The sequence below is a fragment of the Acidocella sp. C78 genome (assembly GCF_907164655.1).
In genome coordinates this window covers 1-54813 of sequence record NZ_CAJQZK010000111.1, presented here as the reverse complement: position 1 = coordinate 54813, position 54813 = coordinate 1, and the positions used below count along the sequence as shown (strand labels likewise).

The window sequence follows — 54813 nt, the reverse complement described above, 5'->3', positions numbered from 1 at the left end:
TCGCCGATCTCGACGCGACTCTGCGGCGGATCAGGCTGATCCCCGGCATAACCGGCAGCGAAACCAACCTGCTCCTCGCCACCCCGCGCAGCGCGCGGGCGAGGCTTTAGAGCATCATCCATCCAGCGCCGGAAGCTCGACGCGCCGGATATCCCGCTGCGATGCCCGGCCGCGCGCCGGGGCGGTCACCGCAGTGCGAACCTCGCCCGCTCAGTCCGCCTTGTCCGGCCCGTCGATATGAGGAACAACCGCGCTTCCACTGCGCGACGAGCGTGACGCGGCCTCGATCACGGCCATCACCGCCAGCGCAGCGCCCGGCGGCACCGGGCCATCGCCGCCGCCGGGCAAAGCGTCGCGCAGTTCGGCGTAATACCTGCGATGATCTCCGGCCGGAACGGGAATGTCCCGAATCGTGCCGGATGGGTCGAAATGCAGCATGGCATCGGGATCTTCGCCCCATCCTGTCGCCCCCGGCCGCATGCCTGCCCGCAGCTGGTCTTCCTGGATATCGGCGAAACGTTTGACCAGCGTTCCCTTGTCGCCATGCGCGACGAAGCGGTGCCCGCCGCCGCACGCCAGCATTCCGGCATGCAGAATCACCCGCCGCGGGCCATAATCGAGAATCACATGCACCCAGTCCTCAACCACGGCGCCCTTCCGCTGGGCGGCGAAATTGGCCTGCACGCGGTGCGGCATCCCGAAAAGGCAAAGCGCCTGATCGACGAGATGAGGGCCGAGATCGAGCCATAATCCGGCCCCCGGAACGGCCTGCTCCCGCCAGCGCGGCCGCACCTGCGGACGGAACCGGTCGATATGGGATTCGAAATGGCGGACTTCGCCGATCAGCCCATCCGCGATGGCCTTGCGAACCGCCAGAAAATCGCTGTCCCAGCGCCGGTTCTGGAAAACGGAAACAATCCGGCCGGCACGCCGCGCGGCCGCGACGACGGCGCGCGCGTCCGCGAGGTCCAGCGTGAAGGGCTTGTCGACAACAACGTGTTTCCCGCTCGCCAGCGCCGCTTCGGCGAGAGGACGATGCGTCTCGTTGGGCGAGGCCAGAACGACCAGATCGATGTCGTCGCGATTGATCAGCGCGAGCGGGTCGGCCTCCACCGCCAGGCCTGGCAGATCGGCGTGAACCCTCGCCGCATCGCGCGAGGCGATCGCGGTCAGCCGATAGCCCCCGGTTGCCGATATCAGCGGCGCGTGGAATGTGCGGCCGGCATAGCCATAGCCGATCAGGCCGACACGAATTTCGCCACCTCCCGCCATCATGTGCCCGACCGGGTGCCGGACCTCATGCGATCTTCGGGATCGTGACGCCGATCATGTCACCCGCCGTGACGATCGACGCCAGCCTCTCCTCGTCCCAGCCATCGGTTCCTTCAGGGCGCCGCGGCAGAACCATCCACCGGTAATCGGCCGTGGAGTCGACAATGCGAAGCTTCACGCCGGCCGGAACGATCGTCCCCCATTCCGCCAGCAACCCGCGCGGATCGCGCACGGCGCGGGCGCGGTAGGACGCCGACTTGAACCAGAACGGCGGATAGCCCAGAACCGCCCGCGGGTAGCAGCTGCACAGCGTGCAGACGACGAGATGATGCACCGACCCGTCGTTCTCGACGACGCCGAGCGGCGGCGCGCCCCGCATGACCACCCCCAGCTCCTCCACCGCACGGGTTCCGTCCCCGAGAAGGCGCTGGCGGAACAGGGGATCAACCCAGGCGCGCGCGACGATGCCCCCCCCCTGGGCCGGGCTCGCCGCCTCGGTAATCGCGATCCGGTCGGCGATCTCGGCCGGCGAAACGATGGATTTCTCCGCCAGGATATCGCGGATGGCGACGAGAAGCCGCTCGGCGGAAACGCGCAGCAGGTCGTCCGGCGCGCTCATGCTCTCTCCAGCCAGGTTTCGTAAATCTCGATGAGGATCTCGTCGTCTCCCTGCCCCTCGGGCCATATCGCCTGCCGCGGAAAGGCGACATGGTAAAGCGCGAGGTCGCGCGCCGGCCGGGCGAAGGCCAGATCCTCCGGATTGGGAAACCGCCCGAGATAGGCGCGGATCTCACCCGGCATGCCGCGAACGTAGTGCGGCGTGCGTATGTGCACGGCCCCGCCTGTCTCCGGCCAGTCATCCCGCACGCGAACAGGGTCGCCGGCGGAGAACAGGCTCATGCCGCCGCCAGGGCGCGGCGCAACTCCGCCTCGGTGACGACGCCGCGCCGCAGCAGATTATCGGCGATCGAGCGGATCCAGCGCTGATAATACCCCAGAGCGTGATACTCCGGTTCGGGAATCGCCTCGATCCCGCGGCGCAGTTCATCGACGCTCATCAACCCCTTCAGGCTGAGCAACTGCCGCAGCGCATCGACCTCGCGATCGAAATCGGTCAGCACATGAGGCTCGGTATCGACGCCGGAGCACATGAACGCCGAAACACCGCCCAGATCGTGATGCGCCCGTGGCCGGTTTTCCGGCAACCGCCCGCTCGTCGATGTTTCGCTGTCCTCGGTCATGGAAACAGTCTAGCGCAGGACCACCGCAGCACAAGCCACCACCGCGGCCTGACCGCACGCCGCGCCGCGGATCAGCCTGAACACGATTTCGAGTGGGATGGTGGGCGCACAAGGACTCGAACCTTGGACCCGCTGATTAAGAGTCAGCTGCTCTACCAACTGAGCTATGCGCCCATCACACATGATCGTCCGCGTCGCACCGCGTCGACAGAGGCCGTCTAGCAAGATCGGCCCGGTCTGTGAAGAGGCCGATCCACCACTTGATCAATCGGCGGATATGGCGAATTAGAAACAGGATCGGCCATGCAGGCTCCCGCAATGCACAGAACAGGTAGAATCCGATGCCGCACTCAAGGAAAATGACTTTCCGACGCGCCCCGCTCTGGACCGCAGCAACGATGATCGCTGTGCTGGCTGGCGTGTTCGGCGTCGAGGCCGCCTTCGGCCAGGGTTCCGGCGGCTATGTTCCCGCCCCGACCGCGGCGCCGCCGGGAGCGTTTCCTGCCATGCCGAAACCGAATACCAGCGGGATGAGCCAGGCGCAGATCGCCGAAGTGCAGCGCGGAGAATATCTCACCGCCGCGGCCGACTGCATGCCCTGTCACACGGCCCCCGGCGCGAAGCCCTTTTCGGGCGGGCTGTCCTTCGTAACCCCCTTCGGCACGATCTATTCACCGAACATCACGCCCGCGAAAGCCACCGGAATCGGCAAGTGGACGCAAGCGCAGTTCTACGATGCCCTGCATTACGGCATTTCACCCGGCAGCTCGCTCGGCGTGTTTCCGAAATATCTCTACCCGGCGATGCCCTACACGTCCTACGCCAAGCTGACGAAGCCGGACGTGACAGCCATCAAGGCCTATCTCGACGCGATCCCGGCGGTCGATGCGCCGCATGTGCCGAACAGGCTCGGTTTTCCGTTCAACATCCGGGCGATGCTGCTCGGCTGGCGGATCATGTTCTTCAGCACCGCGCCGGTCCACTACAGGAAGGACTGGTCGCCCGCGGTGCGCAAGGGCGCCTATCTCGCCGAAGCGCTCGGCCATTGCAGCGAGTGCCATTCGCCGCGCAACCTGCTCTTCGCCATCAAGTCCGGAGACACGCTGGCCGGCGCGCAGATCCTCGGCGAACCCTGGTATGCGCCGAACATCTCCTCCTCGAAACCCTACGGCGTCGGCGGCTGGAGCCGCAGCGACCTGGTCGATTACCTGCATGAGGGCGGCAACATGAACCGTGGCTCGGCATTCGGGCCGATGCAGTCGGTCGTGAATTACAGCCTGAGCCAGCTACCGCGTCAGGATATCGACGATCTCGCCGCCTACCTCCAGACAGCGACGCCGCCGCGCGAGAACCCGGTGAGGAAGGTGGCGCTCGCCCCCGGCGAGCTCGCCCAGGGCAAGACGCTCTACGATCAAAACTGCGCCGCCTGCCACCAGGCGGACGGCAAGGGCGTGAAGGATGTCTTCCCCAACCTCGCGGGCAACGATTCCGTCACCAACGGACCGTCCGACAACGTGATCGGCGTCGTCCTCGGCGGCATGATTCCCTGGCACGTCAACGGCCCCGCGATGCCCGCCTTCGGATCGATCCTGAATGACGCCCAGATCGCCGCGATCGCGAATTACGTCCGCACCGCCTGGGGCAACAAGGGTGTTACCGATGCCAACGCCGCCAAGGTGCTGGCGATCCGCGACTCGGCGCCGCCACACGACATCGCTCTGGCGGATGCCGACTATCTCGACCTTCCGCCGATCGCCTCCGCCGCCGCGCGCAAGATGAACTGCCCGCTGCTGACGCCGGATCTGGTGTCTCCCGGCCACGGCGTGATGGACATGATGCAGGGCGCGACCCCCGCCACCCTCGGCAACCGCACCCGCCTGCTGATCGCCGCGATCCGCAAGGCCTATCCGGGCATCAGCGCGCAGCGCATGTCGGAATTCCTGATGACGGCGTATTGTCCGGTGGTCGCGCAGGAGAGCGGGCTGTCGCTGTCGCAGAAAAAGGCGGCGCTGAAACGGTTCCTCGCCGATGCGGCGAAGATCGACACGGCCGCGCACAAGGGGAGCTGAGGCCATCCGACCGCCGCTTCCCACCCGAACCCTCCGGGGTGCGGCAATCCTGCCGCATCTCGCGGCGCTCGCGCGCCTGCGGATCGAGGTCTTCCGCGCCTGGCCCTATCTTTACGACGGCGACGAGGCCTATGAACGCGATTATGTCGCGACCTACGCCGCGAGCGAGCGCGCCGCGATCGTGATCGCGAGCGATGGCGAGACCATCGTCGGCGCCTCCACCTGCCTGCCGCTCTCCGACGAGGACGAGCCGATGCAGGCGCCCTTCCGCGCTGCCGGGATCGACCCCGCCTCGGTCTTCTATTTCGGCGAGTCGGTGCTGCTGCCGGCCTATCGCGGCCGGGGCATCGGCGTCGGCTTCTTCCGTGAGCGCGAGGCGCATGCGCGGTCGGTTTCCGACGCCGCTTACGCCGCCTTCTGCGCCGTGATCCGCGACGAGGCCGATCGGCGCCGCCCGGCGGACGCCACCACGCTCGACGCGTTCTGGCGCAAGCGCGGATATGCGCCGGTGCCCGATCTCGTCTGCAGGATGCGCTGGCGCGAGCGCGGCGGCGCGGGCGAGGTGGAAAACCGGCTGCAAGTGTGGATGAAGCCACTGGGCGGCGCCTGACCATGCGGCTCGCCCTCTCCCCCTTCCCGATCCGCCGCCCGCAGGGTCTCGATGATTTTCTCTCGGCGGTCGAGCGCCTCGTTCACGACGCGAAAGCCGGCGGCGCCGATCTGCTCGTTCTGCCGGAATACGCCTCGATGGCGCTCGCCGGCGCCTTTGTCGCGGCGCCGGACGTTGCGGCCGAGCTGGATGCCGTGGTCAGCCGCGCCGAGGCGCTGGTGGCCGGGTTCCGCGCCCTCGCCCGCGCGCACGGCCTGTTGTTCCTGCCCGGCTCGGTGCCGATGCGCGGCGTCGACGGCAAGATCCGCAACAGGGCGCCACTGATCGACGGGAACGGCCGCATGGCCTTCCAGGACAAGCGGGTCATGACGCGCTTCGAATCCGAACGCTGGGGGATCGCGCCAGGCGCCTCCCCCTCCGTATTCGAGACCGATTTCGGCCGGCTTGGCATCGCCATCTGTTACGATTCCGAGTTCCCGCAACTGACGCGCGCGCAAGTGCTGGCCGGCGCGGAGACGATCCTGGTGCCGGCCTGCACCGACTCGCTGCACGGCTTCAACCGGGTGCGCCTGTCGGCTCGCGCGCGGGCGCTGGAGAATCAGTGCTTTACCGCCGTTGCCCCAACCACCGGGACCGCCTCCTGGTCGGCCGCTCTCGATGAAAATCGCGGTTACGCCTGCGTTTTCGGGCCGGTTGATCGCGGGTTCCCCGAGGATGGGCTGCTCGCCCGCGGCGCGCTGGATGCGCCGGACCTGCTCTTCGCGACGCTCGATCCCGCCCGCCTCGCGGAAACGCGCGCCGACCCCGCGGTCCGAAACCGGACCGACTGGCCGGACGATCCGGCGCCCGCCCCGGTCGTCCGGCTGACATGACGCGGATCTACGTCGTTGCCGGCGAAGCGAGCGGCGATGTGCTGGGCGCGCGGCTGATCGCCGCGATGCGCGCGCAGGCCGGCAACATCGAGGTCGCCGGCATCGGCGGCGCGCGGATGGCGGAGCAGGGCGTCGCGTCCCTGTTCCCGATGCAGGAACTGGCGCTCATGGGGCTTGCCGAGGTGCTGCCCAAGATCGTCCGGCTGCGCCGGCGTCTCGATCAGGCCGTGGCGGATATCGAAGCGAGGCGGCCGGATATCGTCGTCACCATCGACAGTCCAGGCTTCACGCTCCGCCTGCTGCGCCGGATCGCGCCGCTCGGTCTGCGCCGCGTGCAGTACGTCGCCCCCCAGGTCTGGGCCTGGCGACAAGGGCGGGTCCGGCATTTCCCCGGCCTGTGGGACAGGCTGCTTTGTCTTCTCCCGTTCGAGCCGGATTTCTTCGCGCCGCATGGGTTGAACCCGGTCTTTGTCGGCCATCCGGTTCTCGAATCCGGCGCCGGCGCCGGCGATGCGGCGCGGTTTCGCGCGCGGTTCGACCTTGCCGAAACCGCGCGGCCGCTGATCCTCATGCCCGGCAGCCGCCGCACCGAAACATCCCGGCTGATGCCGGTTTTCGGCGCGACGGTGGAACGTCTGCACGCGCGGTTTCCCGGTCTCGTGCCGGTGCTCGCCGCGGCGCCGGCGCTGGCGGGCGAATTGCAGGCCGAGGCCGCCGGCTGGTCGCGCCCGCCGCTCATCGTCACCGATATCGCCGACCGATACGACGCCTTCGCCGCGGCCGCCGCCGCCCTGACCAAATCCGGCACCTCGACGCTGGAACTCGCCCTCGCCGGCGTGCCGATGGCCGTAACCTACCGGGTCAACCCGATCAGCGCCTTTCTGGTCCGGCGACTGGTCAAGGTGAAGCACGCAGCGATGATCAACCTGCTCGCCGCCGACGCGCTGGTTCCCGAACTGTTGCAGGAAACATGCACCCCCGACCGGCTCGCGGCTGAAATCGGCTCGCTGCTTGGCAATCCGGCGCTGGCCGCGGCACAGCGCGCCGGATTCGCGACCGCGCTTGCAACCCTCGCGGCCCCCGGTGCATCCGCCCCCAGCGAAGCCGCGGCGGCGCGTGTGCTCGAGCTGCTCTGACGGGCGGGCCCGCGTCACGAAAACAGGAAAAGGCCCGGATCTGATCCGGGCCTTTCACGATATCACGTCACCGGTCACCGCAGCGCGAAAGCGCCGCAGCCAGTTACTTGATCTTCGCTTCCTTGAACGTGACATGCTTGCGCGCGACCGGATCATATTTCCGGAACTCGAGCTTGCCCGTCTGCGCCTTGGCGTTCTTCTTCGTCACGTAGAAGAAGCCGGTGTCGGCGGTGGAAACCAGTTTGATCTGAACAGTGTTCGTCTTGGCCATGCGTATTCTCCGATCGCGCCGATATGATCGACCTTGCCCGCCCGGTCAACCCCCGGCGCGAATATCTGGGAGCAGCGGCCGGATCAACGCGGCGCGATAGGCTGCCGGATCGTCGATCAGCGCCCTGGCCGCCCGCTCATAGCCACTCGCCCGATCGCCGCCGGGCAGGATTCGCGCAGCGCCAGCACCTCGGCAAGCGGCATCGGCGCCCGCGAGGCGCGGGTCTCGGCAAGCGGCTTGCGCAGAAGGTCATCGCCGCGCCTCAGCGCCGCGATCTGATTCGCCAGCATGTCGGTGCCGAGGCTGGTGCACACCTGCGGAAACACGCCGAGGCTCTGCAACGGCCAGCCGCGCGGCGCGATCATCCGGCTCCAGGTCACGAACAATTCTCCCCCGCCCGGCAATTCGGCGACGCTCTGCACCAGCCCCTTGCCAAGCGTCGCGCTGCCCAGAACGACGCCGCGATCATTGTCCGCGATCGCGGCGAGAACACCTCGGCGGCGCTTGCGGTGCTGCCATCGACCAGCACGACGACCGGCAAACCCGCGCGATATCGGCCCCCTCGGCATGCCAGACCTTGTTGGCGACAGGGTCCCGGCCGATCGTGCGGATGATGGTGCCCCGCGACAGCAGCGTGTCCAGGCTGAGCACCGACTGACGCAGCACGCCGCCGCGATTGCCGCGCAGGTCGATGACGATTCCCTTCGGCGCCGGCTGCGCCTGCACGAGATGCGCGAGCATGGCCGCGAATTGCTGCGCCGTGCCGTGATCGAACCCCGCCACGCGAATATAGCCGATCCCATCGTCGATCTGGCCGCTGACGCTCTGCGTCGGCACGAGGGCGCGGTCCAGCGTGATGGTCTGCGGCAGGCTGTTCCCCGGCCGTATCGTCAGATCGACAGTACTGCCGATCGGACCGGCGAGGTCCATTTGCGACTGGCCGACGGGCTGACCGGCCGTCTCCCGCCCATCGATCGCGAGCAGCTGCATGCCGGGAGCGACCCCGGCCCGGTCGGCCGGGCTTGAAGGTGTGACCCCGGTGATCACGACAAGCCCGTTCTGGCGCGCCAGGCTCATGCCGACCCCGCCGCGGCCCAGCCTCAGCGCCCGTTCGGCGGCCGCGTCGCGGGGGCGACATAGCGGGAATACGGATCGAAATGATTGAACAGCTCGTCGAAAAAGCTGCGGATCATGCCGCCCGTGCCGGCCCGCTCGATGGCGGACGACGCCCTGAAGGCCTGCGCCGCGACCGCGGCACAGGCCATGCCCCATTTCGCCGCGTCACCCGCCGGTGGCGCCGGGGTCGCGTAGATCACGCGATTCGGGCCGAACAGCACCAGCTTGCCGGATTGCTCCTGCACCGTGATGTCGGGATCGAGCGCGGTGATGCCCGAGAGCCCCCACACCGCCATCTGCGGTATGCCCAGCGGCTCGAGCGTTCGCGGCGCCATGAAGGCCAGCGCAGCGCCCCACACCGCCGCGACACGGGCGGTGTCGAACCCGCGCTGATCCGCCCGCGCGCCCGGTGCCGGCGTCACCACGCAGACCATCGCGACGATGAGCCGGATCAGCCGCGCGACTCTCGACCGACGGACATGGCACGCCCCGGAATGTCGGGCGCGCGCGTGCGTCGGCCGTCGTCTCATCGGCGGCCGCGTTTCTGCCTGGACGGGGCGCGGCCGGGCTTCCTGCCGCCCTTGCGGGCCGGCGGGCGGCGTCCCGTCCCCCCTCCCTCGCCCGGCGCGCTGCCGCCTTCGATCAGGGTGAACAGCAGCCCGCCGGTCACCGGCTTGGCCTCGCGCAGCCGCACCACCACCGGATCGGCGAGGCGGAACACCACGCGCGAGCGAGTGCCGGCCAGCGTGCCGTCGGCCTCGTCGAAATGCCAGAAATCGTCGGGCAGCAGCGCCATCGGCACAAAGCCGGACGCCCCCGTCGCATCGAGGGTGACGAACAGGCCGAACCGCGTCACGCCGCTGATCCGCGCGCCGAAATCCTCGCCGATCCGGTCGGCGAGATAGGCGGCGAGATAACGATCGGCCGATTGCCGCTCGGCATCGGTGGCGCGGCGCTCGGTCGAGGTGATCGCCGCCGCGATGGTCTCGAACCCCTCGGCGTGTTCGGGGCGCAGCCCGTCGGTGCCGAGCTTGAGCCCGGCGATCAGCGCGCGATGGACCAGAAGATCGGCATAGCGGCGGATCGGCGAGGTGAAATGCGCGTAGCTGTTCAGCGCGAGGCCGAAATGGCCGATATTCTCCGGCGCGTATTCCGCCTGGCTCTGGCTGCGCAGCACCGCCTCGTTCACCAGCGGCGCCGCATCGGTGCCGGAAACCAGCCGCAACACATGGTCAAGGTCGCGCGGGCGGAGCTGGTCGCCGGGCTTGAGCGAAATCTCGAACGTCGCCAGCAGGTTGCGCAGCGAATCGAGCTTTTCCGGCGAGGGCGGGGCATGCACGCGATACATGCAGGGCTGGCGCAGCCGCTCCAGCTCCTCCGCCGCCGCGACATTCGCGAGGATCATGAACTCCTCGATCAGCCGGTGGCTGTCGAGCCGCGGGCGCGGCGCCACATCCGTCACCCGCCCGGCCTCGTCGAGCGTGATCTTGCGCTCCGGCAAATCGAGATCGAGCGTGCCGCGGGCCTGCCGCGCGGCGAGCAGCGTGCGATAGGCGGCATAGAGATGCCCGATCGTCCCCTCCGGCAGGTCGGCCTGCCAGCCGGCCTCGAAAGCGCCCTGCACCTCCTCATAGGTGAGGCGGGCGAAGCTGCGCATCAGGCCGCGGCCGAATTTGTGGCTGAGCTTGCGGCCCTCGGAATCGACGATCATCTCGACGAACAGGCACCCCCTGTCCTCGCCGGGGCGCAGGCTGCACCAGCCGTTGGAGAGCGCTTCGGGCAGCATCGGCACCACGCGGTCGGGGAAATAGACCGAGTTGCCGCGCTTCAGCGCCTCGCGGTCGAGCGCCGAACCAGGTCGAACGTAATGCGCGACATCGGCGATCGCGACGACGATGCGATGCCCCGGCCCGGCGGGTTCGGCGAAAACGGCGTCATCGAAGTCGCGCGCATCGGCGCCGTCGATCGTCACCAGCGGCACCTCGCGCAGATCGGTCCGCCGGCCGGGGCGAACGCCGCGGGCGCGCTTCGCCTCGTCGATCGCGGTCTCCGGGAAATCGGCGGGAATGCCCAGCGCCGCGATGGCGATCAGGCTGATCGAGCGCGCATCGCCCATCCGGCCGAGATGCTCGGCGATCCGCGCCGGCTTCGGCCCGTGGCCGAAAGCCGGCAGCGGCATGGCGCGCACCACGTCGCCGCTTTCAGCGCCGGCGGTCTCGCCCGGCGGCACCTTCCATTCGGCGCGGCTCTTGCGGTCGACCGGCTCGACCCATCCCCCCTCCCCCTCGGCGCGGAACACGCCAATGATGCTGGCCGGCTCCTCGTCCAGGCGCCGGATCGTGCGCCCCTCGTAGCGGTCTTCGTCGATCCGCCGCAGCCGGGCCAGCACGCGGGCGCCCGGCGCGAGCGCGGCATGGCCGCGCGTCTCCGGCATCATGAAAATGATCGGCGGCTTGCCGGGCCGATCCCAGCCGACCGGCCGGGCCAGCGGGTCGCCGTCGCGATCGGTGCCGGTGATTTCGACGACGCAGCGTTCCGGCAGCGCCTCCGCCGCGCGCACCTGCCGCCCGCCGGCACGCACCAGCACGCCGTCGCGTTCCAGCGCCCGCAGCATCGCCCGCAGCGCCGGCTTCTGGTCGGGGCCGAGGCCGAACGCGCGGGCGATGTCGCCCTTGCGCAAGCGCGTTCCCGCTTCGGCGATGAACTCGCGCAGCACGGATTCGGTCGGCAGTTCGGCAGAACGGCGTGGCGGCTTCCGACTCATGCGAAACCGCGTCGGCGCGTCACGACGATCCTTCCGACCGAACCCCAGACGACAATCTGGACTCGGTGCACGGCAGCGCCCCACGCATCATTATTTCTGACAAGTCTAAAACGCATAATCCCAATGTAGCGCGGCGACAACGGCGGTTCAGGCTTTCAGGCCCGGGCATGTGGCAAGTTTTCCAACTATGGCCTGTATGCAACAGCGGCCCTGTCGAGCTTCGCGTTGAAGAGCGCGCCGAACAGCACGGCGTAGGCGCTCAGATAGAACCACATCATCAGGCCGATAAGCGTGGCGAGCGGCCCGTAGGTCCGGCTATAGGCCGCGAACCGGCCGACATAGACGGCAAACCCATAGGACACGAGCAGCCAGGCCAGGATCGCCACCAGCGCACCCGGCGCGATCGGATGCTCCGCTCCACGCCCGAAGGCCGGCCCATAGCGGTAGAACAGACCGAGCGCGACCCCCATGAACCCGATGAGCAGGCCGAATCCCGGCAGCACCGTCAGCGTTGCCGGCGCGTTGGAAAGGCCCAGATAGGCGAGCACCAGCGGCATGCCGACCAGCACGGCGATGGCGATGATCGCCCCGATCATGGCGATCAGCGTCATCCCGAGACTCACCGCCTGGAATTTGAAAAAGCCGCGCGTCTCCTGCCGCTTGTGGATCATGTTCAGCGCATAGAGCAGCGATTTCGTGCCGGATGACGAGGAATAGAGCGTGAAGCCAAGGGAGATCACGAGCCCGATTCCCAGCGTCGTCTTGCCGCCGGACACCAGTTGCTGAATCCGCCCGCCGATCAGCGCAAAGGCCGCCGGCGGCATCAGGTGCTTCAGATAGAGCAGCTGCGGCTCGACCGTGATCGGGTTGAACGCCAGGCCGTAAAGCGAAATCAGCGCCGTGATGGCGGGAAACAGCGAGAGCGTGGCATAGAAGGCGCAACCGGCGGCGACGAGCGACATCTCGCCGCTCATCAACGCGATCACGGCGGCGCGCAGCCCCTGGCCCCAGAGCCCAAGGCGCCGCCGCCACAACATCAGGCGCCGTCCAGGAACCGCCGGATCACCGCGATGGTGGGCGCGTCCATCAGCGCCGGCGCATGGCCACAGGCCGGCACGACATGCGTGGCGGCGCCGTCCTCCTCCATGCGCGCGAGGGTGGCTTCGGTCAGCAGGTCGCTCGTCGCGCCCCGAAGCGCCAGCACGGGAACGCGGATCGCCCTCCAGATGGCGCCAAGATCGGCATCGATCGGCACCGAGGCGCGGATCGGCTCGGCGATCGCCGGATCGTAGTGCAAGGCGACGCCGCCGCCCTCGACCGGCCGCGCCGAATGACGCGCGAGGGCCGCCCATTGCGGATCGGTCAGCGGGCCGAACGGCGCATGCACGGCGCGCAGATGGGCTTCGAGCGCCGCGAGATCGGCAAAGGTCGCCGGCGCCTCGCCCATGTAATCGCGGATGCGGCCAAGCGCCGCGGCGGGGATATGCGGGCCGATATCGTTGAGCACGAGCCGGGTGATCGGCGTGTGCGCCGCCGCCGCCGCCATCATGCCGCAGATCCCGCCCAGCGACGTGCCCACCCAGGCGACCGGCTTGTTCAGCCAGGCGAGCAGATGCGCGAGCGCGACGACATAGGATGGCGGCTGGTAAAGCCCCCCGTCGCGCAGCCATTCCGAGCGTCCGCGCCCCGGCAGGTCGGGGCAGATCACATGATACCGATCGGCCAGACTCTCGGCGAGGATGTCGAAATCGCGGCCGTTGCGGGTCAGGCCATGCACGCAGATCACCGCCGGCGCGGCCGGGTTGCCGAATTCCACGAAGGCGAGCCGGTGGAAATCGTTGCCGAGCAGATAGGGGACGAAACCCTGCCGCGCCACGATCCGGCCGTCCTTCAGATGATGCCGTCCCGGCGCAGCGCGGCGCGGGTCGGTTCGTCGAGTCCCAGCATGTCGTTCAGCACCTCGTCGGTATGCTCCCCCAACATGGGGGGCGCCAGGCGATAATCCACCGGCGTTTCCGACAGGCGGACCGGATTGGCGACAAGCTTCACCGGCACGCCATCGTTCCTGGTCATCTCGATCAGGTTGCCCCGCGCGATCACGTGCGGATCGGCAAACACCTGCTCCAGCGTGTTGATCGGGCCGCACCCGATCTTCAGCTCCTCCAGCCGCTCCAGCCACCAGGCGGATGGATGAAGCGCCAGAACCGCGGCGAGGGTCTCGGTCACGAAGGCGCGATTGGCGACGCGGGCGGCGTTCGTCGCGAAGCGCTCGTCGGCGAGCAGGTGCTCCAGCCCGAACGCGGCGCAGAACCGCGCGAAGGTCGGGTCGTTGCCGATCGAGAGAACGATATGGCCGTCTTCGGTCGCGAACACCTGGTAGGGCACGATGTTCGGATGCTCGTTGCCAAGGCGCGGGGGGTTCTTGCCGGTGGCGAGATAATTCATCCCCTGGTTGGCGAGCCAGGCGACATGCGTATCGAGCATGCCGATGTCGATGTGCTGGCCCTGCCCGGTCGTTTCGCGATGGCGCAGCGCGGCGAGCACGCCGATCGCGCCGTAAAGCCCGGCGAACAGGTCGGCGACCGGCACGCCCACCTTCATCGGCTGGCCGTCCGGCACGCCGGTGAGCGACATGATGCCGCCCATCGCCTGGATCAGGCTGTCATAGCCGGGGCGGGACGCGTAGGGACCGGTCTGGCCGAATCCGGTGATCGAGCAATAGATCAGGCCGGGATGATCCCCCTTGAGATCCTCATACCCAAGGCCGTAGCGCGGCAGCGTGCCGACCTTGAAGTTCTCCACCAGAATATCGCTTTTCGCGATCAGCGCGCGCGCAAGCCGCTGCCCCTCGGGCTTCGCGATATCCAGCGTCACCGAGCGCTTGTTGCGGTTGGCCCCGGCGAAATACGCGCTCTGCTCGGTGCCCGGCAGGGCGGGGGCGCGAAGCCGCGGGTATCGTCGCCGCTGCCCGGTTTCTCGATCTTGATCACCTCGGCGCCGAGATCGGCCAGCATCTGCACGCAGGTGGGGCCGGCCAGCACGCGGGTCAGATCGAAAACGGTCAAACCCGCGAGCGGACCCGAGGGCGTGGTGGCGGCGGCTTCGTGTTCAGACATTCAAGGACTCCCATCAATGCCACCGGCAATAGCGAGCCTGCCGGAACAGGTCAAAACGGGAGGTCCGGGACCGAGGCGGGCGGATCAGTGGGCGATCGGCCCGCCGGCCGGAGGAACGCAGCTGCGCAGCGCCAGGCGGACGAGCCGATTGGCGACGGCCGGCAGACCGGCGCGCTCCGCGTCCTGGGCAAGCGAAATGAGCCGATCGACAAGTATCAGCGGGCTGACGATCGGCTCGTGCTGGTCGGCGGTTTTCGCCGGGCGAACTGGGTCATCGCGAGTGTCCTTCTGAGGAAGTCCAACGGAAACAGCCGTTTTTGGCCGCCTTCGAAAATGACCCGCCGTCGATTACAATCCGGTAAACAAATTCGACCCGAGCGGAAAAATTATCTTTCGTTCTCGTCGTTGTCGCGCTCGACCTCGATATCGGCGTCGATCGAGTCGTCGTCCTCAAGATCGTCGGCATCCGTCAGGATGTCGTCATCGCCGGCGTCCTCGACGTCATCCGTATCGACATCGTCCTCGGCGGGCTGCGCCTTGGCGGGCTTCTTGACGTCGTCGGGCACGGGAACGCTACGTTTGAGCTTCGGCTGTTCGACCGGCTGCTCGGTGCCGCATTTCGGGCAGACGGCCGGGGCCTTGCCGAGGTCGAAAAACCGCGCGCCGCAGGACACGCAGGTATGTTTGTCGCCAAGTTCAGGCTTCGCCATGAGAGCCTCGCATTGCAGGGTGAACGGTGGAACTCCGTCAGGGCGGGCGCCATGCCACCCATCGCCCCGCTTGTCAAACCCTGAACGCGGTCGACAATCATGGCTGGCAAATTCGCCCACTCGTGGTAAGCGCCGCGCCATGGAACCTGTTGCCGCGTTTCCCCAGACATCCCGCCGCCCCGCCACGCCGCTCGCCGGCGCGATCACGGTTCCGGGCGACAAGTCGATCTCCCACCGCGCCCTCATGTTCGCCGGCCTCGCCGTCGGCGAAACCCGGATTTCCGGTCTGCTGGAAGGCGAGGACGTGCTGCGCACCGCCGCCGCCATGCGGGCGCTGGGCGCTACGGTGGAGCGCACCGGCCCGGGCGCGTGGCGCGCCTCCGGCCCCGGCATCGGCGGCTGCAAAGCCCGGACGACGTGCTGGACATGGGCAATTCCGGCACCGCCGCGCGGCTGCTCTGCGGCATTCTCGCGAGCCACGACATTTTCGCGGTCATGACCGGCGACGCCTCGCTGCGCCGCCGGCCGATGCGCCGGGTGATCGACCCGCTGGGCGCGACCGGCGCCGTCTTCACCGCGCGCGAGGGCGGGCGCCTGCCGCTGTCGGTGCGCGGCACAGCCGAGGCGATGCCGCTCTCCTATCGCCTGCCGGTCGCCTCCGCGCAGGTGAAGTCGGCGCTGCTGCTCGCCGGGCTGAACGCCCGCGGCGTCACCGAAATCGAGGAACCGGAACCCACCCGCGACCATTCCGAGAACATGCTCCGGCATTTCGGCGCCGAGGTCGATGTCGTCTCCCACGGAACCGGCAAGCTGATCCGCCTGCGCGGGCAGCCGGAGCTGCGCGGCGCGGATGTCGTGGTTCCCGGCGACCCGTCCTCGGCCGCCTTCCCGATCGTCGCCGCGCTGATCGTGCCGGGCTCGCGCGTCACGATCGAGGGCGTCGGGCTGAACCCGCTGCGCACGGGCCTGTTCCTCACCCTGCGCGAAATGGGGGCTGCGATCGAGATCGTGAACGCCCGCGAGGCCGGCGGCGAGCCCGTGGGCGACCTCATCGTCACCGCCTCCGACCTGCGCGCCGTCGATGTGCCGGCGGACCGCGCCCCCTCGATGATCGACGAATACCCGATCCTCGCCGTCGCCTGCGCGATGGCGCGCGGCACCTCGCGGCTGCGCGGCCTCGCGGAACTGCGGGTCAAGGAGAGCGACCGCCTGGCCGCGACACTCGCCATGCTCGCCGCCAACGGCGTGAAGGCGCATGTGGAGGACGACGACCTCGTCATCGCCGGCGGCGGCGCCCGCGGCGGCGCCACGGTGGCGACGCACATGGATCATCGCCTGGCGATGAGCGCGCTCGTGCTCGGCCTCGCCACCGAGACGCCGGTGACGATCGACGATGCGCGCTTCATCGACACCAGCTTCCCCGGCTTCCTGCCGCTGATGCGCGGACTCGGCGCGGCGATCGAGGCGGCGGCATGACCCGGCCGATCGTCATCGCGATCGACGGGCCGGCCGCCTCCGGCAAGGGCACGCTGGCGCGCCGACTCGCCGCCGCCTTCAACCTGCCCTATCTCGACACCGGCCTGCTCTACCGCGCGGTGGCGCGGCGCGTGCTCGACCGTGGCGGCGATCCGGCCGATCCCGCGGCCAGCGCGGAACAGGCCCGCACGCTCGGCCGGCTCGATCTCGAACGCGGCGACCTGCGCACCCCGGAGGTCGACCGCGCGGCCAGCGCCGTCGCCTCGATCAAGCCGGTCCGCGCCGCGCTGCTCGACTTCCAGCGCCGCTTCGCCGACGCCTCCGGCGCTGTGCTCGACGGGCGGGATATCGGCACCATCGTGTTCCCCGCGGCGGACGTGAAACTCTTCGTCACCGCCTCGCTCGACGTGCGGGCGAAGCGCCGGCATCTGGAGCGCCTCGCCCACGGGATCGACCCGGGATACGACTCCGTACGCGCCGAGCTTGCCGCCCGCGACGCGGCCGACCGCGCCCGCGCCGCCGCCCCGCTGATGCAGGCAGAGGACGCCCTGCTGCTCGATACCAGCGAGATGGACGCCGATCATGCCTTTACCGCGGCGGCCGATCTGGTGAACAAGGTACTTGCGCGGGGCTGACCCCGCCCGGACCAGAGGAGACAGCGTGACCGATCTGTTCGAGCAGGGCGCCGGCCAGGCGAGCTATTCCGCCAAGGACATCGAGGTTCTCGAAGGGCTGGAGCCGGTTCGCCGCCGCCCCGGCATGTATATCGGCGGCACCGACGACACGGCGATGCACCACCTCGCCGCCGAATTGCTCGACAACGCGATGGACGAGGCCGTGGCCGGTCACGCCTCGGTCATCGAGATGACGCTGGCCCCCGGCAACCTGCTCGCGGTGCGCGACAACGGCCGCGGCATTCCGGTCGACCCGCATCCGAAATTCCGCGACAAGTCGGCGCTCGAGGTGATCCTCACCACGCTGCATTCGGGCGGCAAGTTCGCCGGCAAGGCCTATGCCACGTCGGGCGGCCTGCACGGCGTCGGCTCCTCGGTGGTGAACGCGCTGGCCGAGCGGCTGGAAGTCGAGGTCGCGCGCGAGAAAACCCTCTGGAGGCAGGACTATGCCCGCGGCAAGCCGCTGACCAAGCTGGTCAATGCCGGCGCGGCGCCGAACCGGCGCGGCACGCTGATCCGGTTCGTCCCCGACCCCGAGATTTTCGGCGACAAGAAGTTCAGCCCGGCCCGGCTCTACCGGATGTGCCGCTCGAAGGCCTATCTGTTCCGCGGCGTGCGGATCCGTTGGGCGTGCGACGCCTCGCTGATCGCCGCCGGCGCCGATGTGCCGGCGCAGGCGGAACTGCACTTCCCCGGCGGCCTCGCCGATTCGCTGGCGGAGGAGCTGGGGGCGGCGCCGAAGCTCGTCGCCCCGGTCTGGGCCGGCCAGGCCGACCTGCCGGACGATGCCGGGCGAATCGAATGGGCCTGCGCCTGGCTGGACGCCGGCGAGGCCTCGCTCGCGACCTATTGCAACACGATCCCGACGACGCTCGGCGGCACCCACGAGGCCGGGTTCCGCGCCGCCCTGCTCAAGGGCCTGCGCGGCTTCGGCGAGCAGCGCGGCAACAAGCGCGCCGCGGTGATCACCGCCGAGGACGTGGCCGGCGCGCTCGCCGCCAAGCTGTCCCTCTTCATCCGCGACCCGCAATTCCAGGGCCAGACCAAGGAAAAACTCACCTCGCCCGAGGCGCAGAAACTGACCGAGGCGGCGCTGCGCGACCGGTTCGAGCATGTCCTCACCGGCGACCCGGCGAATGCCGACAACCTCCTCGCCTTCGTGATCGAGCGCGCGGAGGAGCGCATCCGCCGCCGCGAGCAGAAGGACACGCCCCGCAAATCGGCCACCCGGCGCCTGCGCCTGCCCGGCAAGCTGACCGACTGCTCGCGCGAAAGCCGCGAGGATACCGAATTGTTCCTGGTCGAGGGCGATTCGGCCGGCGGCTCGGCCAAGCAGGCGCGCAACCGCGAAACCCAGGCCGTGCTGCCGCTGCGCGGCAAGATCCTCAACGTCGCCTCCGCCTCCACCGAGAAGCTGCGGCAGAACCAGGAACTCAAGGATTTGATCGAGGCGCTCGGCTGCGGCGTCGGCGACCGGTTCCAGATCGACGCGCTGCGCTACGGCCGGATCATCATCATGACCGACGCCGATGTCGACGGCGCCCACATCGCCTCGCTGCTGATGACGTTCTTCTACCGCGAGCTGCCGGAACTGATCCGCGGCGGCCATGTCTATCTCGCCCAGCCGCCGCTCTACCGCCTCACCCAGGGCGGCAGGTCGGTCTACGCGATGGACGATGCCGAGCGCGACCGGCTGATCAAGACGGCGTTCAAGGCAAATGCCAAGGTGGAGATCAGCCGCTTCAAGGGGCTTGGCGAGATGCCCCCGGCCATCCTCAAGGAAACCACGATGGACCCGAAGCGCCGGGTGCTGCTGCGCGTTCTCGCCCCGCCCGAGACACGGGCGGAAACGGCGGACATCGTCGAGAGCCTGATGGGGCGGAAACCCGAGCTGCGCTTCCGCTTCATCCAGGATCACGCATCGAGCGTGCAGGAGCTGGATATCTGAGCCGTGCCGTCATGCTCTCGATGAGCATGACGGGTGGCGTCAGGCGAAAGGCTCGGTCTCGCCCTCCGGCACCGGCACCCGGAAGGCCTTGATGGTCATGGAAATCAGCCCGTAATACCCCAGAATCCCGACCAGATCGACGAGACCGCGATCGCCGAGCTGGCGGCGCGCGAAAGCATAGGTCGCGTCCGACACCTCCCGCGCGGTGAGCAGTTCGCGGGCGAAATCATGCACCGCCCTTGCGTCCGGCTCGGCGAAGACCGGCGTTTCGCCCGCCTTGATCGCGGCGATGACCGTCTCCGGCACGCCGGCCTTGGCCGCGATCGGCGCGTGGATGTACCATTCGAACCCGGCGCGCCAGTAAGATCCCATCACCAGAATCGCGAGTTCCGACAGGCGCGGCGGCAGCGAGGAGCCGAAACGGCAGAACGCGCCGAGGGCCTGGGCATTGTTGGCAAGCTCGGCGCTGTGCAGCCACACCGCGAGCGGCCCCTCGACGCGGCCGCGCGGGCCGGAGGCGATGGCGTCGTGCGCGGCGCGCTGGGCCTCGCTCATCCGCGAGAGGTCGGGCAGTCCAAGGCGGGGCGTGTGGGTCATGTCGATCAATGCCTGAAATGGCGCATGCCGGTGAAAACCATCGCGATCCCGGCGGCATCGGCCGCCTCGATCACCTCGTTGTCGCGGATCGAGCCGCCGGGCTGGATCACCGCCGTCGCCCCCGCCTCGATCGCGGCCACAAGCCCGTCGGCGAAGGGAAAGAACGCGTCGGACGCGACGACCGAACCCGGAATCCCCTCCCCGCCCTTCTGTGCCGCGATCCGCGAGGAATCGACGCGGCTCATCTGCCCCGCGCCAATGCCGGTGGTCGCCCCCGCCTTCGCGTAGATGATCGCGTTCGACTTCACATGCTTGGCCACGCGGAAGGCGAACAGCAGATCGGCGAACTCGGCGCTGGTCGGGGCGCGCTGGGTGACGACTTTCAGATCGTCGCGGCCAATCCGCCCGGCATCGCGGGTCTGGGCGAGGAAGCCGCCGGCGACGCTGCGCCAGGCAAGGCCCGGTTCCGCCGGATCGGGCAGGCCGCCGGTGAGCAGCAGGCGGAGATTCTTCTTCCGGGCGAGCAGTTCCACCGCATCGGGCGCGGCATCCGGCGCGATGATCACCTCGGAGAAGATGCTGGCCATCTTCTCGGCCGCGGCGGCGTCGAGCGGGCGGTTGACCGCGATGATCCCGCCAAACGCCGAAACCGGGTCGCACGCCAGCGCGCGGTCCCAGGCCGCGGCCAGATCGGCGCCGAGGGCGACGCCGCACGGATTGGCGTGCTTGACGATCACCACCGCCGGCCGGTCGAACTCGGCGACGCACTCGAAGGCGGCATCGGTGTCGTTGATGTTGTTGTAGGAGAGTTCCTTGCCCTGCACCTGCCGCGCGGTGGCGACGCCGGGGCGGTTGCCGCTGCGATAGAACGCGGCGGACTGATGCGGGTTCTCGCCATAGCGCAGCATCTGCTGGCGGGCGCCGGCGAGGGCCAGATGCGGCGGGAACATCTCGCCGGTCTGCCGCGCGAACCAGGCGGAAATCGCCGCGTCATAGGCGGCGGTGCGGGCATAGGCGGCGGCGGCGAGGCGGCGGCGCTGCGCGAGCGTCGTCCCGCCGGCGGCCAGCGCCGCGATGAGGTCGTCATACTGCGCGGGGCCGGTGAGAACCGCCACCGAATCGTGGTTCTTCGCCGCCGCGCGGATCAGCGCCGGGCCGCCGATATCGATATTCTCGACACAGGTTTCGAAATCCGCGCCCTTCGCGACCGTTTCCTCGAACGGGTAGAGATTGACCGCGAGCAGGTCGATCGGCGGGATGTCGTGCCGCTGCATCTGCGCCAGATGCTCGGGCAGGTCGCGCCGGCCGAGCAACCCGCCATGGATCTTCGGCACCAGCGTCTTCACCCGCCCGTCGAGCATTTCGGGAACGCCCGTGTAATCCGCCACCTCGACAACCGCGATCCCGGCCTCGCGCAGCGCGCGGGCGGACCCGCCCGTGGAGAGGATTTCCACGCCCGCCGCCGCCAGCGCGCGGCCAAGCTCGACCAGCCCCGTCTTGTCGGACACCGAGATGAGGGCCCGTCGGATGTTCACTCTGTCGCTCATGGCAAACCTCGTCTGTCAGTGTCCGGAAACGGGAACGGCGGAGACGGCGTTGGCCGGCGAGCCGTGAATTATTTTCGTGCTGATCAGCACATAGACGACCGCCTTGTGATCGGGATCGACCAGGCGGTAGAGGTCGAAATGCTTGACCAGGAAGGAGGCCGAGATCGCGGCGATCTGCTGCTTCGCCGGCAGGTCGGCCGGCAGCGTGATTGGCCCGGTGGCGACACAGGAAAGGGCGAAGCGCGACGGATCGGTCGCCACACCCAGGCTGCCCTTCACCCCGCCGGTCTTCGCGAAACTCGCATAGCAGGCGATCTGGGGGATTTTCGGATCGTCGAGCCGTTCGACCACCACCTTGTCGTTCGCGCCGAGCAGCCGGAAATTGGTCGAGACCGCGCCGATCCGCGTCTCCGCCCGCGCCGTTGCCGCCGCCAGCGCCCAGGCCCCGGCCATGATGCCGAGAAGTGCGAGCCGCCTGATCATGCCATCCCCTGTCAAACGTCGTGTCGAATGGCGCGTTCATAGACCGCGAGCGTCGCCGCGCAAACCACCTCGTCGGCGAACAGGGTTTCCGCCCGCGCACGTCCCGCCGCCCCCATGCGGGCCCGCAGCGCAGGGTCGGCGACGAGGCGCTCCAGCGCATCGGCCAACGCCACCGGGTCGCGCGGCGGCACCAGCACGCCGCTTTGCCCATCCGCCACCGCCTCCCGGCAGCCGACGACATCCGTCGCCACGCAAGGCAGGCCCGACGCCATCGCCTCCAGCAGGAATTTCGGCAACCCCTCGCGATAGGACGGCAGACAGGCAACGTGACAGGTGGCCAGCAAGCCGGCCATGTCGGCGATCGGCCCCAGCCAGGTCGCCGCCGTGGCGCGCCGCAGCTCCGATTCGTCGAGACTTGCCGGGTTCTGCGGATCAGGACCGCCCGCCAGAACGCATTCGGCAACGACGCCGCGTAGACGCAGAAGCCGCGCGGCCTCGATGAATTCCCTGACCCCCTTGTCCGCCAGCATGCGCGCGCCGAGCACGATGCGCACCGTCCCGGCGGGCGGCGCATGCGGACGATACGCAGCGAGGTCGACGCCGGCGCCCCGGATCAGATACGCCCGGTCGGACCCGAGCGCGCCCGAGGCGGTCATGGCGGTCAGATCCTCCCGATTCTCGAACACGCCGAGCGCGCCGCGCCCCCCATCGCCAGCCGCAGGCCGAGACTGACCGCCGGGCGGAGCAGGCGCGCCTTCAGGCTCGTCGACGTGAAGACGAATCCCTGCCCCACCGGCGCGTTGATGACGGCCGGAACGCGCGCGAGCGCGGCGGCAAGACTGCCCAGAAGAATGGGCTTCAGCGCGACATGATGCGCGAGATCGGGTTTGAGCGCCCGATAATGGCCCGCGATCGAGCGCAGCAGCCGCAACTCCGCGAGCGGGTTGAGGCGGGCGCGGCGAAAGTCGACGTCGATCACCTCGAACCCCTCGGCGCGCAACGCCGCGGCGGCATCGCCGGTGCGGGTGAGGATGGTGACGCGCCAGCCTGCCGCCCGCGCCGCCAGGGCGCGGGCGCGGAAATGCGAGCGGAAAAACCAGTCCTCCCCGATGAGGAAGACGACGTGGCGACCCAAGTGCGGCTCAGCGCCCGCTCTGCCAGAGCCAGGCATCGCGGCACATGTCCTGCACGCCGCGGCTGGCGCGCCAGCCGAGCAGGCTGGCCGCGAGCCCCGGATCGGCGTAGCAGGCCGCGACATCGCCGGGCCGGCGGGGGCCGACCTGATACGGCACGTCGATCCCCGTCGCCGCCTTGAAGGCGTGGACGAGGTCGAGCACCGAATAGCCGGTGCCGGTGCCGAGATTGACGGTGAAGCCGCCATCCTGCGCGAGGATGCGATCGACCGCGGCGGCATGGGCCTCGGCGAGGTCCATCACATGAATGAAGTCGCGCACGCCGGTGCCGTCATGCGTCGGGTAATCGTCGCCGAACACGGTGAGATGCGGCCGCTGCCCCGCCGCGACCTGGCAGAGATAGGGCATCAGGTTGGCCGGCACGCCGCGCGGGTCCTCGCCGATCAGGCCGGAGGGATGCGCGCCGACCGGGTTGAAATAGCGCAGGATCGCCGAGGCGGCGAGCACGCCGGTGCGCGAGAGATCCTCGATCATCCCTCCATCACCATCTTGGTCCGGCCATAGACATTGGTGACGCGCAGCGGGGCCGATTCGGAAATCGGGCAGATATCCGGCTCGCCATAGACCGTGGCCGAGGAGGAAAACACCAGCCGGCCGACCCCGGCATCGCGCATCGCCGCGAGCAGGCGGATCGTGCCGAGGATGTTGACGTCGAAATAGAGCAGCGGATCGCTTTCGCTCTCGCCGACCGCCTTCTTCGCCGCGAAATGAACGACCGCATCGATCGGAAAGGCGGCGAACGCGGCGCGCATTGCCTCCGGATCGCGGATATCCGCCTCGATGACCGGAACGGTGACGCCGGTAATCCGGTGCAGCCGGTCCGGCACGTCCCTGGCCGCATTGGAAAAATCGTCGAGCAGCACGACGTCGTGGCCGCGCTCCAGCAACACCACGGCGGTATGCGAGCCGATGAAACCGGCACCGCCGGTGAGCATGATTCGTGACATCCGGTCAACCCATCCTGGTCAATGCCCATTTCACCTGCTGCGGACCATCGGGCGTTCCGGTCAGCACGATCTGTTCCGCGCGGCGCGGCTCCGGCCCGCCGAAATAGATGCTTTCCTCGATGCTCATCGTCGCGCCGCCCGCGCGCAACCGCCACCCTGCCCCGAGGCGAGGCGGAGCAGCGCCCCTTCCCCATCCTGCTGGAGGCTCGCGGTGACGTTCGGATGCAGATGAAACCGCAGCGTGAACGGCTGCGGCTGGTCCGCCTCGATACTGTCCTCGCCGCGCAGGTCGTCGCCGCTCTCGGCGAGATAAAGACGGCGGCGATGCACGACGCCCAGCACCTTCCGCCAGCCATCGTGACTGGCTTCGATCCAGTGCGCGCCATTCGCCTCCTGGCGCTGCACCTCGACATGGGCGGGACGCCGCCCGAGCCCCTGCTCGACCAGTTCCGACGAGGACACGTCGGCGACGACGAGGGTGGAATGGGCGGCGGTGTTGCGCAGCGCATCGCGCCAGCCGCTCGATGCGGCCGGAGCGGCGCCGCAATTCACGATCAGCCGGTCGCGCCCGACGGAAAATTCGAACGACAGGGTTCCCGCATGAGCGAAACGGTCGACTCCCGGGCCCGGCGCCGGCCCGGCATCGACAACCACGAGCGACCGGCCGGCGGCAAGCCGGTGGAACCCCGCCCCCGTCAGGGCCGACGCGCTTCGCCCGGTGCGCCCCGCCTGGCTCAGCACCAGGTCGATCAGGTTCGGCCAGTCCTCGCTGGTGCCGTTGAACAGGGCGAGGCCGCCATCGCCATGCCGCAAGGCGCGCAACCCGATGGCCAGCCGCTCGATGGCGCCGGGCAATTGCGGCGGCACCTCGGCCCGGGCGAGTTGCAGCAATGCGCGAATTTCGGTCAGATCCTGCAGCACCGCGAAATGAACCGCCGGGCTCCGCTCGACATGAGACCCGTCGGGAAGAATCTGGCGTTCGACTTCCGGCACGAGGAAGCGCAGCGCCCGCTGCATGAAGCCGCCATGCTCCGGCAGCGCCACCGCCGCGGCGATCAATCCCTTGATCGCGGTGAAGGCTCTCGCGTCGCGCGCCTCCGCCGGCAGGTTCGCCGACAGCATCCGCGACTCCGCCACCAGGCGGGACATCAATATCTGGCGGAAATCGTCGTCGGCCGAGGCGGCGAAGAAATCGTAATGGCCGAGCCACGCGGCGATCCGCGCGCCGGTGACCTCCGGCGCCTCCGCCAGCGGCGGCAGGGCCTCACAGCGGATCCAGTCGGCAACGAGCGCCCGCGCCCGGGTGCGCGCCGCGTCGGTCCCCAGCGCCCGCAGGTCGCGCAGCCAGGTGAACCCCTGGATATGGGCGACAAACACCGGCGAGCCGTCATTCTCGTGAAACAGTCCGGGGCGGAGCGGCCGCACCACATTCTGGTATTCGATTTCCCCCTTGATGATGCGCGCGCCGCGAGCCGGTTCGCCGGGCCAGGGATCGCGCAGCGCGACCGAGGGAGCGTCGGGCACGTTGCCACCACGCAAGGTCGCGAGCCGGGCAACCCACTGTCTCGCGCCGCGCATCATTCCCTCCGCTTCAACCGCTCGCCCTCAAAGCCGCGATCGCGGCCGCGTAGTCCGGCTTGCCGAAGATCGCGCTGCCGGCGATCAGCACGTCCGCCCCGGCGTTCAGGGCACGCGGGGCGGATGCCGGGTCGATGCCGCCATCGTCTCGATGCGGATCTCGCGTCCGGTCTCCGTGATCATGCGGCGGAGTTCGGCGATCTTGGACAACTGGCTGTCGAGGAAGGACTGGCCGCCGAATCCTGGATTGACGGTCATGACATTGATGATGTCGACGAGATCCAGCACATGCCGCACCGATTCGGCCGGCGTCGCCGGGTTGATGGCGACCCCGGCCTTGAGACCGAGATCGCGGATCGTCTGCAGCGAGCGATGCAGATGGGGCCCCGCCTCGACATGAACGCTCACATGATCGGCGCCGGCCTTCGCGAAATCCGCGAGATAGGGATCGGCCGGCGCGATCATCAGATGAACGTCGAAGGCGAGCTGGGTATGCGGCCGCAACGCCTTCAGCACCAGCGCGCCGAAACTGATATTCGGCACGAAGTGGCCGTCCATCACGTCAAGATGCAGCCAGTGCGCGCCGCCGCGCTCGACGGCGGCGACCTCCTCACGGAGCCGGCCGAAATCGGCGGCGAGCAGACTCGGGGCGATGATCGGCGAAAGGCGGGACGTTGCGCTCATGGACGGTAATGTAGCCAGGAGACTCGCTCAACCACAAGCGCACGCGTCACCGCCGCCCGCAAGTTTATTCCGTCGGAAAGGAATCGGCCGGCGCGAGCGACTTGATCAGGTCGAACATGCGCTTGCGCACCGTGGGCTCGGTGATCCGGTAATAGGCGCGCACCAGCTCCAGCGTCTCCCGCTTGGTCATCTGGTCGTCGAGCCCGATGCCGAACGGCTCCTGAGCCTCGGACAGGCCGTTGCTGCGGCCGCGCGGGCCGGACATCGGCATCTCGTTCATCCCCTCCGGCATGTCGTCGAAGAAGAAGCTGATCGGCACATCCAGAACGCGGGAAATGTCGAACAGGCGGGACGCGCCCACCCGGTTCACCCCGCGCTCGTATTTCTGCACCTGCTGGAACGTCAGCCCCAGCGCGTCACCCAGCTTTTCCTGCGACATGCCGAGCAGCGTCCGCCGCAGCCGAATCCGGGAGCCGACATGCACGTCGATCGGGCTGGGCCGGCCATCCCGCTCACTGCGGTCACTGGTGTCACCACCGTTTGAACTCATTTCCTATTCCTCAGCGACACCAACCGGCCCCGCAAACGGCCACGAACCGCGCCGCCGGGGATATGAGGATGACGCCTGTCTGTTTCGCATCGGCCGTTCCGATAGCCCACCGCGAGAAAAACATCATGCCTGCACAAGCTTCAAAACCGGTTAAGATACAAAAATTAAGAAAATATCTAGATGGCTGGACCTCGCTACCAGAGGTCGGCACCACCAACCATCAACCACTATCTACAATAGTGACCGCGCCTCAAATACACAAGCTTGAATTATTTTTAAGACAATGAGACCAGCCCCGTCTCATGTCACGGTGATCGATACGATCAGACAAACCAGCCCCAGAACAAGCGTGTAAAAGCCCAGGATTCCCGCCATTGTGATGCCGAAACGACCGAACGGCGTCGGCGGCAGCGCAACTGGAAGTTTATCAACCAGAACCCCGCGCGATCGAGCCCCAATGTTGCGTCGACCCGGCCATGCGGGCCGATGACCGCGGAAATTCCGGAATTGGTATCGACAACGAGCGGCAATCCCTCTTCCACGGCGCGCAGCCGGGTCGTGGCGAAATCCTGATAGGGGCCCGTCGTGTCGCCGAACCACGCATTGTCGCTGACGTTCAACAACCACGCCGGGCGATCGCGCGGGTCGACGATCAGCCCCGCGAAGATCGATTCGTAACATATCATCGGCCCCACCGGCGGAACGCCCGGCACATGCAGCGTTCGCGGGCCGGGGCCGGGCGTGAACCCGCCGCCCGGCGTCACCTTCAGCGGCAACCAGCCCGGCGTGTATTCGCCGAACGGAACGAGCTTCCATTTGTCGTACCAGGCAACGGCCGGGCCACTCCCCTTCACGGCGACCAGCGAATTGCGCATGCTCCCGTCGGCCGCGAGGCGGAACGAGCCGGCGAGCACGGGCGTGTCGCCGGCGATCGCGGCGATCGCGGCGCGGGCGGAGGCATCGGTCTGGAGCAGCGCCGGGCTCGCCGTCTCGGGCCAGACAACGATGTCATCCCCCTTGCCCGCCTTGGCCAGGGCCTCGCGGGTCAGAGCAAGATCGCGCCGCCAGCGCGCCTGCAGCGCGGGCTGGGTGAAACTGCCCGGCACGGCGAAATCGGGCTGGAGCAGCGCGACGGTATAGCGGCTCGCCGGGGCGGGGCCCGCGGCCGTGCGCGCGACTCCATAACCCGCCCATGCCGCGACCAGCACGGCGCTGCCGATCCAGCCCGCCCGGCCGACATATGGCAGCCCCGCGGCGATCGCCGTCAGCAGGGTCAGAAGGAAAATGCCGCCAATCGCCGCCGGCTGGATCATCGCGAGGCCGAGATGACCGGAAAACGCCCAGTCGGCCCCCCAGTAATTCCACGGGAACCCCGTGACGAGGAATTCCTGGGCAAGGTTCGACAGCACCAGCGCGCCGGCGAACAGCAGCACGGCGGACAATCGCCCCGCCCGATTGCGGGGGCGAACGGCGAAGACCGCGAGAGCCGGCAGGATCATGTAAACCGCCGTGGCGACGGCGATTGCCGGCGCCGCGATCGGTATCGCCCACCAGAAATCCGACGCCATGATGAGCATCGGCTCGGTCACCCAGAACAGTCCCAGCAGGTTGAAGCCGACCCCGAAACACCAGCCGAGCCACGCGGCGCGGCGCCATCCGCCCGCCCGCGCGAGCCGCGCCAGCAGTGCTGGCACCACGAACCACAGCACCGGCAGCAGATGGAACGGCGGCAACGCGATTGCGGCGAGCAGGCCCAGCGCGAAACACTGCCAGGCATCGCCGCGCAGCCGTGCCGGCACGCGGGCGGCAAGTCGGTCGATGGAGGTCATGTCCGATGGTTCCTAGACGAGATCGCTACAGCCGAGAGACGCCATGACCGCGGCGATATCGGGTGCCGTCGGATGATCGGGGGAGGCGATCGTCTGATCCTCGGCGCGCACGATCTGCGTGGTCTTCAGCCCCGCGGCCGCGGCGGCGGCGAGTTCGGCCGCGACGTCGGACAGAAACAGCACCTGCGCCGGCGCGAGCCCCAGCGCGCGGGCGATCGCCGCATAGCTCGCGGCGTCCCGCTTGCCGCCGATCCGGGTATCGAAAAACTGGTCGAACAACCCCGTCAGATCCCCGTCCGCCGTATGGCGAAGCAGAAGGCGCTGGGCCTCCTCCGATCCGGACGAGTAGATGGCGAGCCGCAAGCCGCCCGCCCGCCACGCCCGCAATGCCGGCGCCACATCCGGGTAGAGCCGGCCCGTCAGCTCGCCGGCGGCGAAGCCTTCAGCCCAGATTCGCCCCTGGATGAGCTTGAGCGGCCCGATCTTGGCGTCGCGATCCATCAGTTCGAGCAGCGTCGCCACCGGCGGCGCGCCAGGGGCGATCGTGTCGAGTTCGGCGAGCGCCGCCGCGATATCCGCCTCGCCGGCATGCGCCGAGACGAAGCCGGCGAGCCGGTCGCGCGCATAGGGAAACAGCACGTCGTGCACGAAGCTGATCGGCGCGATCGTCCCTCGATATCGAGAAGCAGCAGTTCGGGTCTGACGGTCACGACCGATCGACCGGCTCAGGCCGCGACCGGGAAGCGCGCGCTGATCTCGTCGCCGGTAAAATGCGCCACCCAGCCCGATGTATCCGTGAAGATCCGCAACGCGATGAAATCCGGAGCCGACCCCGCGTCGAACCAGTGCCGCGTATTCGCCGGCACCGAGATCAGATCGCCCTCGGCGCAATGCGCGTCGTAGACGCGCCCGTCGAGATGCATGACGAAATGGCCGGAACCGCGCACGAAAAACCGGACCTCATCCTCGGTATGGATATGCTCGCTGAGGAACTTGTCGCGCAGCGCCGCCGCCTGGGGATGGTCCGGCGTCATCTTGATGACATCCGCCGACCCCGCCCCGGTCTCTCCCATCAGCCGATCGAGATAAGGGCGATAGGCGTGCAGGATCTCCTCGGGCGCGGCCTCCGGCGCCAGCACGACCGGGCTTTCCCAGCGCTCGAACCGCACGCCGATCGCCTTGAGTTCGGACGCGATCTCGGCCGCGTCCGAGGTGACGACCAGCGGCGTCCCGGCATCGGCTTCATTGAAGATTTTCAGCGTGCTCATCTGATCCGTCTCCGTTCGCATTCACACGACAGCAGGAATTCCAGCGCCTCGAGGCGCCAGAAACTGCGCTCGACGTCCTCGCCCCAGGCATAGACGCCATGGCCGCGCAGGACATACCCGATCGGCGCCGCCCGCAGCGCGGGGGCGATCGTCGCCGCCAGCCGCCGCATGTCCTGATCGTTCTCGAATACCGGCAGCGCGGCCGTCGCCCGATGCGTTTCAATCCCCGGAAACGCCTTCAGGATCTCATAGCCCTCCAGGTGGATCAGCGGCGCCCCGTCGATCAGCGACAGCGCGGTCGCGGCCACCGAATGGCCGTGCAGCACCGCGCCAGCGGCCGGAAACTGCTGGTAAATCTGGCAATGAAGGAGGGTTTCCGCGCTCGGACGGTCGCCCGCGCGGAGCGCCGCCCCGTCCATCCCGACCTCGATGATATCGCCGCTCGCAAGCCGGCCCTTGTGAACGCCGCTGCGGGTGATGGCGATCCGCTCGCCATCGAGGCGCGCGGAAAGATTGCCTGCCGAGGCCGGAACCCACCCTTTCCCGTCCATGCGGGCGCCGATGGCGACGAGTTCGCCGGCACGCGACGCCAGGGCCGACCCGGCGTCCGCTTGGCTGGCGGATGGCATTGCGGTCATTCGCCCCGGCCCGGCTCAGCGATGGGCGTTGTTTGCGGTATCGTCGACGCGGGAGGCATCGGGCGCGTCCGCCTGACCCGAAATCTGGCCCTGCCTGCCCGTTTCGGCCTTGTCGGCCGCCGCGGGTCCGGTCGTCCCGGCATCGCTCATGTTCTGCTTGAACGACTTGATGCCCTTGCCAAGCTCGCCCATCAGGTTGCCGACGCGCGATCCGCCGAACAGCAGCGCGATCACGGCGATGACGATGAGCCAGTGGACCGGAGAATCGAACCCCATCGCTGCCGCCTCAAACCTTGCTCTGCTCGGCCTTCGTCTCGTTGCGCGCGTCCGGCGCCTTGGCCTGCTGCTCCAGCATGGAGGCATCCTTCGACGGCTGGTCGTCGGCGATATTGTTCTTGAACGCCTTCATGCCCTTGCCGAGTTCACCCATGAGATTACCGACCCGGCCCGTTCCGAACAGGAGCAACACCACCGCGAGAACGATGAGCCAGTGCCAGATGCTCAAACCACCCATAATCCGTATCCTTCCTCACTTTAGCGATCCCCGCCAGGGGGTGGCACGATCCGGCCAGCCCGACGATTCGAGCCCGACGATTCGCGCCCGACCATTGGCGGATGACAGATCGGTGGAGCTTACGCGCCCGGAGCTATCGGTATCCGTCCAGAATATGAATACTCCAAACACCCTGCCGCGCCAATGGCCGGCCGGTCACCGATTCGTGGCCCGCGCGAAAACAGGAACGGAGCCGGCTTCCGCCGGCTCCGTCGCCCATGCGGGCATTATGACTGTCAGGCCTTCGCGCCGATCGGCAGGATTTCCTTGCCGTGGGCGCCGTTGATCACGCCGGCGGCGCCCAGATAGAACGCGAGCAGCGCGGTGATGAGGCCGAGATATCCCCCGAACTGGCCGAGCGCGGGAGCCCCGAGAAGGTCATTGAGACCAAGCAGCACGAACGTGGCGACCAGGAAGCCAAAGATCAGCTGCAGCGCCTTGTTCAGGGCAAAGGTGCCGATGAACATCACGAAGCTGAACGCGCCCCAGACCAGCAGATACCAGCCGACCATGGGACCCGGCACGCCCTTGGCGAAGAATTCGACGAACAGGCCAAAGGACCACCAGAAGGCGCCATACGAGGTGAACGCCACAAATCCAAAAGTGTTGCCCACTTTCATCTCGCCCAGCCCGGCCACGAGCTGTGCCGTGCCGCCGAAAGCGAATGCCATGGCCAGAACCATGCCAAGACCAGCCCCGGGAAGCAGCCCGGCATTGATCATCGACAGCAGCCATGTGGTGAGCGCGAAACCGAACAGTCCCAGTGGTGCCGGGTTGAAGGTGTTCATGTCATCTCCCTAAGAATTTTTGAGCGGGTCATTGGTTGATGGAGACATCCGCCCTTGGATGTCGCCCCGCATTTCAATTACCAGCTTTTCACGTTCAGGCAAACGAACCGCACCCGCACCGACCGTCGTTGCACCGGGACGGATCAGTCCTGGCGCCCGAAGCCGAGAAAGCCGGCATTCGCATCGGGCCGGCCGGTATCGTGCGCGACCCGCGCCGATGACGTCGCCGGGCGGCCCGCCGCCTTGACCATCATTGAAGACTTGCCGATTGCGCGCGCCGTGGGGCGGGCGGAACGCTTCACCGCGGATCGCACCGGGGCTTGGGCTGCCGCCATCGTCGCGGCCGGCACTTCCTCCGCCCGCGCCGAGAGCAGCATGAACGTGATGCGGTTTCGGTTCAGCTCGACCGAAAGTTCGATCGGCGTCTCACCCAGCGCGTTGCGCGCCGCGAGATTGGCGCCGCGACTCACCGCCGCCCGCGCCTGACCATAATCGCCGTGATTGATCGCCTTGAACAGCAGCGTGGTCGGATCGCCGCCCACATCGGCGACGGGCCCCGCCGAAATATTCCCGGCCGACGAGGCGCCCGGCAATCCGGGCGGCGCTTCGGCTGGCGCCTCATGCCGCGGCTGGGGAATGCCGCCAATCGGGCCGAGGCCGTTGCCGGGACCGGCGCCCGCCATCTGGGCATTGGCGGGAACGATGCCGAAAACGCCGCCAAGCAGGGTCGCAAATCCGAGAAAACAGAGCTTCGATCGATAGGTCATGGCAGGCAAGGTTCCCTGGCGGACAATCCGCCTGTCTGATGGAGGGTGAGGACGATACGGCCGGCAATCCGGCCGCACCCGCATCGGCCCGGACGGCCCGCGCCCGCCACCCTGGCTTGAATACGCACGCGAGCAGAAATCCTGTCTGGTGACGTTCGCCGATTTTTATTCAAATCCGACATCAATCGTCGTGACCGGACCAAGCAATACCCGATCAGCGATTGAGAAACCAGAAGCCCGCATTGAGATAGGTCGCGAACAGGCACCACGCGAGATAGGGCGCCATCATCGCCGCCGCGACCCGGCTGATCGGCCGGAACGCGGCGATCGTCGCGACGATCAGCGCATCGAGCGCGCAAATCACGACGAGGGCGATATCGGGCCGGTGAAGCCCGAAAAAAATCGGCGACCACATGGCGTTGGCGGCGAGCTGCCAGCCCCACAGGCTGAGCGCGCGGCGCTGCCGGGTCGGGATATCCGGGCTCCGCCAGACAATCCACGCCGCGATCGCCATGTCGAGGTAAAGCGCCGTCCATGCCGGCGCGAACAGCCAGTTCGGCGGCGTTCCCGGCGGATGCGGCAATACGGCATACCAGCTGTGGATGTTCGGAACCGTGACCGACCCGCCGACCGCGCCCGCCAGAAGCGCCAGCGCGAGAAACCCCAGCAGAGCCCGTATCTGGGCGCTGGACATGCGGTGCTGTTCGGGGCGTTCTGGCAACCGGAAGACACGTACTCCTTCGCGTATGAATTTAGGTAAAACGAACGCCGCTGAAAAGGGACGGGTTCCGGATTTCCAGACCCTCCGCCATGCTCAAACGTCGTGCGCCCTCGCCCCTCTCGCATCGGCAAGCGCCCGCAACGCCGCGGCGCCCCCAATCCGGGACACCCGTTCCAGCTCCCGATAGGCCGTGAGCACCGCCTCGCCCAGCTCGGTCAGCTGCGCGCCGCCCCCCGCAACCCCCCCCTTCGCCGCGTGGATCAGCGGCGCGCTGAACGTGGCGTTCATCGATTCGGCGAGTTGCCAGGCGCGCTTGTAGCTCATCCCCATGCGCCGCCCGGCCGCCGCGATCGAGCCCGTCTCGTGAATGAGCGCGAGCAGATCGGCCCGGCCCGGCCCAAGCACAAGATCGTCGCCCTGCACGACGCGAATGCGCAGGCTGAGGGGAGGAATCGCGCTCTCTGTCTTCATCCCCCCCGTTCAAACACAAAACATCGCCGATTCCGATATGGCCAATTGACGATATCGCCGTTTGAACATATCGAGGGTCGCATGTTCAGCCGCCCCCGATCACGGAGAAATCCCGCATGACACTGTCCCGAAGGATGTTCACCACGCTTGCGGGCGCCGCCTCGCTTTGTCCCATCGCCGCGGCGGCCGCCGGCCAGACGGCCACGATCGCCTATGCCGGCTCGATGGGCCTGCTCATGGACCACGCCATCGGCCCCGCGTTCACGGCCCAGACCGGCGACCGGTTTCATGGCATCGGGCGGGGCGCGTTCGGCCTCGCCCATCTCATCGCCGCGAAAACGCTCCAGGCGGACGCGTTCATCTCGATCACGCGCGGCCCGATCGAGATTCTCCAGAAGGCCGGGCTGGTCGATCACGCCCAGCCGGTCGCCAGCACCGCGATGGTGCTGGCCTGGTCGCCCCACTCCCGCTTCCGCGCCGATTTCGAAGCGGCCGGCGCCGACGCCCGCTGGTTCGACATCCTTGAAAAACCCGGCCTGCGCTTCGGCCGCACCGATCCGCGCACCGACCCGCAGGGCCGCAACGTGCTGTTCACCTTCGATCTCGCCCAGCGCTACTACCACAAGCCGGAGCTGATCCGGCGCGTGCTCGGCAAACCGGTGAACCCCGCGCAGATCTTCCCCGAACCCTCGCTGCTCTCGCGGATCGACAGCGGCGCGGTGGACGCCACGATCGGCTACGAAAGCGCCGTGAAGTCGCTCAAGCTGCCGTTCCTGAAGCTGCCCCGGCAGATCAACCTCAGCGATCCGTCGATGGCGGCGGACTGGTATTCCCGCGCCGCGATCACGCTGAAGGTCAAGGGCCACAGCCAGACCTTGCACACGCAGCCGCTCGTCTTCTATGCCTGCGTGCCGCGCACCGCCCGCAACCCCGCGGCGGGGCAGGCATTCGTTTCACTGCTGCAAAGCCGCAAGGGACAGGAACTGTTCGCACGATACGGCTACAATCCGCCGCTCGGCGGACCGGTCTGACCGCAGCGCGCCTCGGCGCCCTGCTGCGCGGCTTCGTGCTGCTGCTGCTGGCGGCGCCGTTTGCCGGCCTCGTCGGCATGACCGACTGGCGCCGTTTCTTCCTGTCCCCCACGGATGGCGGCTCCGTCGTTGTCTCGCTGGCCTATGGGCTGGCCGCGCTGGCCGTCATCGCCCTGCTCGGCACGCCGCTGGCCTACTGGCTCGCCGCCAGCAAGGGCCGGGTTCGCGATGCCGCGCAGCTCTTCCTGCTGCTGCCCTTGCTCACCCCGCCGCTCGCTCTCGGCATCCTGCTCGCGGCATTCTACGGACCGATCGGCCCGGTCGGCATCCTGCTCGAACGCGTCGGCGGGATCATCTCCAACAACCCGCCGGCGCTGCTGATCGCGGGGATCTATGCCGGACTGCCGACCTTCGTGATCGCGGCGCGCGGCGCGTTTGCCGAAATCCCCGCCGAACTCGCCGAATCCGCGCTCACCCTCGGCGTCTCCCGCCGGCAGATCTTCCGCCACATCACCCTGCCGATGGCGCGCGACGGTCTCGGCGCCGCCCTCGCGCTGGCCTGGGTGCGCGGGGTGGGCGAGCTCGGCATCGTGCTGATCTTCGCCTATTTCCCGCAGGGCATGCCGGTACGGCTCTGGGTGGACCTTGAAGACGGCGGGCTTTCCGCCACGTTCCCGCTGCTCTGGGTGTTCCTGCTGGCCGCCCTGCCTTTGCCGCTCTGGCTGCTGCGGCGGGGCTCGAAACGCTGAGAATGATGCGCTGACCGCGCTCTGCCGCCGCCCGGCCGGCTGACCGGGCGGCAGCGAGCGGATCAGAACGCGGCGTCTTCGAATTCCATCATCGTCGCGGCCCCCGAGCGGATCGCGGCGAGCAGCGCGCCGGTCTGCGGCAGCAGACGGTCCATGAAGAATTTCGCGGTCCGCACCTTGGCGCGGTAGAATTGCGCGCCCTCGCCATCGTCCCCGGCCTTGGGGGCCGCCACCGCGACCATGCGGGCCCAGACGAAGGCGAGCGAGGCGAGGCCGAACAGGCGGAGATAGTCGACCGACGCCGCCCCCACCTCGTCGCGATTGGCCATCGCACCTTCCATGATGACCCCGGTCGCTTCCTGCACATGCTCCAGCGCCTGCGACAGCGCGGGCAGGAATTCGGCGAGGGCGTCGTTATCCTGATGCGCGTCGATGAATTCGAGCACCGGATCGAGGAAGCGGGTCAGCAACCTGCCGCCATCCTGCGGCAGCTTGCGGCCGACGAGGTCGAGCGCCTGGATGCCGTTGGTGCCCTCGTAGAGCATCGCGATCCGCGCGTCGCGCACATACTGCTCGATGCCGTGATCGCGGATATAGCCATGGCCGCCATAGGTCTGCACCGCAAGCGAGGCGATCTCGAAGCCAAGGTCGGTGAACATCGCCTTGACCACCGGCGTCATCAGCGAGGCGAAATCGTCGGCCACCTGCCGCGCCTCGTCGTCATCCGATTTCTCGAGGATTTCCAGCTCCCGCGCGACCCATCCGGCCAGCGCCCGGCACCCCTCGATATAGGCGCGGCTGGTCAGCAGCATCCGCCGCACATCGGGATGGACGAGAATCGGGTCCGCCTGCTTCTCCGGCGCCTTGGCGCCCGTCAGCGAGCGGCCCTGAATGCGCTCGCGCGCATAGGCCACGGCGTTCTGATACGCGACCTCGGCGATGCCGAGCCCCTGGATACCGACCGACAGGCGCTCGGTATTCATCATCTTGAACATCGCGGCGAGGCCCTTGTTCGGCTCGCCGACCAGCCAGCCGGTCGCGCCGTCAAAGCTCATCGCACAGGTGGCGGAGCCGTTCAGCCCCATCTTGTGCTCGATCGCGGTGCACTGCATGCCGTTGCGCGGGCCGAGCGTGCCATCCTCGCGCGGCAGGAACTTGGGCACCAGGAACATCGAGATGCCCTTCACCCCGGCCGGCGCGTCCGGCAGCCGGGCGAGCACGAGATGGATGATGTTTTCCGCAAGATCGTGCTCGCCGGCGCTGATGAAGATCTTGTTGCCGGTAATGCTGTAGCTGCCATCCCCGTTCGGCGCCGCCTTGGTGCGGAGCATGCCGAGATCGGTGCCGCAATGCGGCTCGGTCAGGCACATCGTGCCGGTCCACTTGCCGGAGACGAGGTTGGGCAGCCAGGCCTTCTTCTGCTCGTCCGACCCCGAATGCTTCAGCGCGACATAGGCGCCGTGGCTCAGCCCCGGATACAGGCCGAAAGCGACATTGGCCGAGCAGAACATCTCCTCGACCATCATCGCCGCGGTCAGCGGCATGCCCTGCCCGCCATAATCCGGGTCGGAGGAAATCGCGGTCCAGCCGCCCTCGCAGAAGGTGCGATAGGCCTCGCGATAGCCGCTCGGCGTGCGGACGACGCCGTTTTCATACGAGCACCCCTCGCGGTCGCCCACCTGGTTGAGCGGGAACAGCACCTGCTCGCTGATCTTCGCGGCCTCTTCCAGCACGCTGTCGATCAGTTCGGGGGTGAAATCGGCATTGCCGGGCAGTTCGGCGATGGCGGAGCTGTCATACAGCTCGTGCAGCACGAAGCGCATGTCGTTGAGCGGCGCCTTGTAGACGGGCATGTCGTATCTCCCTTGTCTCGGTTCAGTTGCGCAGGGGTTTGCCGGTATCCAGGATGTGCTTGATCCGCGCCTGGCTTTCCCTGGTGCGGAACAGCGCCATGAACGCCTCGCGTTCGAGGTCCTTCACCGCGCCGGCCGGCACCGGATCGAGCATGTCGGTATCGCCGCCGGTGAGCACGCGGGCAAGATGGGTCGACACCGTCACGTCATGCGGTGTCGCGACCCCCTTCTTGCGGAAGTCCTCCACCGCCATGCCGAGCGCGACGCGGCCGGTCGCGCCGGGCAGTTGCAGCGTGTCCGGCTCGGGCGGCGCATACCCCGCCACCATGGCGAGCGCCCGGGCCTTGGCATCGGCCAGCACGCGCTCGCGGTTCATGGTGATGCCATCGCCGGGGCGGAGGAATTTCAGCTCCCTCGCCTCGGCGGCCGAGGTCGCGACCTTCGCGGTGGAAATCATCTCGAACACCTTGGCGACCGCCGGCATCGGGCCGCGCGGCGCATCCTTCGCCCCCTGCCAGCGCGCCAGCATGGCGGCGCACCCGCCCCAGCCCGGCACGAGGCCGACGCCGACCTCGACGAGCCCCATATAGGTCTCGGCATGGGCCTGAACGGCGTCGCAATGCAGCAGGATCTCGCAGCCGCCGCCCAGCGCCCGGCCGGAAGGCGCGCCGACCACCGGGAACGGCGCCTCGCGCAGCGCCTGCAATATCTTCTGCCCCTCCTTCACCGTACCCTCGATCTTGCCCCACATCCGCAGATTGGCGGCGAACATCGCAAGGCCGAGATTGGCGCCGACCGAGAAATTCTCCTTGCCCGGCCCGGCGCGCAGGTTCTCGCTGTAGATCACCATCGCCTTGTGGGATTTCTGCACCAGCGCGATGGTCTTGCCGAGCAGGGCGAGAGTGTCGCCATCGATCGCGTTCATGATCGAATGGAACTCGACGCAGAGCACGCCATCGCCGATGTCCCAGACCGAGGCCGACTTGTTCGACAGCACCGGCTTGCGGCCGCGCTTCGCATCCTCCAGCAGCAGCACGCCGGGCGCGCGCGCGACGGCCCGATAGCCGCCATCGGGCGTGAACCGCAGCAGCGTGGCGCCATCCTCGCGATAGAACGCGCCCGCGCCGAGTTTCGCCAGCAGCGGCGGGACCGGCTCGTCAAGGTCGGCGAGGCGCGACGCCACCCAGTCGGCGCCGAGCCGGTCGATCAGCTCGAACGGGCCGTATTTCCACGTATAGCCGAGCCGCATCGCGGCATCGACGGCGGCGATGTCGTCACCGATCTCGGGAATCAGCGAGGCCGCATAGGCCAGCACGCGGCCGAGCACGCCCCAGGCATAGTGCCCGTAATTCGACTTGGCGCCGACGAGGCGCTTGAGATCCGTCTTCGCGTCCTTCACCTCGGCGATGTCGGGGCGGATGGAGGGCCGCCATTCCAGCCGCCCCTGCGCCGCCGCGGCGAGCGAGAGGGTCTCCTTCACCCGCTCCCGTCCGCGCCCGGTCGAGCGGTAGAAGCCGCCCTTCCCCTTCTTGCCGGTATAGCCCTCGGCGATCATCGTCGCGAGGAACGGCGCCTCGCGGTTCATCCGGTGGAACGCGTCGGTCTTCGGCAGCAGCCGGGCGAGCGAGGCGTTGACGTGCGGCCCGAGATCGATGCCCACCAGATCCATCAGCCCGAACACGCCGGTCGAGGGAAACCCCATCGGCCTGCCCATGATCGCATCCGCCTCCTCGATCTCGATCCCCATCTCGAGCGCGAGCGCGAGCGCCGTCTGGATCCAGTAGGTGCCGATGCGGTTGGCGATGAAGCCCGGCGTGTCGCGGCAGGGAATCACCGACTTGCCGAGCGCGACATCGCAGAATTCGGTGACGCGGGCGATGGCGTCCGCGCTCGTCGCCGGGCCGCTCACCAGTTCCAGCAGCCGCATGTAGCGCGGCGGGTTGAAGAAATGGGTGATCACGAAATCGGGCCGGAGACTTTCCGGCATGTCCGTCATCAGCTCGCCGAGCGGAATGGTGGAGGTGTTGGATGACACCACCGAACCCGGCTTGCGCACTTCGGCCAGGCGGCGATAGAGCGCCTGCTTGATGTCGAGCCGCTCGATCACCGCCTCGACGATCCAGTCGCATTCGGCGAGGGCGGCGAAATCGTCCTCGGTATTGCCCGGCGTGATCAGCCGCGCGGCGCGGGAGGACATCAGCGGCGCCGGTTGCGTGGTCTTCAACCGCTCGATCGCCCGCCTCGCGATCGCGTTGCGGTCATCCCCCTCCTTCGGCACGATGTCGAGCAGGCGCACCTTGATGCCGGCATTGGCGATCTGGGCCGCGATCGCCGCCCCCATCACGCCGGCGCCGATGACGGCGACGGACTGGATCGCGCCCATCAGAGCGCCTCCAGAACCGTCGCGATGCCCTGCCCGCCGCCGATGCACTGGGTCGCGAGCGCGAACTTGCCGCCTTCGCGGCCGAGCAGTTGCGCCGCCTTGCCGGTGATGCGCGCCCCGGTCGCCCCGAGCGGATGGCCGAGCGCGATGGCCCCGCCATCGAGATTGACCCGCGCCGGATCGAGGCCGAGTTCGCCGATGCACGCGAGCGCCTGCGAGGCGAAGGCCTCGTTGAGTTCGACCACGTCGAGCGCCGAGGCCTCGATGCCGGCGCGGGCCAGCGCCTTGCGCGACGCCGCGACCGGCCCCATGCCCATGATGTCCGGCGCGCAGCCGGCCACCGCGACCGAGCGGATCCGCGCGAGCGGCGCGAGGCCGTGCCGCGCGGCATACGCCTCCGAGCAGACCAGCACGGCGGACGCGCCATCGGTCAGCGGCGAGGAGGTTCCGGCGGTGACGCTGCCCTCGGCATCGAAGGCGGGCTTCAGCCCGGCCAGGCCTTCGCGCGAGGCGTCGTGGCGGATGCAGCCATCCTCGGACACGGTGGCGCCGGACAGCGCGATCGGCACGATCTCCCCGGCCAGCCTCCCCGCCATCTGCGCCGCCGCCGCCTTGACGTGGCTGGCGAGGGCGAATTCCTCCTGCGCCTCGCGCGAAATCCGCCAGCGCTTCGCGACGTTCTCGGCCGTCTCGCCCATGCCCATGTAGGCGGCCGGCATCTTGCCATACAGCGCCGGCGAGGGCATCGGGTTGAACCCGCCCATCGGCACCCTGGTCATGCTCTCGATCCCCGCGGCGATGAACGCCTCGCCCGCGCCCATCGCGATCGCGCCCGCCGCCATGTGGATCGAATACATCGACGAGCCGCAGAACCGGTTGACCGTGGCGCCGGCGACGCCGATCGGCAGGTCGGCCATCAGCCCGATCAGGCGGGCCACGTTCAGCCCCTGCTCCGCCTCGGGAAACGCGCAGCCGACGATCAGATCCTCGATGTCCTCCGCCGCGACGCCGCTGCGCGCCACCAGCTCACGAACGACGGCGGCGGCCATCTCGTCGGGCCTGACCCGCGCAAGCCCGCCTTTCCGGGCAAGGGCGAACGGCGAACGGGCATAGGCGGCGATGACGGCGCTGGACATGGATCTCGGACTCCTGTGCAAGTCTTACTTGGTCGACAGTTTCAGGGCGTTTTCCGACTGCCGCTCGATATCGGCCAGCTCGGCGAGGCTCTGCTCGAGCGCCGCGCGCTGTTCCTGCAGCTTGGCGATGCGCTTGCGCACCGCCGCGAGAAGCTGACGCAGCTGCGCGTGCTGTGTCGGATCGACATCGTAGAGATCGAGATAATCCTTGATCTCGCGTAACGAAAAACCAAGCCGCTTGCCGCGCAGGATCAGCATCAGCCTGGCGCGGTCGCGCGACGTGTAGACCCGGGTGGTGCCGGCGCGACTCGGATTCACCAGCCCCTTGTCCTCATAGAAGCGGATGGTGCGCGCCGTCACGCCAAGCTGCCGGGCGAGCTGACTGACCGAATAGAGCGCATCCCCCTGCTGGCCGGCGGCCTCGTCCTCGCGCTGGTGACGCTCATGCAACGCGGCCATGGCCGGGCCCGTGGTAGTTCGTGTGGTCATTGGTCGTCCTGTCGAATGATGAAGGGCGGTCGCGGACAATACCATGAATGACCCGTTTCCATCTTTAACGGTAACCGAATAATCATTACGTATAGGGCATGCTCTATACGTTGTCGAGGCTTTCCACCCGGGTCGCGCGCAAAAAAGCGACGGCATCCCGGCCGAATTCCCGCCATTCGTGCTACACAGCGCACGATACGACCGCAGAATGAACAATCCGATCACGAAAATGTCATATCAACCCGGGCGGAGGACAGCGATGCCCCGTCCGGCATCGCCACCGCAGCACAGCCGGTCAGGCGACGCGACCATGACCACCCCGCGATATCCCGATCTGCCCTGAAAACGCCGAGCGGAGACGAAACCCGGCGCGAATTTCCGGCAGCCTGACCGATCCGCCCTCCCCCTTGATCGAGATCAAAGTGACATGTCGAATTGTCACTATAACTTGACACATCAAGCGGAGAGGAGGACGGGATGCGAATCCTGCTGGTGCATCCGAACTATCATTCAGGCGGTGCCGAGATCGCCGGAAACTGGCCGCCCGCCTGGGCCGCCTATATCGCCGGCGCGCTGAAATCCGCCGGCTTCACCGATCTCCGCTTCATCGACGCGATGACCAACGACCTGTCGGACGACGCGCTGCGCGACATCCTCCGCGCCGAACGGCCGGACATCGTCGGCGCCACCGCGATCACCCCCTCGATCTACAAGGCCGAACGCCTGCTGGAAATCGCGCGCGAGGAACATCCCGGCGCGCTCACGGTTCTCGGCGGCGTGCACGCCACCTTCATGTATGGCCAGGTTCTCGCCGAAGCCCCCTGGATCGACGTGATCGTCCGCGGCGAGGGCGAGGGGATCATCGTCGATCTCGCCCGCGCCGTCGCCGCCGGCGATTTCGCCGCCACCCGCCACGCCATTCGCGGCATCGCCTTCCGCGAGGGCGGCAAGGTCGTCGCCACCGAAGCCGCCCCCACAGTGAAGGATCTCGACGCCCTCGCCCCCGACTGGAGCATCCTCGCGTGGGACCGCTACCGCTACATCCCGCTCGGCACCCGTGTCGCCATCCCCAACATGGCGCGCGGCTGCCCCTTCACCTGCTCCTTCTGCTCGCAATGGAAATTCTGGCGCGACTACCGCTACCGCGACCCGGCGAAGGTGGTCGATGAAATCGTCCGCCTGCGCGATGAGCACGGCGTCGGCTTCTTCATCCTCGCCGACGAGGAACCGACCATCAACCGCAGGAAATTCGTCGCCTTCTGCGAGGAGCTGATCGCGCGCGATGTCGGCCTGCTCTGGGGCATCAACACCCGCGTCACCGACATCCTGCGCGACGAGGCGCTGCTGCCGCTCTACCGCCGCGCCGGGCTCATCCACGTCTCCCTCGGCACCGAGGCGGCGGCGCAGATGAAGCTCGACCGGTTCAACAAGGAAACCACGATCGAGCAGAACCGCAAGGCGATCGCCCTGCTGCGCGCCGCCGGCATCGTGGTCGAGGCGCAGTTCATCGTCGGGCTCGAAAACGAAACCCGCGAAACGCTGGAGGAAACCTACCGCATGGCGCGCGACTGGGCGCCCGATCTCGCCAACTGGTCGATGTACACGCCCTGGCCCTTCTCCGACCTGTTCCGCGACCTGGCCGACAAGGTCGAGGTGTTCGACTACGAGAAATACAATTTCGTCACCCCGATCATCAAGCCCGCGGCGATGGACCGCGCCGAACTGCTCGACCGGGTGATGCACAATTACCGCCGCTTCTACATGCGCAAGGCGTTCTTCTCCTACCCCTGGGCCGGCTCCGGCGCGCGAAGGCGCTACCTGCTCGGCTGCCTCAAGGCGTTCATGAAATCCGGCTTCGAGCGGAAATTCTACGATCTCGGCCGGGTCGGCTACTGGGGGCCGCAATCGAAGCGCAAGGTCGATTTCCATTTCGACGGCGCGCGCGACCGCGCCGGCGCGGCACAGGTCGAATGGCGCACCATGCACGACAACGGGCGGCAGCGCCGCAAGACGCGCGAAGCGGCGGAGCCGCCCCCCTGACCGCGCGCGCCGACCCCTCAGGGCCGCTGATCGGGCCAAACGCGATCCTCCAGGTCTTCGCCGCCCTCGCCGCCTCCGGCGGTCCGGCCTGCATCGCCCGGGTCGCGCGGGCGGCGGGGCCGAAAACCGCCTCGCCCACCCGCCGGCCACGATGGTCCCCGCCGCCGAGGTGCTCGCTTTGCACCGCGCGGTGCGCGCCTGCCTCGGCGCCGGGCCGGGCGGCGCGGTGCTGCGCGCCGCCGGCGAGGCGACCGGGCGCTATCTCCTCGCGCACCGGATTCCGCGCCCGGTCCGCCTCGCGCTCCGCGCCGCCCCGGCGCCGCTCGCCGCCCGCCTGCTGGTCGCCGCCATCCGCCGCCACGCCTGGACCTTCGGCATGCCGGAGGGGCTCGGCGCCACCTGGCGCGGCGGACTTCGCCTGACGCTGACCGCCAACCCCATCGCCCCACCCGGCGCCTGCGGCCCCGGCTGCGACTTTCACGCCGGCACGTTCGCCGTGCTGTTCCAGGCGCTGGTGGACCGCCGCCTGCTTGTCCGCGAAACCGCCTGCCGCGCCGCCGGCGCGCCGTCCTGCGTCTTCACCATCGGGCGCGGCTGATCCGCCGCCGGCCGGTGGACCGCCGGCGCGGATGATGCTCTACCGGCGCTGCCCAGAATCAATCCCCACCCGGCCGCGCACCGCCGCGCGGACCGCAGGAGATGACGACGTGACCGACAGTTCCACCACCCGCCCGGCCGAAACCGTCATCGGCGCCGGCACCCGCCCGGCCGAAACCGTCATGGGCGCCGGCACCCGCCCGGCCGAAACCGTCATGGGCGCCGGCACCCGCCCGGCCGAAACCGTCATGGGCGCCGGCACCCGCCCGGCCGAAACCGTCATGGGCGCCGGCACCCGCCCGGCCGAAACCGTCATGGGCGCCGGCACCCGCCCGGCCGTCGCCGTCATCGGCGCGGGCGCCGCCGGCCTCGCCGCCGCCCGCGCGCTCGCCGGCGCCTGCGCCGTCACCGTGTTCGACAAGGCGCGCGGTCCCGGCGGCCGCCTCGCGCATCGCCGCCGCGAGGGCTTCGCCTTCGATTTCGGCGCCCCGTTCTTCACCGCCCGCGACCCGCGCTTCCTTGCCGAGCTCGCCCGGCTGCGCGCCGCGGGAATCGTAACACCCTGGGCCTGCCGCTTCGCCGAAATCGAGGCCGCCGCCATCACCCACCGGCGCGACTGGGGCGAAACCCCGGCGCATTACGTCCCGGTCGGCCGGATGAGCCGCCTCACCGCGCACTGGGCCGCGGGGCTCGACGTCCGGCAGTCCTGTCGCATCGCGGCGCTGCACCGGATGCCGGCGGGCTGGGCGCTGGAGAGCGAGGCCGGCGAGCGGTTCGGCCCCTTCGCCTTCGTCATCGTGGCGGTGCCGGCGCCGCAGGCCGCCGCCCTGCTGCCCGCCGCCTCGCCCCTGCACGCCACCGCCGCTTCGGCGCGGATGCAGGGCGCCTTCTCGCTGATGCTCGGCCTCGCAGCACCGCTCGATCCCGGCTTCGATGCCGCGCTGGTGCGCGACGGCGCGCTGAGCTGGATCTCCCTCTGCGCCGCGCGGCCGGGGCACGAGGGCGGGCCGGGCCTGGTCGCGATCTCCCGCAATGCCTGGGCGGACGCGCATCTCGAGGACGATCCGGCAACCATCCGCGCCGCCATGCTGGACGCTCTCGCCGCCTGCCTCGGCCAGCCCTCGCGCCGGTGCATCTCGACCTGCATCGCTGGCGCTACGCCAACGCCCCGGCCGTGGCGGCGCGGCCCGACCTGATCGACGCCGAAGGCGGCCTCGCCCTCTGCGGTGACTGGACGTCGCAGGGAAAGGTCGAGGCCGCCTATCTCTCCGGGCTCGACGCCGCCGCCGCCGTCCTCGCCCGTCTCGCCGCCGGCTGAGCGGGCGGGTCTGCCGCCGCCGCCGCCTCGGCCGCGTCACGATCCACCGCGCCGGCCAGCGCCGCGCGCGTCGCCGCCTCGCTGTATCGCGCGGCGACAAAGGCAAGACCGGCCTCCGCGAGACACTGGTTCAACGCCTCGTCCTCATGCACGCGGACGATCTTGGCGGCGAAATCCGCCGCCGTCCCGGCCACCAGCCAGTCCAGCGGCGCCGGCAGGTCGAGCCCCTCGGCGGCAACCGGACTCATCACGCAGGGCAGCCCGTGCGCGAAACTCTCCAGCACCTTGCCCTTGATCCCGGCGCCGAAGCGCAGCGGCGCCACGGTGCAGCGCGCCCGGTGCAGCACATCGGCCAGATCGGGCACATACCCCACCATCGCCAGCCCCCGCTCGTGCAGCCGGGCGATCGCCTCGGGCATCCGGCTGCCGACGATGCTGCTCGTCGCCGCCGGCAGCCGGGCACGAAGGGCGGGCAGGATGTCGTCGGCATAGTGCCGCACGGCATCGACATTGGGCGGATGCTGGAAACCGCCGACAAAGACGATCCCCGCGCGCTGTGCGAACGGCGCCGGCGTCGGGCGCGGCCGGACCGCCCATGGCACCACATGCGTGGCGATCTCGGGCACCAGCTCGCCGAGCAGCCGCGCCTCGGCCGAGGAATGGACGATCACCGCGTCCACCACCCGCATCACCGCAAGCTCTCCCGCCTTCTGCGCCACCAGCCCCACCGTGTGCGGATCGCCCGGCGCCACCGCGGCCTGGCGTTCGAGGCGGAGGAAATGCAGATCGGCGACGCTGTAGACGATGCGGCATTTCGGAAAATAACGCCGCGTCAGCATCGCGTATTTGGCGGCGTTCGAGTAGCGATGGATATAAACGAGGTCGGGCGCCACCAGCGCATCGCGGAACACCTGCTCGACCGACCGCGCATAGGGCGCGTGCAGGCACTCGATGCCGATTTTCCTGAGGCTGGCGGTATAGGGCTGATGATCCTCCATGTTGTCCGCCGGCATGAACGTCACCTTGTAGCCGAGCGCCTGCAAGGCGCGCATATGCGCGACCGCCGCGTTCGATCCGGCGTCGAGGTCGGGTGTCGGCACGGTATCGTCGATGAAATAGGCCCGCCGGCGCACCTGCCGCTCGGCCTCCAGATCGGGGCTCTCGCCGTTGAACCGGTGCCCGGCCAGAACATCCCTCCAGCGCGCCTGGAACTTCCGCTGGTTGACGAGCTGGTAGCGCTTGAGCCCGCCGCCGGCGACATCGACGCCATTGCTGACGCCTTCGAGATGCACCACCTCCGAGGCCGGCTGCACCACCACCCGCCGGCCGAGCTGGCGAACCCGGAAGGCGAGGTCGACATCCTCGTAATAGGCCGGCGCGTAATGGCTGTCGAACCCGCCCAGCGTCTCGAACAGCGCCCGCTCGACCATCAGCGCCGCGCCGGACACCCAGTCGGCGTCGCGCAGATGCAGGAAGCGCGGCTCCGCCGGGTCTTCCCCGCGGCCCCAGTTCCACCCGTCGCCGAGACGCCAGATGATCCCGCCCGCCTCCTGCAACGTGCCATCCTCGGCCAGCAGCCGCGACCCGGCGATGCCGACGCCCGGCACCAGCTCGAACGTGTCCACCAGCGCGTCCAGCCACCCCTCGCGGACCAGCGTGTCGTTGTTGAGAAACAGCAGATAGCGCCCCCGCGCCTCGCGCGCGCCGGCATTGCAGGCGCCCACGAAGCCGAGCTGCTGCGGCGTGCGCACCACCCGCACCGGCCCGGCGAACACCAGCGTGCAGAGCAGGGTCTCGTCGGTCGAACAGTCGTCGACGATGACGATCTCGCACGAGCGGCGCGGGAAATGGTCCCTGATCGACTCCAGGCAGCGATAGGTATGGTCGAAATGATCGTGCGCCGGAATGATCACCGACACCTCCGGCGCCGTCTCCGCTGCGCCCGCCTGTCCCAGGGTCAGCAGCGGATAGGCCCGGCTCAGCGCGTCGATGATCCCGCCGGTCCGCCCGTCGAGCTCGTCCCGCGGCACCAGCCCCTCGCGCATCGCCGCCGCCGTCCGCCCCGCCGCCCCGGCCAGCCGGTCATGCGCGTTGATGCACTGGTTCAGCAGCCTGAGCAGAAAGCCGATCCCGCCGGAAAGCTCCTCCGGCGCGCGCGCGGCGAGCGAGGCCTGCACGAAGGCCTCGGTCATGAACCGCAGCGCCGGCTCGTCGAGACGCGGCGGCGACCGCACGATCCAGTGCGGCGACGCCAGCAGATCGAGCCCGTCCGAGGCCCGCCGCAGACTCACCAGATGCCGCGAATGCGGCAGCACCATGTCGAGCCCCGTGAACGCGAACCCGTGCCGCCCGTCACCATACCCCACCTCCTCCAGATCCGGCCGATAGAGATCCGCCCGCACCCGGAACAGCATCACCCCTCCCTCGACGAGATCGACATCCACCGGCTCGCCCGGCCGCGCCGGGTCCCAGATCCAGCCGGAAATCATTTCGTGATCGCATCGCTCCAGATACCCGATCGGTTGCAGCGACGCATCGTCGCCGGGCGGCGGCGACGGCCCACCGTTAGCGTCCGCCCCGATATCGCCGGCCGGGCGCCGGTCCGGCGTCGCCCCGCCAGCGTCGCCGCTTGCCGCGCGTGGCGAAATCTTTTGTCTTTTCTTCGATAAAGATGAAATATTTTCGTTATGATTTTGTCTTTTTTGCATATCGTCCAATTAATAAGTTAATATTTGAATACGTTTTGTTATTAACAGGGACGCACTATGCCGCGTCCAGCCCCGCCCTGTCGAGCATCATCCTGCGCCGCGGGACGAAAACCGCGCCGCGCCCCTCAGGCGAACCGATCTCGTGCGAACCGATCTCGTGCGAACAGGCGGGTCACGCCCGTCAGGCGCCGGCGGCCCCGTCCAGATCGAGCGCGAGCTGCCCCGGCGCGGCGGCGGCGCGGCGCGGCGGCGTCCGGGCCCGTCCCCGGCGCGAGCCGTGGCGAAGCTGCACCGCATCCGCCTCGCGCTGCGCCTCCACGAGCCGCCGCCGCGCGAACAGCGCCGCCTTCGCCGCCCGCGCCGCCTCCTCATGGATCACGATCCGCGCCGGATAATCCGGGCAGAGCCGCGCCCGCTCGGCGGCGTCGAGCCGCCAGGGCTCGTGCACCAGCGCCCCCGCCACCGCCGCCAGCTCCGGCACGTGCAGCCGGATGAACCCGCCGGCGGCATCCTGGTCGTGTCCCTGCTTGACCGGCGAATACACCCGCACCGTGTTGATCCCGGTCTCGCCGGACTGCATCTGGCATTGCGGCCAGTGAATTCCCGGCTCGTAATCGGTGAACAGCCGCGCCAGCACCAGGCCGCTCTCCTGCCAGGGCAGGAACAGGTCATGGCTCGCGAACGACATCAGCATCGCCCGCATGCGGAAATTGATCCATCCATGCGCCGCGAGATAGCGCATCGCCGCATCGACGAAGGGATAACCCGTCCGCCCCTCCGCCCAGGCGGCGAGGCGCGCCGGATCGGCCGGCGGCCGCATCCCCTCATATACCCGCGCGAAAGGCCGCCACTCCGCCTCCGGCTCGGCCTCAAGCTTCTGGATGAAATGGCAATGCCAGTGCAGCCGGGCGATGAACGAGCGCAGCGCCGCCCCCAGCGGCTGGCCGCCGGCACCTCGCGCTGCCGCCGCCAGGCCGCCTGCGCCGCCTCGCGGATCGAGAGACAGCCATAGGCCAGATAGGGCGACAGCCGCGAGCACGCCGCCTCGCCCGACACCGGCGAAGACATCGCCCGTGTATAATCCTCGCCCCGGCGCGCGAGGAACGAGCCGAGTGTCTCCAGCGCCGCCGCCCGCCCCGGCGCCTGCCCGTGCCGCAACCCGTCCGGCGCGAGGCCGAGCGCCGCCGCCGCCGGAACACAAGCTGCCGCCACCCCCTCCGGCGGCGTCGCCCAGGCGATGCCGCGCGGCGGCGGCAACGAAGGTGCCGCCATCATCCGGTCCCACTGCGCCGCCCAGCGGTCGCGGTTCAGCGCCGGGCCGCGGATCACGCCGAAATTGCGCAGCTCCGTCCACGTCACCCCCTGCCCGCGCGCCCAGCGCCGCACCGCCCGGTCGCGCGCATGGGTCCAGCGATTGCCGGTCTCCTCGTGCGACCACAGGCTGAACCCGCCGAGCCGCCGGCGCAGCGCCTCCAGCACCTCGACCGCCGGGCCGACGCGCACCAGCAGCCGCCCGCCCGCCGCCGCGATCGCCGCCGCCAGATCCTCGATGCAGCCGGCAAGAAACGCGTAGTGCCGGTGCGAGACATCCGCCAGCCGCCAATAGTCCGGCTCGACGATCACCAGCGGCAGCACCGCCCCCGCGCGCGCCGCCGCGCTCAGCGCCGCGTGATCGGCGAGCCGCAGGTCGCGCTTGAACCAGACAACCGAGATTTCGTCTCCCATGCCGCCCGAAATGGTCGCCCGCGCCGATCGGACAAGGCGCGGGCGGCGCGAGGACGCGGGCGGATCAGGCGCGCAGCAGCCCGCCCATCGGCGCCACCGCCGCGCTGTCGGGGAAAATCCGCCCGAGCGCCGCGCCCCCCAGTCCGAACTGCGCCGCCAGCACCCCCTTGGCCAGCGCGCGGAGATCGGCCGTCGGCGCGAGATCGCGGTTCTGGAACAGCTGCCGCTCCTTCAGCCCCGGCCAGGTCGCCAGCACCCGCCCGCCTTGCACCGCGCCGCCGGCGAGAAACGCGACCGTCCCGGTGCCATGATCGGTCCCGCGCGTGCCGTTGATCCGCGCGGTGCGGCCGAATTCGGTGATCACCAGCACGCAGGTCTTCGCCCAGGCCGCGCCCAGCGCCACCTTCAGCGCCGCCACCCCGCGATCGAGGCCGGCGAGCGGGAAGGGCAGCAGTTGCATCTGGTTGACATGCGTGTCCCAGCCTTCGAGCTGGAACGCCGCGATCCGCGGCCCGTCGGCGGCGGCGAGCAGCGTGCCCACCCGCGCCGCCAGTTCGGGAAACCCGTAGCCCCCGGCCGGGCGCGCGGGCCCCGCCGGCACCCGCATCCCCGCCTCGTCCATGTCCGGCGCCGGCCCGGCGGCGAAGGTCGCGGCGTCGAACCGCCGGGCGCCAAGCCCACGGGCGATCGCCGGGCCGAATACCGGATCGCCCGCGTTGAGCTTGCCGATCGCCGCGTACAGCCCGCGATCCGGCTGCGCGAACCCGACCGGCGCATAGGCGCCCACCGGTTCCGCCCCGCGCAGGATCAGCGGCGTGCCGATCCCCGCCGCCAGCCCGATTCCGCCCGGATCGCCATCCGCCGGCAATTCCCCGATCAGCCGGTTGAGCCAGCCCGAATTCATGCCGATCTGCCCGACGCCGGTCTGCAACAGGTCCTGCGCCTCGAAATGGCTGCGCGTCCGATACGGGCCGGCGATCGCGTGCACCGGCAGCAATTCGCCCGCGGCATAGAGCGCGTGGAACCGCGCCAGCGCCGGGTGCAGCGCGTAGAACCCGCCGAGATCGTGCCGCGCCGATGCCGGCGGGATCAGCCCCGGCCGCAGCCGCGCGAGATCGGGGTCGCCATGGGGAATGACGGCCTCCATCCCGTCGAGCGCGCCGCGCAACAACACAACGACGAAGCGCGCCTGCGTCGGCGCGGCGGCGAGGGCGAGCCGGGTCCGGCCCAGGGTCGCGACGGTCGCGAGGCCCAGCAGCGTCGCGCGGCGGGAGAGATTCATGTCGGTCACCGTCTGAGAAATTCGGGAGAGGCGAACAGCAGCGCCAGCGCCTCGCGCGGCGAGCCGGCGGCGCTCACCGCCGCCAGCGTCTGCGGGCGCAGCCGCGCGCCGAGGGCGGCGGTGGCGATGGCGGCGGGCGCGCGGTCGTGGCTGCGCCCGGCCATGGTATAGGCGAAGTCGATCCGCGCCAGCACCGCGTCCGGCCCGCTCCAGTCGCCGCCGAGATCGGACCATCCATCGGGCAGCGGCGCCGCCCAGAGCGGCTGGCCGAGCCGGCGCAGCATCCCCAGCGCCGCCGGCACCTTCGCCTCGGTCTCGCCGAGCGCGCGGCCGACCGAGAGGAAATACTCGACCGGCGTCTTGATCTTGGTCCCCGGCGTCCAGGCCTCCGGCAGGTCGACCAGCGCCGCCGCCGCCGCCCGCAAATCGCCCTGCGTGCCGGCCAGCACGCCGGCGACATGCGCGACCGCCGCCGCCGGCGGCTGGTCGGCCACGAAATGCCGCACCAGCTTGGTCGCCAGCGCCGTCCAGGTGGTGTGATAGGTCGAGAGAAAGCGCAGCGCCGCGATGCCGCCCGCCTCGCCCGGCGGAAAGCTGCGTCCCATCAGCGTCTGCGGCCCCGGCTCATGGGCGAAGGGATGAAAGCGGAACCCGGTCGGCTCCGCCCGCGGGTCGACCGACCATCCGGTGAGCAGCTTCGCCATGGCGATGACGTCCTGCTGGCTGTAGCCCGCGCGCAGGCTCACCGTATGCAGCTCCATGCACTCGCGGCCGAGATTCTCGTTGAGCCCGCGATGCCGCCGCGCCCCGACCCGGCTGTCCGGCCCGACCGACCCGGCATTGCCGAGATAGAGCAGCATCGCCGGATGCCGCTCCACCGCCAGCACCATGTCGGTGAACCGGCCGGTCACATGCGGGCGGATCGCCTCGCGCAGGAACGGGCCGATCAGCGCCGCGGTGCCGCCCTGACGCATCGACACGGTGAAATGATTCGCCCAGAACCAGACCAGCCGCTCGCGGAACGGCGCGTCGGTGCGCAGCGCCCAGCTGAGCTGGGCGGCGGCATCGGCGCGGAACATCTCCCGGCCGCGCGGCTTGAAATGCTCCTTGAGCGAACCCCCCTCGCGGGCGAGCCGCTTGCGCCTCATCCGGTCCTCGCGCAGCGCTGCGAGCGCCGCGGCCCCGCTCGGCAGGGCGGCGAATTCCGGCGTCGCCAGCGCCGGGTCCGGCCCGTCGAGCTGGCCGAGCAGCCAGGCGCGCGGATCGGCCGGCGGCGCCTGGTCCGGCCGCCCGCCCAGGCCGAAGCGGATCATCGCCTGCGAGGGCGTCAGACTTGATGCCTGCGAGGGCGTCAGACTTGATGCCTGCGAAGGCGTCAGGCTTGATGCCTGCGAAGGCGTCAGGCTTGTCGCCTGGGCGGATGCGAGGGTCATCGCCGTCACCCGCTCAGCGGCAGCGATAGGGGTGCCAGTAGCACCAGCCATGGCGCGGTCCGGCGGGATAGACCACGCATCCCGCAAGCCCGCCGGCGAGTCCGGCGAGCAGGATCGCGGCCACCGCCCGCCGCGCGATCCGCGCGGCCCGGCCCGGCCGTACATCCTGAGGGGGCGTAAAACGGAACGTGCGAGACAGCATGGGTGAGATCCTCGATGATCTGTGGCGCGTCGACCGCGCGGGGCCTGTTTCCCGTTCAACGCGCGGGCACCGAATATCCGTCGCCCCTTCAGCCCGGCGGCGGCAGGGATTTTTGCTCCTGCGGCGGGGGAGCAGAAATACCGCCATGCGGCGGGGGAGCAGAAATACCGCCTCGCGGCGGGGAGCAAACGCCCCGCCCCGCCGTTGCAACTCGCCATGTTCGGCAAGGCCGCGCGCCAGTTTCCGCCGCTCGCCGCGCGGCAGGGTGGCGGCGAAGCGCAGCGCCGCGTTGTCGAGCCTCGCCAGCAGCTCGCCGCGATCCCGCCGCGCCCTGGCCAGCAGGGACGCGATCGCGGCGCGGTCGAATTCGGGGCGGATGAACAGCGCCCCCGCCTGCTGGCGGCTGCGCCGCGCATCGCGGATCAGGTCGCGATTGTCGCGGATCACCGCGAGCATCGCGGCGCGGAAGCGGGCGCGGTCGGCCGGGCGCAGGGCGTGGCCGGCGGTCTGGATCGGGCCGGAGCCGTGATGCGGCGGCCTGTGCCAGCCGCCCCGGCGCGACAGCACCGCGAGCCCGCCGCCAAAGGCGCCGATCATGAGGGCGTTGACGAGCAGCGAGGCGACGAGGCCGATCTGCAAGCTTCTGGTGGTCACAGCGTATCACTCCAGTTGGCGGCATCGCCGCAGGATGGCACCGGCGCGCCGAGCACGGTGAGGGATTGCGAACAGCCCGCCCCGCCCGCCGGCACCAGGCGGGCGACCAGCACGGCGCCGATCGCCCCGCCGCCGGCCAGCGCGCCGGCGAGGCCGAGTCCGGCCAGCCACAGCCGCAGGCGCCGCGGCGCCTGCCGCCGCCGTGCCGCGTCGCGGGCGATCCGCCCGGCCAGCGCGGCGCCCGGCGCGGGCACCGCCCAGCGCGCCAGCGCTGCATCCAGCGCCGCCTCGGCGGCGAGAACCGCCTCCGCCTCGGGGTGGGCGTCGCGAAAGGCCCGCGCCGCCGCGCGCTCGGCCTCGGGCCAGCGGTCGATCGCGCCGCCATAGGCGGCGGCCAGGGCGGCGAAGCGTTCGGGCGTCATGGTCGCAGATCCTCGAGCTGTTGGCGCAGGGCGCGGCGGGCGCGGGCGAGCAGGCTTTCCAGCGCCTCGACGCTGATGCCCAGCGCCGCGGCGGCCTCGATATTCGACAATCCCTGATACACCTGCATCACCAGCGCCTCGCGCTGGCGGGCAGGCAGTCCGGCGACCGCGCGCTCCACGCGCCGGCTTTCGGCGTCGCGCGCGAGCATGAAATCCGCCCCCGGCGCCGGATCGGCCTGTTCCGGCGGATCGGCGACGGCCACCTCCCGCCGCCGCCGCAGCCGGTCCATGCACAAATTGAGCGCGACGCGGTGCAGCCAGGTGTCGAACCGCGCCGCCCCCGGCCGCCACGCCCGCGCCTGCCGCCAGACCCGCAGGAACACCTCCTGCGCGATATCGTCGGCCAGCGCCGGATCGCGCAGCAGCCGCAGCGCGAGCCGTGCACGCGCGGCAGCTTGTGCGCCATCAGCGTGCGGAACGCCGCCTCCTCACCCATGCCGATCCTCGCCAGCAGCGGCGCATCCGGGTCGCCCTCCGGGTCTGTCATGTCCTCGCGGAAGCCCACCCTGCGCCGGTTGCCGCGCCGACCGGCCATCCGGTCGGCATCCGGTCCGTTCAACGCGCGGGCGGCGGGTTTCCGTCGCCGGCGCGCCGGGTTTTTTCACCGCGCCCGCACCCGGGTCAGCCGCACCAGCGGCCCGAGCCCGGCCGGCGCGCGGCGAGGGCGGCGAACAGCAGACGCTGGCCGATCGCCGGGCGCTGCGCGCGATAGAGCAGCGAGGCGAGGCGGATCTGCCCGCCAAGCTCGCCGGCGAGGCGGCGGTGATGGGCCACGGCGTCCTGCCGGCCAGCACCGCCTCGGCGGCGCGCCGCGCCCCGTGCAGCGCCATCGCCATGCCATC

General features: G+C 69.3%; 56 protein-coding genes, 1 tRNA gene and 5 pseudogenes (1 of these 62 only partly in view). 15 read left to right on the top strand and 47 right to left on the bottom strand.

The features are described from left to right. On the top strand, positions 1-110 hold the end of the coding sequence (locus ACIDOCELLA78_RS82805) for an Lrp/AsnC family transcriptional regulator (RefSeq protein ID WP_201727730.1). The gene continues 337 nt to the left of window position 1, outside the view; only the last 110 of its 447 coding nucleotides appear in the window; its start codon lies off the left edge, out of view; the stop codon is at positions 108-110. 100 nt (positions 111-210) lie between these two features. Here the strand turns inward: ACIDOCELLA78_RS82805 and ACIDOCELLA78_RS82800 are convergent, their stop codons facing one another. The 5 genes from ACIDOCELLA78_RS82800 to ACIDOCELLA78_RS82780 all read right to left on the bottom strand — a co-directional run bounded on the left by ACIDOCELLA78_RS82800 (position 211) and on the right by ACIDOCELLA78_RS82780 (position 2687). Continuing rightward, positions 211-1275, bottom strand: coding sequence for an oxidoreductase (locus tag ACIDOCELLA78_RS82800; RefSeq protein ID WP_201727729.1), 1065 nt, complete (start codon positions 1273-1275; stop codon positions 211-213). 22 nt (positions 1276-1297) lie between these two features. Continuing rightward, positions 1298-1891 carry a nitrile hydratase subunit alpha gene (locus ACIDOCELLA78_RS82795; protein ID WP_201727728.1) on the bottom strand — a complete coding sequence of 198 codons (594 nt, stop codon included), beginning with the start codon at positions 1889-1891 and terminating at the stop codon, positions 1298-1300. Next, positions 1888-2172: an SH3-like domain-containing protein gene (locus ACIDOCELLA78_RS82790; protein WP_201727727.1), complete on the bottom strand. Its 285-nt coding sequence runs from the start codon at positions 2170-2172 to the stop codon at positions 1888-1890. The genes ACIDOCELLA78_RS82795 and ACIDOCELLA78_RS82790 overlap by 4 nt, the downstream gene beginning before the upstream one ends. Further along, positions 2169-2513, bottom strand: a complete 345-nt coding sequence (locus ACIDOCELLA78_RS82785; RefSeq protein ID WP_201727726.1) for an SH3-like domain-containing protein — start codon at positions 2511-2513, stop codon at positions 2169-2171. The genes ACIDOCELLA78_RS82790 and ACIDOCELLA78_RS82785 overlap by 4 nt, the downstream gene beginning before the upstream one ends. A gap of 98 nt (positions 2514-2611) precedes the next feature. Further along, positions 2612-2687 (bottom strand) — tRNA-Lys (locus ACIDOCELLA78_RS82780). 185 nt (positions 2688-2872) lie between these two features. Here ACIDOCELLA78_RS82780 and ACIDOCELLA78_RS82775 point away from each other — a divergent pair. The 4 genes from ACIDOCELLA78_RS82775 to lpxB are packed head-to-tail and all read left to right on the top strand — an operon-like array spanning position 2873 to position 7200. Continuing rightward, positions 2873-4582: a cytochrome c gene (locus ACIDOCELLA78_RS82775; protein ID WP_249675030.1), complete on the top strand. Its 1710-nt coding sequence runs from the start codon at positions 2873-2875 to the stop codon at positions 4580-4582. After that, the gene (locus ACIDOCELLA78_RS82770; RefSeq protein ID WP_249675028.1) at positions 4542-5192 is read left to right on the top strand and encodes a GNAT family N-acetyltransferase; all 651 of its coding nucleotides are present in this window, start codon (positions 4542-4544) and stop codon (positions 5190-5192) included. The genes ACIDOCELLA78_RS82775 and ACIDOCELLA78_RS82770 overlap by 41 nt, the downstream gene beginning before the upstream one ends. Next, the gene (locus ACIDOCELLA78_RS82765) at positions 5189-6064 is read left to right on the top strand and encodes a carbon-nitrogen hydrolase family protein (protein WP_201727812.1); all 876 of its coding nucleotides are present in this window, start codon (positions 5189-5191) and stop codon (positions 6062-6064) included. The genes ACIDOCELLA78_RS82770 and ACIDOCELLA78_RS82765 overlap by 4 nt, the downstream gene beginning before the upstream one ends. Further along, positions 6061-7200 carry a lipid-A-disaccharide synthase gene (gene lpxB, locus ACIDOCELLA78_RS82760; RefSeq protein ID WP_201727724.1) on the top strand — a complete coding sequence of 380 codons (1140 nt, stop codon included), beginning with the start codon at positions 6061-6063 and terminating at the stop codon, positions 7198-7200. The genes ACIDOCELLA78_RS82765 and lpxB overlap by 4 nt, the downstream gene beginning before the upstream one ends. 103 nt (positions 7201-7303) lie before the next feature. On the opposite strand, the gene rpmG is transcribed toward lpxB, so the two are convergent. The 9 genes and pseudogenes from rpmG to ACIDOCELLA78_RS82715 all read right to left on the bottom strand — a co-directional run bounded on the left by rpmG (position 7304) and on the right by ACIDOCELLA78_RS82715 (position 15177). After that, on the bottom strand, positions 7304-7471 hold the full coding sequence (gene rpmG / locus ACIDOCELLA78_RS82755; protein ID WP_007424241.1) for a 50S ribosomal protein L33: 168 nt from the start codon (positions 7469-7471) through the stop codon (positions 7304-7306). A 116-nt stretch (positions 7472-7587) separates the two neighbouring features. After that, entirely contained in the window at positions 7588-8040 is a 453-nt protein-coding gene (locus tag ACIDOCELLA78_RS82750) for a S41 family peptidase (protein WP_283770808.1), read from the bottom strand. Then, the gene (locus ACIDOCELLA78_RS82745) at positions 7937-8548 is read right to left on the bottom strand and encodes a S41 family peptidase (RefSeq protein ID WP_283770807.1); all 612 of its coding nucleotides are present in this window, start codon (positions 8546-8548) and stop codon (positions 7937-7939) included. Before ACIDOCELLA78_RS82745 ends, ACIDOCELLA78_RS82750 begins: the two co-directional genes overlap by 104 nt. A 23-nt stretch (positions 8549-8571) precedes the next feature. Further along, positions 8572-9117: a hypothetical protein gene (locus ACIDOCELLA78_RS82740; protein ID WP_249675025.1), complete on the bottom strand. Its 546-nt coding sequence runs from the start codon at positions 9115-9117 to the stop codon at positions 8572-8574. After that, on the bottom strand, positions 9114-11351 hold the full coding sequence (gene rnr, locus ACIDOCELLA78_RS82735) for a ribonuclease R (RefSeq protein ID WP_201727723.1): 2238 nt from the start codon (positions 11349-11351) through the stop codon (positions 9114-9116). The genes ACIDOCELLA78_RS82740 and rnr overlap by 4 nt, the downstream gene beginning before the upstream one ends. Before the next feature lie 185 nt (positions 11352-11536). After that, a complete protein-coding gene (locus ACIDOCELLA78_RS82730) occupies positions 11537-12388 on the bottom strand; it encodes a YihY/virulence factor BrkB family protein (RefSeq protein WP_201727722.1) in 852 nt (283 codons plus the stop codon). Then, complete coding sequence (locus ACIDOCELLA78_RS82725) at positions 12388-13227, bottom strand: alpha/beta fold hydrolase (RefSeq protein WP_201727721.1); 840 nt, start codon at positions 13225-13227, stop codon at positions 12388-12390. The genes ACIDOCELLA78_RS82730 and ACIDOCELLA78_RS82725 overlap by 1 nt, the downstream gene beginning before the upstream one ends. Before the next feature lie 14 nt (positions 13228-13241). After that, positions 13242-14365, bottom strand: a pseudogene (locus ACIDOCELLA78_RS82720) (CaiB/BaiF CoA transferase family protein). A gap of 488 nt (positions 14366-14853) precedes the next feature. Continuing rightward, entirely contained in the window at positions 14854-15177 is a 324-nt protein-coding gene (locus ACIDOCELLA78_RS82715; RefSeq protein WP_201727720.1) for a TIGR02300 family protein, read from the bottom strand. A 139-nt stretch (positions 15178-15316) separates the two neighbouring features. Between ACIDOCELLA78_RS82715 and aroA the strand changes: the two are divergent. From aroA to parE, 3 genes and pseudogenes are all read left to right on the top strand, one after another. Then, positions 15317-16653: pseudogene (aroA, locus tag ACIDOCELLA78_RS82710) on the top strand (3-phosphoshikimate 1-carboxyvinyltransferase). Then, the gene (locus ACIDOCELLA78_RS82705; RefSeq protein WP_201727719.1) at positions 16650-17288 is read left to right on the top strand and encodes a d(CMP) kinase; all 639 of its coding nucleotides are present in this window, start codon (positions 16650-16652) and stop codon (positions 17286-17288) included. The pseudogene aroA and the gene ACIDOCELLA78_RS82705 overlap by 4 nt, the downstream one beginning before the upstream one ends. Positions 17289-17313: 25 nt before the next feature. After that, entirely contained in the window at positions 17314-19275 is a 1962-nt protein-coding gene (gene parE / locus ACIDOCELLA78_RS82700; RefSeq protein ID WP_201727718.1) for a DNA topoisomerase IV subunit B, read from the top strand. A 39-nt stretch (positions 19276-19314) separates the two neighbouring features. On the opposite strand, the gene ACIDOCELLA78_RS82695 is transcribed toward parE, so the two are convergent. The 10 genes and pseudogenes from ACIDOCELLA78_RS82695 to ACIDOCELLA78_RS82650 all read right to left on the bottom strand — a co-directional run bounded on the left by ACIDOCELLA78_RS82695 (position 19315) and on the right by ACIDOCELLA78_RS82650 (position 26854). Further along, positions 19315-19872, bottom strand: a complete 558-nt coding sequence (locus ACIDOCELLA78_RS82695) for a carboxymuconolactone decarboxylase family protein (RefSeq protein ID WP_201727717.1) — start codon at positions 19870-19872, stop codon at positions 19315-19317. A 5-nt stretch (positions 19873-19877) separates the two neighbouring features. Beyond that, complete coding sequence (gene purH, locus ACIDOCELLA78_RS82690; RefSeq protein ID WP_201727716.1) at positions 19878-21419, bottom strand: bifunctional phosphoribosylaminoimidazolecarboxamide formyltransferase/IMP cyclohydrolase; 1542 nt, start codon at positions 21417-21419, stop codon at positions 19878-19880. A gap of 15 nt (positions 21420-21434) precedes the next feature. Further along, positions 21435-21902, bottom strand: a complete 468-nt coding sequence (locus tag ACIDOCELLA78_RS82685; protein ID WP_201727715.1) for a CreA family protein — start codon at positions 21900-21902, stop codon at positions 21435-21437. Positions 21903-21913: 11 nt separating this feature from the next. Beyond that, the gene (locus tag ACIDOCELLA78_RS82680; protein WP_249675023.1) at positions 21914-22588 is read right to left on the bottom strand and encodes a glycosyltransferase; all 675 of its coding nucleotides are present in this window, start codon (positions 22586-22588) and stop codon (positions 21914-21916) included. Continuing rightward, entirely contained in the window at positions 22564-23037 is a 474-nt protein-coding gene (locus ACIDOCELLA78_RS82675) for a glycosyltransferase (protein WP_249675021.1), read from the bottom strand. Before ACIDOCELLA78_RS82675 ends, ACIDOCELLA78_RS82680 begins: the two co-directional genes overlap by 25 nt. Before the next feature lie 7 nt (positions 23038-23044). After that, positions 23045-24042, bottom strand: a pseudogene (gene galE, locus ACIDOCELLA78_RS82670) (UDP-glucose 4-epimerase GalE). A 4-nt stretch (positions 24043-24046) separates the two neighbouring features. Next, positions 24047-24169: a hypothetical protein gene (locus ACIDOCELLA78_RS82665; protein ID WP_283770804.1), complete on the bottom strand. Its 123-nt coding sequence runs from the start codon at positions 24167-24169 to the stop codon at positions 24047-24049. Next, positions 24166-25620, bottom strand: coding sequence for a heparinase II/III family protein (locus tag ACIDOCELLA78_RS82660; protein WP_249675019.1), 1455 nt, complete (start codon positions 25618-25620; stop codon positions 24166-24168). The genes ACIDOCELLA78_RS82665 and ACIDOCELLA78_RS82660 overlap by 4 nt, the downstream gene beginning before the upstream one ends. A gap of 13 nt (positions 25621-25633) precedes the next feature. After that, positions 25634-26304 (bottom strand): annotated as a pseudogene (gene rpe, locus ACIDOCELLA78_RS82655) (ribulose-phosphate 3-epimerase). Between the two features lie 64 nt (positions 26305-26368). Next, positions 26369-26854, bottom strand: a complete 486-nt coding sequence (locus ACIDOCELLA78_RS82650; RefSeq protein ID WP_201727714.1) for a helix-turn-helix domain-containing protein — start codon at positions 26852-26854, stop codon at positions 26369-26371. A gap of 68 nt (positions 26855-26922) precedes the next feature. Here ACIDOCELLA78_RS82650 and ACIDOCELLA78_RS82645 point away from each other — a divergent pair, with 68 nt between their 5' ends. Continuing rightward, positions 26923-27141: a hypothetical protein gene (locus tag ACIDOCELLA78_RS82645; protein WP_201727713.1), complete on the top strand. Its 219-nt coding sequence runs from the start codon at positions 26923-26925 to the stop codon at positions 27139-27141. A 36-nt stretch (positions 27142-27177) separates the two neighbouring features. Here the strand turns inward: ACIDOCELLA78_RS82645 and lnt are convergent, their stop codons facing one another. The 10 genes from lnt to ACIDOCELLA78_RS82595 form a co-directional block, all read right to left on the bottom strand. Then, entirely contained in the window at positions 27178-28683 is a 1506-nt protein-coding gene (gene lnt, locus ACIDOCELLA78_RS82640; protein ID WP_249675017.1) for an apolipoprotein N-acyltransferase, read from the bottom strand. 12 nt (positions 28684-28695) lie between these two features. Beyond that, the gene (gene mtnC / locus ACIDOCELLA78_RS82635; RefSeq protein WP_249675015.1) at positions 28696-29331 is read right to left on the bottom strand and encodes an acireductone synthase; all 636 of its coding nucleotides are present in this window, start codon (positions 29329-29331) and stop codon (positions 28696-28698) included. Between the two features lie 77 nt (positions 29332-29408). Further along, on the bottom strand, positions 29409-29951 hold the full coding sequence (locus ACIDOCELLA78_RS82630) for an acireductone dioxygenase (RefSeq protein WP_201727712.1): 543 nt from the start codon (positions 29949-29951) through the stop codon (positions 29409-29411). After that, entirely contained in the window at positions 29948-30580 is a 633-nt protein-coding gene (locus tag ACIDOCELLA78_RS82625; RefSeq protein ID WP_374223220.1) for a methylthioribulose 1-phosphate dehydratase, read from the bottom strand. The genes ACIDOCELLA78_RS82630 and ACIDOCELLA78_RS82625 overlap by 4 nt, the downstream gene beginning before the upstream one ends. A 24-nt stretch (positions 30581-30604) precedes the next feature. Beyond that, on the bottom strand, positions 30605-30865 hold the full coding sequence (tatA, locus tag ACIDOCELLA78_RS82620; protein WP_201727710.1) for a twin-arginine translocase TatA/TatE family subunit: 261 nt from the start codon (positions 30863-30865) through the stop codon (positions 30605-30607). 10 nt (positions 30866-30875) lie between these two features. Continuing rightward, positions 30876-31103: a twin-arginine translocase TatA/TatE family subunit gene (locus ACIDOCELLA78_RS82615; protein WP_201727709.1), complete on the bottom strand. Its 228-nt coding sequence runs from the start codon at positions 31101-31103 to the stop codon at positions 30876-30878. A gap of 275 nt (positions 31104-31378) precedes the next feature. Beyond that, entirely contained in the window at positions 31379-31930 is a 552-nt protein-coding gene (locus tag ACIDOCELLA78_RS82610; protein ID WP_201727708.1) for an acetate uptake transporter, read from the bottom strand. 143 nt (positions 31931-32073) lie between these two features. Next, positions 32074-32697, bottom strand: a complete 624-nt coding sequence (locus tag ACIDOCELLA78_RS82605; RefSeq protein ID WP_201727707.1) for an ankyrin repeat domain-containing protein — start codon at positions 32695-32697, stop codon at positions 32074-32076. Between the two features lie 214 nt (positions 32698-32911). Continuing rightward, positions 32912-33391 carry a TspO/MBR family protein gene (locus ACIDOCELLA78_RS82600; protein WP_201727706.1) on the bottom strand — a complete coding sequence of 160 codons (480 nt, stop codon included), beginning with the start codon at positions 33389-33391 and terminating at the stop codon, positions 32912-32914. A gap of 120 nt (positions 33392-33511) precedes the next feature. Next, positions 33512-33889 carry a winged helix-turn-helix domain-containing protein gene (locus tag ACIDOCELLA78_RS82595; protein ID WP_201727705.1) on the bottom strand — a complete coding sequence of 126 codons (378 nt, stop codon included), beginning with the start codon at positions 33887-33889 and terminating at the stop codon, positions 33512-33514. Between the two features lie 116 nt (positions 33890-34005). Here ACIDOCELLA78_RS82595 and ACIDOCELLA78_RS82590 point away from each other — a divergent pair, with 116 nt between their 5' ends. Together ACIDOCELLA78_RS82590 and ACIDOCELLA78_RS82585 are read left to right on the top strand one after the other, a co-directional pair. Then, positions 34006-34920, top strand: coding sequence for an extracellular solute-binding protein (locus ACIDOCELLA78_RS82590; protein WP_201727704.1), 915 nt, complete (start codon positions 34006-34008; stop codon positions 34918-34920). 35 nt (positions 34921-34955) lie between these two features. Beyond that, entirely contained in the window at positions 34956-35669 is a 714-nt protein-coding gene (locus ACIDOCELLA78_RS82585) for an ABC transporter permease subunit (protein WP_201727703.1), read from the top strand. A gap of 62 nt (positions 35670-35731) precedes the next feature. On the opposite strand, the gene ACIDOCELLA78_RS82580 is transcribed toward ACIDOCELLA78_RS82585, so the two are convergent. The 4 genes from ACIDOCELLA78_RS82580 to ACIDOCELLA78_RS82565 are packed head-to-tail and all read right to left on the bottom strand — an operon-like array spanning position 35732 to position 41500. Beyond that, on the bottom strand, positions 35732-37522 hold the full coding sequence (locus ACIDOCELLA78_RS82580) for an acyl-CoA dehydrogenase C-terminal domain-containing protein (RefSeq protein ID WP_201727702.1): 1791 nt from the start codon (positions 37520-37522) through the stop codon (positions 35732-35734). A gap of 22 nt (positions 37523-37544) precedes the next feature. Then, positions 37545-39905: a 3-hydroxyacyl-CoA dehydrogenase/enoyl-CoA hydratase family protein gene (locus tag ACIDOCELLA78_RS82575; RefSeq protein WP_201727701.1), complete on the bottom strand. Its 2361-nt coding sequence runs from the start codon at positions 39903-39905 to the stop codon at positions 37545-37547. Then, the gene (locus ACIDOCELLA78_RS82570; RefSeq protein WP_201727700.1) at positions 39905-41041 is read right to left on the bottom strand and encodes a thiolase family protein; all 1137 of its coding nucleotides are present in this window, start codon (positions 41039-41041) and stop codon (positions 39905-39907) included. The genes ACIDOCELLA78_RS82575 and ACIDOCELLA78_RS82570 overlap by 1 nt, the downstream gene beginning before the upstream one ends. A gap of 24 nt (positions 41042-41065) precedes the next feature. Then, positions 41066-41500 carry a MerR family DNA-binding transcriptional regulator gene (locus ACIDOCELLA78_RS82565; RefSeq protein WP_174502954.1) on the bottom strand — a complete coding sequence of 145 codons (435 nt, stop codon included), beginning with the start codon at positions 41498-41500 and terminating at the stop codon, positions 41066-41068. Positions 41501-42007: 507 nt separating this feature from the next. Here ACIDOCELLA78_RS82565 and bchE point away from each other — a divergent pair. From bchE to ACIDOCELLA78_RS82545, 4 genes are all read left to right on the top strand, one after another. Continuing rightward, the gene (gene bchE / locus ACIDOCELLA78_RS82560; RefSeq protein WP_201727699.1) at positions 42008-43570 is read left to right on the top strand and encodes a magnesium-protoporphyrin IX monomethyl ester anaerobic oxidative cyclase; all 1563 of its coding nucleotides are present in this window, start codon (positions 42008-42010) and stop codon (positions 43568-43570) included. An 88-nt stretch (positions 43571-43658) separates the two neighbouring features. Then, positions 43659-44168: a bacteriochlorophyll 4-vinyl reductase gene (gene bchJ / locus ACIDOCELLA78_RS82555; protein WP_283770810.1), complete on the top strand. Its 510-nt coding sequence runs from the start codon at positions 43659-43661 to the stop codon at positions 44166-44168. Positions 44169-44277: 109 nt separating this feature from the next. Then, complete coding sequence (locus ACIDOCELLA78_RS82550) at positions 44278-45363, top strand: NAD(P)/FAD-dependent oxidoreductase (protein ID WP_201727697.1); 1086 nt, start codon at positions 44278-44280, stop codon at positions 45361-45363. Then, positions 45342-45485 (top strand): FAD-dependent oxidoreductase, encoded by a 144-nt coding sequence (locus tag ACIDOCELLA78_RS82545; RefSeq protein WP_201727696.1) that lies wholly within the window; start codon positions 45342-45344, stop codon positions 45483-45485. Before ACIDOCELLA78_RS82550 ends, ACIDOCELLA78_RS82545 begins: the two co-directional genes overlap by 22 nt. Here ACIDOCELLA78_RS82545 and ACIDOCELLA78_RS82540 read toward each other — a convergent pair. From ACIDOCELLA78_RS82540 to ACIDOCELLA78_RS82500, 9 genes and pseudogenes are all read right to left on the bottom strand, one after another. Next, on the bottom strand, positions 45428-47974 hold the full coding sequence (locus tag ACIDOCELLA78_RS82540) for a glycosyltransferase (RefSeq protein WP_201727695.1): 2547 nt from the start codon (positions 47972-47974) through the stop codon (positions 45428-45430). The two genes, ACIDOCELLA78_RS82545 and ACIDOCELLA78_RS82540, sit on opposite strands and share 58 nt — an antisense overlap. A 400-nt stretch (positions 47975-48374) precedes the next feature. Then, positions 48375-49232, bottom strand: a complete 858-nt coding sequence (locus tag ACIDOCELLA78_RS82535) for an FAD-binding domain-containing protein (protein WP_249675012.1) — start codon at positions 49230-49232, stop codon at positions 48375-48377. Between the two features lie 365 nt (positions 49233-49597). Next, positions 49598-49918 (bottom strand): annotated as a pseudogene (locus ACIDOCELLA78_RS82530) (deoxyribodipyrimidine photo-lyase); the annotation flags it as partial. A gap of 64 nt (positions 49919-49982) precedes the next feature. Beyond that, positions 49983-51200, bottom strand: coding sequence for a DUF1501 domain-containing protein (locus tag ACIDOCELLA78_RS82525; RefSeq protein ID WP_201727810.1), 1218 nt, complete (start codon positions 51198-51200; stop codon positions 49983-49985). Positions 51201-51205: 5 nt separating this feature from the next. After that, positions 51206-52633, bottom strand: a complete 1428-nt coding sequence (locus ACIDOCELLA78_RS82520) for a DUF1800 domain-containing protein (RefSeq protein ID WP_307850851.1) — start codon at positions 52631-52633, stop codon at positions 51206-51208. A 13-nt stretch (positions 52634-52646) separates the two neighbouring features. Continuing rightward, positions 52647-53489 carry a periplasmic heavy metal sensor gene (locus ACIDOCELLA78_RS82515; RefSeq protein WP_249675011.1) on the bottom strand — a complete coding sequence of 281 codons (843 nt, stop codon included), beginning with the start codon at positions 53487-53489 and terminating at the stop codon, positions 52647-52649. Next, positions 53486-53911, bottom strand: a complete 426-nt coding sequence (locus ACIDOCELLA78_RS82510) for a hypothetical protein (protein ID WP_201727693.1) — start codon at positions 53909-53911, stop codon at positions 53486-53488. Before ACIDOCELLA78_RS82510 ends, ACIDOCELLA78_RS82515 begins: the two co-directional genes overlap by 4 nt. Next, on the bottom strand, positions 53908-54294 hold the full coding sequence (locus ACIDOCELLA78_RS82505) for a sigma-70 family RNA polymerase sigma factor (protein WP_249675009.1): 387 nt from the start codon (positions 54292-54294) through the stop codon (positions 53908-53910). The genes ACIDOCELLA78_RS82510 and ACIDOCELLA78_RS82505 overlap by 4 nt, the downstream gene beginning before the upstream one ends. 298 nt (positions 54295-54592) lie before the next feature. Further along, positions 54593-54813, bottom strand: a 221-nt coding sequence (locus tag ACIDOCELLA78_RS82500; RefSeq protein ID WP_201727692.1) for a hypothetical protein, incomplete at its 5' end; no start/stop codon positions are given.

Excerpts from the sequence above, each read along its gene's own strand:
- bchE (WP_201727699.1), top strand. The coding sequence starts at position 42,008 with ATGCGAATCCTGCTGGTGCATCCGAACTATCATTCAGGCGGTGCCGAG.
- ACIDOCELLA78_RS82695 (WP_201727717.1), bottom strand. The coding sequence starts at position 19,872 with ATGACCCACACGCCCCGCCTTGGACTGCCCGACCTCTCGCGGATGAGC.
- ACIDOCELLA78_RS82575 (WP_201727701.1), bottom strand. The coding sequence starts at position 39,905 with ATGGGCGCGATCCAGTCCGTCGCCGTCATCGGCGCCGGCGTGATGGGG.
- ACIDOCELLA78_RS82645 (WP_201727713.1), top strand. The coding sequence starts at position 26,923 with ATGACGCCTGTCTGTTTCGCATCGGCCGTTCCGATAGCCCACCGCGAG.
- purH (WP_201727716.1), bottom strand. The coding sequence starts at position 21,419 with ATGAGCGACAGAGTGAACATCCGACGGGCCCTCATCTCGGTGTCCGAC.
- ACIDOCELLA78_RS82750 (WP_283770808.1), bottom strand. The coding sequence starts at position 8,040 with ATGCCGAGGGGGCCGATATCGCGCGGGTTTGCCGGTCGTCGTGCTGGT.
- ACIDOCELLA78_RS82705 (WP_201727719.1), top strand. The coding sequence starts at position 16,650 with ATGACCCGGCCGATCGTCATCGCGATCGACGGGCCGGCCGCCTCCGGC.
- ACIDOCELLA78_RS82610 (WP_201727708.1), bottom strand. The coding sequence starts at position 31,930 with ATGAACACCTTCAACCCGGCACCACTGGGACTGTTCGGTTTCGCGCTC.
- ACIDOCELLA78_RS82795 (WP_201727728.1), bottom strand. The coding sequence starts at position 1,891 with ATGAGCGCGCCGGACGACCTGCTGCGCGTTTCCGCCGAGCGGCTTCTC.
- ACIDOCELLA78_RS82605 (WP_201727707.1), bottom strand. The coding sequence starts at position 32,697 with ATGACCTATCGATCGAAGCTCTGTTTTCTCGGATTTGCGACCCTGCTT.
- ACIDOCELLA78_RS82790 (WP_201727727.1), bottom strand. The coding sequence starts at position 2,172 with ATGAGCCTGTTCTCCGCCGGCGACCCTGTTCGCGTGCGGGATGACTGG.
- ACIDOCELLA78_RS82785 (WP_201727726.1), bottom strand. The coding sequence starts at position 2,513 with ATGACCGAGGACAGCGAAACATCGACGAGCGGGCGGTTGCCGGAAAAC.
- ACIDOCELLA78_RS82525 (WP_201727810.1), bottom strand. The coding sequence starts at position 51,200 with ATGAATCTCTCCCGCCGCGCGACGCTGCTGGGCCTCGCGACCGTCGCG.
- ACIDOCELLA78_RS82580 (WP_201727702.1), bottom strand. The coding sequence starts at position 37,522 with ATGCCCGTCTACAAGGCGCCGCTCAACGACATGCGCTTCGTGCTGCAC.
- ACIDOCELLA78_RS82595 (WP_201727705.1), bottom strand. The coding sequence starts at position 33,889 with ATGAAGACAGAGAGCGCGATTCCTCCCCTCAGCCTGCGCATTCGCGTC.
- ACIDOCELLA78_RS82685 (WP_201727715.1), bottom strand. The coding sequence starts at position 21,902 with ATGATCAGGCGGCTCGCACTTCTCGGCATCATGGCCGGGGCCTGGGCG.
- rnr (WP_201727723.1), bottom strand. The coding sequence starts at position 11,351 with ATGAGTCGGAAGCCGCCACGCCGTTCTGCCGAACTGCCGACCGAATCC.
- ACIDOCELLA78_RS82715 (WP_201727720.1), bottom strand. The coding sequence starts at position 15,177 with ATGGCGAAGCCTGAACTTGGCGACAAACATACCTGCGTGTCCTGCGGC.
- ACIDOCELLA78_RS82775 (WP_249675030.1), top strand. The coding sequence starts at position 2,873 with ATGACTTTCCGACGCGCCCCGCTCTGGACCGCAGCAACGATGATCGCT.
- ACIDOCELLA78_RS82660 (WP_249675019.1), bottom strand. The coding sequence starts at position 25,620 with ATGCGCGGCGCGAGACAGTGGGTTGCCCGGCTCGCGACCTTGCGTGGT.
- ACIDOCELLA78_RS82565 (WP_174502954.1), bottom strand. The coding sequence starts at position 41,500 with ATGGCCGCGTTGCATGAGCGTCACCAGCGCGAGGACGAGGCCGCCGGC.
- ACIDOCELLA78_RS82745 (WP_283770807.1), bottom strand. The coding sequence starts at position 8,548 with ATGAGCCTGGCGCGCCAGAACGGGCTTGTCGTGATCACCGGGGTCACA.
- ACIDOCELLA78_RS82650 (WP_201727714.1), bottom strand. The coding sequence starts at position 26,854 with ATGAGTTCAAACGGTGGTGACACCAGTGACCGCAGTGAGCGGGATGGC.
- ACIDOCELLA78_RS82665 (WP_283770804.1), bottom strand. The coding sequence starts at position 24,169 with ATGAGCATCGAGGAAAGCATCTATTTCGGCGGGCCGGAGCCGCGCCGC.
- ACIDOCELLA78_RS82630 (WP_201727712.1), bottom strand. The coding sequence starts at position 29,951 with ATGAGCACGCTGAAAATCTTCAATGAAGCCGATGCCGGGACGCCGCTG.
- ACIDOCELLA78_RS82510 (WP_201727693.1), bottom strand. The coding sequence starts at position 53,911 with ATGACGCCCGAACGCTTCGCCGCCCTGGCCGCCGCCTATGGCGGCGCG.
- ACIDOCELLA78_RS82770 (WP_249675028.1), top strand. The coding sequence starts at position 4,542 with ATGCGGCGAAGATCGACACGGCCGCGCACAAGGGGAGCTGAGGCCATC.
- ACIDOCELLA78_RS82590 (WP_201727704.1), top strand. The coding sequence starts at position 34,006 with ATGACACTGTCCCGAAGGATGTTCACCACGCTTGCGGGCGCCGCCTCG.
- ACIDOCELLA78_RS82615 (WP_201727709.1), bottom strand. The coding sequence starts at position 31,103 with ATGGGTGGTTTGAGCATCTGGCACTGGCTCATCGTTCTCGCGGTGGTG.
- ACIDOCELLA78_RS82800 (WP_201727729.1), bottom strand. The coding sequence starts at position 1,275 with ATGATGGCGGGAGGTGGCGAAATTCGTGTCGGCCTGATCGGCTATGGC.
- ACIDOCELLA78_RS82540 (WP_201727695.1), bottom strand. The coding sequence starts at position 47,974 with ATGATTTCCGGCTGGATCTGGGACCCGGCGCGGCCGGGCGAGCCGGTG.
- lnt (WP_249675017.1), bottom strand. The coding sequence starts at position 28,683 with ATGACCTCCATCGACCGACTTGCCGCCCGCGTGCCGGCACGGCTGCGC.
- ACIDOCELLA78_RS82625 (WP_374223220.1), bottom strand. The coding sequence starts at position 30,580 with ATGCCATCCGCCAGCCAAGCGGACGCCGGGTCGGCCCTGGCGTCGCGT.
- ACIDOCELLA78_RS82740 (WP_249675025.1), bottom strand. The coding sequence starts at position 9,117 with ATGAGACGACGGCCGACGCACGCGCGCGCCCGACATTCCGGGGCGTGC.
- ACIDOCELLA78_RS82520 (WP_307850851.1), bottom strand. The coding sequence starts at position 52,633 with ATGACCCTCGCATCCGCCCAGGCGACAAGCCTGACGCCTTCGCAGGCA.
- tatA (WP_201727710.1), bottom strand. The coding sequence starts at position 30,865 with ATGGGGTTCGATTCTCCGGTCCACTGGCTCATCGTCATCGCCGTGATC.
- ACIDOCELLA78_RS82570 (WP_201727700.1), bottom strand. The coding sequence starts at position 41,041 with ATGTCCAGCGCCGTCATCGCCGCCTATGCCCGTTCGCCGTTCGCCCTT.
- rpmG (WP_007424241.1), bottom strand. The coding sequence starts at position 7,471 with ATGGCCAAGACGAACACTGTTCAGATCAAACTGGTTTCCACCGCCGAC.
- ACIDOCELLA78_RS82600 (WP_201727706.1), bottom strand. The coding sequence starts at position 33,391 with ATGTCCAGCGCCCAGATACGGGCTCTGCTGGGGTTTCTCGCGCTGGCG.
- lpxB (WP_201727724.1), top strand. The coding sequence starts at position 6,061 with ATGACGCGGATCTACGTCGTTGCCGGCGAAGCGAGCGGCGATGTGCTG.
- ACIDOCELLA78_RS82730 (WP_201727722.1), bottom strand. The coding sequence starts at position 12,388 with ATGTTGTGGCGGCGGCGCCTTGGGCTCTGGGGCCAGGGGCTGCGCGCC.